This window comes from Vibrio sp. SCSIO 43086, assembly GCF_051132235.1.
Classification (GTDB): Bacteria; Pseudomonadota; Gammaproteobacteria; order Enterobacterales; family Vibrionaceae; genus Vibrio; species Vibrio diabolicus.
Window position 1 is genome coordinate 1,956,003 of sequence record NZ_CP072677.1, and the last position, 56,073, is coordinate 2,012,075.

Here is a 56,073-nt window from a genome sequence, read left to right on the forward strand (position 1 = left end):
GCAACGCAATACAAAAGCCTCCGCACACCACCTTAAACACTAAAACCAACGCATAGTAAAAATGCCACGCGTTGCGAATCACTCTTAAACAGATTGTTATGTTTTAGTAGCCTCGATCTCATTGCCAGCAATAGTACACAAAACCAAACCACTGTCTTTTTCACTAGAGCTAATAATGAGCTTCCCAAATGAATCCCAGACTGAGCTTTTACCACAAGTTTTCCAGCCACCTGTTTCTGAGATATGGTTGCTTAGAAGTACTGGAACTCGTTGCTCTAAAGCAATTTCGGATAGGATTTTAGAATCAGGGGTAAAACCATTACCAGAAATTAGAGCACTTACAACATAAGCATCTGCACCGAGCTTTTTAGCCCGTAGAGAATGTTCCGACGTTATAAAGTCGGCACAAATAGCCAATGCTATTTGATACCCATTCACAGTAAAGAAGTAATCCGTCGCCCCAAAAGAACAATAATTATCTTCGCCTTCATGCAGATATTGCTTTGAATAAAATTGGACTGAGCCATCGGGAAAACAAACTACCGCACCTATTGTTGGCTTTGAGGAATTGTTAGCTTTTAGCGGACAACCTGCAATAACTATAATCTCATTTTCAACTGACGCTTGAGAGAGTTCTTTAAAACTCGACGGCTCAGGCGAAAACGCTAGCTCAGCAACTAAATCTAACTCATAGCCCGTCAATGATAATTCCGGAAAAACGACAACATCAGCTTTGTAAGAAGATGATTCCTCGATCATTCTAATGTGATTTTCAATATTTCCACATAAGTCGCCTCTGACGATAGGGATTTGAGCCAAGCTTATAGTTACACCTATTTCCAAGTTTCCTCCTCAAAACATAACGCCCTGTTAAGGTGTGAGCAATGCAATACCGAAGCCACCGCATACCACCTTAAACACCAAACGCAACGCATAGTAAAAATGCCACGCGTTGCGAATCACTCTTAAACAGTTTGTTATGTTGTTTTTGAAAGAGCACAACTAGCATACTGCAAAACTTGAATTTTCATCATAATCAAAGAAGGATTTGTAGATATCCTGCTTATCAACTTCAGGTACTTTGTCATTGATTAAGTCCGCATATTCTTGCTCAGTTATACGGTCTAAGCTATAGCTCCAATTACTCAAGCTACACTCGACGAAGCACTTGATGATATTGCCATTTTCGTCATCAATACGAATGAGGTAAACTGGATACTGTGTACCCATCTCGTAACCAGCAATAGTTTTAGTCATTTTTTGCTCCTATCTTTTTCCGATTGCAGTCCATATATGCAACAAAAGTATAGGTATAAAAATCTAGTGACAACATAACGCTCTGTTAAGGGGTGAGCAACGCAATACTGAAGCCGCCGCATACCACCTTAAACACTAAAAACCAACGCACAGTTAAAATGCCACGCGTTGCGAATCCCTCTTGAACAGTTTGTTAACTGAGCGCCTTTCAGTTTTCGCCGATCTTTCAGCCACTTTCGCCAAAGCTGTTTTGCTAATTAATGATTAGCAAAGCTAACTCAAATATGTATTTAACCTAAAAATTACCGTTTACCTTTAGTTTGAAATGCGTCTCACAACACCATACTTAGGCGATGTAAGTACGCTGAACTAATCGCGAATGCCTTATATTATTAGAAGGCTTTGTGCCGCCTTTCACATCAGTAAACTTAAGTATCAAACTAAAATTAGTCGCATTAGCTCAGCTAAGGAAACCGACCGAACACGCTAAACCTCTGAACCTAGAAACTGTATCATTGTGCTTTCGTATTTTCTGCGCCAGTTAACGCCCAATTAAGGTGTGAGGCACGCAATACCGATGCCACCGCATACCACCCTAATCACTTAAACCAACGCATAGTAAAAATGCCACGCGTGCCGAATCACTCTTGAATTGTTTGTTAGTACGCTGTTCCAAAACCTTTTGGTTTGCACCAAGATATTGAAATATAGCACGAAACTTGAGGCTTAAAACGCTATAACTGAAGGGACAACTGCCAAACTAGAACTCAACCTCAAAACGTAAGTTGGCTAGAAGAAAAACACGCCAAACTACCCTATTTTGACTAGCTTAAAATTAGCAAAGGATTCGGTCACCGAACTTTGACAACCACACCAAAGAACCGAATTTAAGGCAAAAACCAACCACACAAGAGAAGCCGCGCCCATGAAATAACCAAAACGTTAGAAGCCGTAAATGTTGAAGTCTAAGCGAAAACTCCGCATATAGTGCCACCGGAAAGAACATGAAAGGCACGCCCATTCAGGTGTAAAGCTAGGAAACGAAGCCGATAAACACTGAATTTTTAACCTTTGATGCCAATCCCGTACTAACGCCTTGCTAAGGTGTGAGTAACGCAATACAAAAGCTACCGCACAGCGCTTTAATCACCATAAGCCACCGCAAAGTAAAAATGCCACGCGTTACGAATCACTCTTAAGCAATTTGTTAGTACATGCGCTACTTCTATTTATACGTTCCAAGATATTGAAAAGTGGCATGATATGAAAGGCTTTGAACACTGAAGTGAGACGGGCAGCTACAAAACTTTACCCCGATTGAAAGACGAAAGTTGGCTAGAAGAAAAATGCACTGAACTGCCCTACTTTCACTGGCTTTAACTTAAAAAAGGATTCTTTCCTCGTACTTCAACAGCCACACCAAAAGTAATCAAGGCTCTCTCAAAAAACACCACGAAAATGAAAAAGCGCCAAAGAAATAGGCTAAGAGTTAGAAGCCGTAAACGGTGAAATCAAAGCGAACACTCCGCATATAGTGCCACCGGAAAGAACGTGAAAGGTACAAACTGAAAGGTGTAAAGACGAGCGCCAAAACAGATAAACACCAAAACTTATGACCTTTGATGTCAAACCCGTACTAACGCCCTGTTAAGGTGTGAGCAACGCAATACCGATGCCGCCGCATACCACCTTAAACACCAAACGCTACGCATAGTAAAAATGCCACGCGTTGCGAATCACTCTTAAACAGTTTGTTAGGCAAATTTTACCTTCGCTACTTTCAATATGTACACAATAATAGCGACTAATAGTGCCCAAGGCATTGCAAACCACCAATAGTATGATTCCTGGCTATCAGCAAGGTAGTAATTAAAAACTATAATTACACTCACAATTGTCGAAATGACATATGCTCCACCTAAAGCCATACAGATATCTGAGTGATGTTTAGAAAGTTCAAATTCACGCAGTTGAAATACGACAATGAAAAACACAAAAGGACTAAAAAGACAAACTCCAATGTGTAGAAATGAAAGAAGAATTAACCACCCAAGTGTCATATGTTTTCCTTTTATTTGTCTAACGCCCTGTTAAGGTGTGAGCAACGCAATACCGAAGCCGCCGCATACCACCTTAAACACTAAACGCAACGCATAGTAAAAATGCCACGCGTTGCGAATCACTCTTAAACAGTTTGTTAGAAGTTTGTTTTTTTATGCATCATATCAGACAGTAAGCATTTCATTTGAGCGATTTTTTCAGCCATAACATCACTTAGACGCTCAGACTCTTTGTTATAAGTTTCCAAATCCACCTCATTGAATGAGTCGATCACTTCATTGTGATAGTTAACTAATTTAGCTTCAATTTCACAAAACTCTTCGATAAATTCTTCCATAAATGGAAAATACAACTCTAACAATGCAACTACTTTATCGCTGCACTCTGAAGCTTGCTCTCCTAATACTGACTCTTTAATTTTCTCAAGATTTGAGTCACGTATAGCTTTATAAAAAACGATAGCTTCATTTGTATAAAGGGTTTCAACCCTGTTTAGTGCTTCAAATGTTTGCTGTACGGTTTCTCTGTACAATTTATCGTTTTCTCGTCTATCAGATTTACGTTGGACAAAGTACACCCCAAGGAATGTCAAAGCACCACCAAGTAAAGTCTGGAAAAACGGCATAAACTCTTTAATTTCTAACATAAACTTCAATGCTAACCTGATTGAAAACTTCTAACGCCGCGTTAAGGGGTGAACAACGCAAGCCACCCAACTTAAACCATTGTGCCATAAACACAAAAGCTAAACTTTGAACCCAAATTGCCAAGCGTTGCGAATCCCTCTTGAACGCTTTGTTATGTTTTGTTTGTTGCTGTTTTTTGCCACATCTTCTCAAATTCCTTTTCAGTCATTTCGATGCAACAACCAAAGCTATTGTCAGATAAGTTGCCATCACTTATAACCCCTTCAGGCAACTGACCATAAGAATCCGCCAAGTGATTTTCAGAGTATTTGAGCACATCTCCATTTGGTTTAATTTCTATGCTTCTGGAAACGTACCCTTCATCGTTAATTTCCCAGTATGATTGAATATCCTGCTCCAACCCAACTGAGTTACCTTTTGACAGGTATCCTATAAATTTCACTACTACCCCTTAAAAACTGGTGTACCCCACAAAAAGTAGACAGTACATAACTACATACTTTCGTACTCAACCGGACTGACATGCCCTAACGCTGAGTGTCTTCTTCTACGATTGTAAAATACCTCGATGTATTCGAAGATGCCCATTCGGGCTTCTTCGAGAGTTTGGTAGTCTTCTGCGTATATCAGTTCGACTTTCAGTCGACTGTAGAACGACTCCATCACCGCATTATCCCAACAGTTACCCTGTCGACTCATGCTCGGTACACCTCCATGCTTGCGCATGAAGTCTTGATATTTATAGGCTCTGTATTGTACACCACGGTCCGAGTGGATAATGACGCCCTTAGGCGGCTTACGTGACTCAAACGCCATTTTTAACGCATTAGTGATGAGCTCGACGGTCATCGTTGTCCCTAACGACCAACCCACGATGCGCCTTGAATGCAGGTCCATCACTGTCGCCAAGAAGAGCCAACGGCTCTTCACCCAGATATACGTGATGTCAGTGACCCATTTCTGATTCGGTGTCTCAGATACAAAGTCTCGACGCAGTAAGTTGTCAGCAACATTCGTCATCGCTGCCACATCCTTGCTGTATTTAAACCCTTTGCCATTACGTGCCCTAATACCTTTTTCCTTCATGATATCAGCCACATAATTCACACAGCAGGCATAGCCTGCTTCGTTGAGCTCTTCGGCTATTCGCACTGAGCCGTAACGTGCCCGGTATTGAGCAAAGGTACACATGACGAGCTGTTCAAAGCGCTTTCGCCGCTCTGAACGCTCACTTGGCGTATGATGACACCACTTGTAATAACCACCCCGACTCACCTCTAACGCACGACACATTAAGCTAATGGAATACTCACCTACATAGCTTTCGATGAACTCGTACTTCACTCTTGCTGCTTCGCGAAGTACGCCGAGACCTTTTTTAGGAATTCCATTTCATCTTTGAGTCGTTTGTTCTCGCGCCTTAACGCTCGAAGCTCTTCGGACTCTTTCTTCGAATAATCAACACCATCTAAGGTGTTAAACTGTTTATCAGATAGGCGTGTGAACTGGCGCTTCCAGTTCCGGATCTGCTGGGCACTAATGCCCAGCTCCTTGGCAACGGAAACTGCTGTTCGGCCAGGAAGACTGGCCAAGCGGACTGCTTCTTTGCGGAACTCTTCGGTGTACGCTGGATTACGATGTTTAGCCATAAATCACCTCTCAATTAGACCCTAGATCTAACTTAGTAAAGTGTCTACTAAACGTGGGGTACTCGGGCGTATAACGCCGCGTTAAGGGGTGCCGGCACGCAATACAAAAGCTTCTGCAAAGCACCTTAAACACTAAACTCAACGCATGTTAAAAATGCCACGCGTGCCAAATCCCTCTTAAACGCTTTGTTAAGTGCAATTTTTACCCACTTCGGCTGAACAAGTGATATCGATCGTAGGGCTCAACATAAGACAAACATGACAATGCTTTTCCACCGCTTCTTGAGCTGCTCGCAAAATGTCAGATTCCTTAAAACCACTGCCATTTACTGTAAAGTGTAAGTTTGCCGATTTATATAAACGAGGTTCTGATTCCGTTAGGGCAAAAGTAACCGTATTTTCTAGACCTTGAACTTCAAAACCTTGATCTTGTAGTAACAAGACGACATCCGTAGCACTACATGAACCTAAAGCCGACAATAGAACTTCCGTTGGACAAGGGGCTTTCTCACTTGTAGCGTCAACATTAAACGTAAAACCGCCTTCAGTTGACACTTTAAAGCGACAATCACCATCCCATTTTATATTAATGCTCATACTTCCCTACTTTTTTGATGTGACTCTCGCTGATTGCACTTAACGCCTTGCTAAGGTGTGAGTAACGCAATACAAAAGCTACCGCACAGCGCCTTAATCACATAAGCCACCGCAAAGTAAAAATGCCAAGCGTTACGAATCACTCTTAAGCAATTTGTTAGTACATGCGCTACTTCTATTTATGCGCTCCAAGATATTGAAAAGTAGCATAATATGAAAGGCTTTGAACACTGAAGTGAGACAGGCAGCTACAAAACTTTACCTCGATTGAAAGACGAAAGTTGGCTAGAAGAAAAATGCACTGAACAGCCCTACTTTTACTGGCTTCAAATTAGAAAAGGATTCGATCCTCGCACTCCGACGGTAGCACCAAAGAAAGACAATTTTGACTTAGTAAAAACCACGAAAGAGAAGAAGCAATAAAGAAATAGGCTAAGAGTTAGCAACCGTAAACGGTGAAATCAAAGCGAACACTCCGCATATAGTGCCACCGGAAAGAACGTGAAAGGTACAAACTGAAAGGTGTAAAGACGAGCGCCAAAACAGATAAACACCAAAACCTATAACCTTTGATATCAAACCCGTACTAACGCCGCGTTAAGGGGTGCCGGCACGCAATACAAAAGCCTCTGCCAAGCGCCGTAAACACTGAACCCAACGCATACTAAAAATGCCACGCGTGCCAAATCCCTCTTGAACGCTTTGTTATATGCATGAACGTTCAAGCTTAAGATTTTATCCCACGCCCTATTTTGAAACCATGATTTTCATGTGCTTTGATGCACTTAAGTCAGGCTTAGACTTACCGCGACTTGCCCCAGAAACCACTTGAAACAAACCGCGCCGCAGAAAGCGGACAGGCAACACCAAAAAGCGCTTTTGGAAAGACAATTTCACAATGAGGACTTTCAACAAACTTACTGAAACCACGTGAACTCACCACACCAGAGAAAGTGCCCTTTCAGCAAGTAAATCTGCTTTTAGAAAGGCAAAATCACAGGGCAGCATTTCAGCGACTTATTCTGCCCAAATTGACCTGGCATTATCAGCACTAAAGAAGAAAACTACCAACATTCGACAGGCCGAGAGTGAGCCACGAACCAAGAATAATTAGGATGGAAGCCAGACGAACCTGACGCCATAAAGACAAATCCACGATGAAAGCTGAGGTTTTTGACCCGAATATTTAGGCTTTCTTCATATGGCATATAACGCCCTGTTAAGGTGTGAGCAACGCAATACCGATGCCGCCGCATACCACCTTAATCACTAAAATCAACGCATGGCAAAAATGCCACGCGTTGCGAATCACTCTTAAACAGTTTGTTATATTTAATATTACACAATCGATAACCATCTCATTATGAGTCCGGCGATATACAAGCCTAAACAAATCGCCCAAAATCGAGCTATTGCATGCCCGATTTTTGCTTTAGGGTTATTCGCAGATCTCCATAAAGATCTAGTGGCAAAAATACCAAATGTTAAGAAGAATATAGACATTGAAATTTTCATGAAAACTATATAGTAGCTATCAATCCAACCAACTAACTTCATTTGCAGTAAAGCCATATTAATAGCTGTAACCACTGCAAACGTAAGAATATAGCCAACAATACTTACCAATACGACGGATTGCCAGACTGCTATTTCGCCGTTCCATGCTCGCTTAATAAACACCAAGTACTCCTTACTCATATTAAATATAACGCCGCGTTAAGTGGTGAACAACGCCAACCACCAAACCTAAACCATTGTGCCGTAAACACTTAAGCAGAATCAAACTGAGAATGCCACGCGTTGTGAATCCGTCTTAAACGCTTTGTTAGCTTTTTATTGCTTGAAGTTTTGCACAAAATACACCCAAGAATTGTTAGCCGCTGCTTTATTTTCGTTCTTTAAATCTCTTGCGCCAAAGTACAAACTAAATGGATTGAGTACTGTTGGCATAGGTATATTGCTTAGCACTAACTCAAACATTGATTTTTTGGTATTTGGCTTACAATAGTCAGCTAAGTCCCAAAGTGATGAACTAAGTTCTTTTGCTATAGTAGTGTCAATGCATTCACCGATTGAAGCACATTCGAACACTTTTTTACGAAAGTCTTTAATATATTTATCAGATCTCAACTCAAGCACCTGATCCCAACTTAATTCAGAAAAATTGGGGATAACTAGCTCTGAAGTAAATAGATCATTAATGTTGTTTTCATTGTGAACTTGCTCAACCAAGGCTCCTACGACTGGGGAAAAATTGATATTAAAGTCCTGAATTTTACTTTTAAGATAAAAGTTGTAATAAAGTTCCGAACACAGATCTCCAGCTACTATACCTGCGGCTTTATATTCTGCATGATGATTATCAATGCCCATTGACTTGTCGATTATGTTTCGCTTCCAAGCGTAGTTGTGGATTTCATTTAATTGGCTTTCTTTCAAACAAAGCCTCGCTTCTTTGTCTGCCTTTTCGGGATCATCGACTAGATCCCATAGGTCAATAAATAACTCTTTAAACTTAGGATTATTGCCCAGCTCCATTATATTATGAAAATCACCAATGCTTCGTTTTTCCGGTTCAATGGCTAATGTAGCTACGTACTGAGACAAATTTTCGAATATGCCTCGACCAATAGGACAGCCGTGTCGATTGAAAACAACATGATCGTACATGATGGCATAACGTTTATACATTGAAGATATATCGACGCTGGAACGTTCGAAGTTGATAACATTTGGAAAAGATGAGTAGACTTTCACTATACCTCCAAAAAAGCTAACGCCGCATTAAGGTGTGAGCAACGCTACCACGAAACTAAACCATACCACCGTAAACACAAGACTCAACGGTGGAATGAAAAATGCCAAGCGTTGGGAATCACTCTTAAATGCTTTGTTATGCAGCATTTTCACCCATTTAGGAAAGGCTGACCGCCATCATGATGGTCATAAAAATACACTTGTTTTCCATTAACATATTCTGACAACAAGCCATCATCATATGCGCAAATTACATACTCTATATCTTCGGAGTGATACTTATCAGACAATTTTTGTGCATTCTCAAGCGTTGAAAAAGACGGCTCAATTAGAAAGATCACTGCCTTTTGTGCTCCTGTTAACTTTTTATTATATTCTTTGAGCCTAATATGCTCTTTGATAGATTCTTCTTCAACGCCTGTTATAGGATTATGTACATATGAAATTAGAATTTTTTCATTTCTAAGTTCACCTACATATTGATACCAATGCAAGTCTCTAGGGACTTCAAACTCTTGAAGTAAATAAATTCCCTTAAACCTTTCACATACAAGCCGATAAACCGAATTATCAACAAGCTCTTTATACTTGTTTTTTAGTGCTATATACCTTAAATCATCAAAAGATTTAGGGTTTGATAAGCAATTATCAAATGGGATTGTGACTTTCCAACCTTTCCCTGTCACCTTCGTATTCGAGTGTGTTATCTCAACCCAAAATACATCTCTAGTATCTGGGTTGCAAAGAACCAACAAGACGGGTAGAGAATGATTTAGCCAATAATTGTAGTGTTCCATATCACTACGAAAAATATAGCCGTCGCCATTTTTTTCAGAGAAGAATGATGTTCCCGTTTTTAACTGCAACGCTAAAACCCTTCCCGTTGCATTACCACCTTGTACAAGTTCAATTTGAGCATCAACTCCATAATCAAAGACTTCTCCAGCCCTAAAAACCCAGTCATCATGCTCTAGGAAATTTTGCTCACAAATAGAGACCCCAATTTGTCCTATTTTATGCTTATTATCTACTTTTAGTAATTTCATAAATTATTTCCACTGACTTTGCGCCGCTGCATAACGCCCTGTTAAGGGGTGAGCAACGCAATACCGAAGCCGCTGTATACCACCTTAATCACTTAAACCAACGCACAGTAAAAATGCCACGCGTTGCGAATCCCTCTTGAACAGTTTGTTATGTGCGTGCTAACTGAGGTACTTTTGCCAATGTTGCTGACCTTTCAAAACTACTCTGTAATCTTTGTAGTCCAATGAACTGTAGAGCTTTTTAGCTGCAACATTATCATCACCGACTTCTAGTGTGATTTTGAGGTAATCATTATCACGACAATACTGTTCGATACCATTCAATTGCGCCTTGCCAACACCTTTACCACGAAAGCTGTCCGACACCATAAAGTCATGGATATTCATCACTCTTTGCGCACGATAAGTTGAGAATGATTCAAAGCAAACCGCAAAGCCAGCAGGCTTATTGTCGACAAAACTGATAAACCCGTGGAAATAAGGTAACGTAAATAGCCGAGCAATTACTGAGAGATCTAGTTCAACTGAGAATCCAGATAGATACTCTTTGAACAGAGTCTCGAATATACTTTTGTCCTCAATGCTTTCTGTTTCGATACGCCTGATTGTGATTTCCATATTCATTTCCACCAAAGCACATAACGCCTTGTTAAGGTGTGAGGCACGCAATACCGAAGCTTCCGCATAACACCTTAACCACTAAAACCAACGCATTGTAAAAATGCCACGCGTGCCGAATCACTCTTGAACAATTTGTTATGAGACATTTTTTCGCAATAGATTCTTTCTGTGCTTTTGATACTGCCTACTTTTAAAAACCCAATCACTGCCTGCGAGAAATACCGCGCCAATGACAGTAACTAAATAAAGCCGGTACGAAATAAAAGGCGACAGGTTCAAGTAAAAATCGTTTTGAACAAATGCAGTACCAAATATAAATGGTACACAGAAAGCTAATCCATGAGTAAGACAGTGCCTTAGAAAGCCTCTCTTTTGAATCTTGAGCCACTGAACCTGTTTTTTCCGTTCCATCTATTCCACTCTATTCTGCATTTTTTATGGTGGCTCATAACGCCCTGCTAAGGGGTGAGCAACGCAATACCGAAGCCGCCGCAAACCACCTTAATCACTAAAATCAACGCATAGTAAAAATGCCACGCGTTGCGAATCCCTCTTGAGCAGTTTGTTAGTCGCGAGGCACCGAGCGACAATTTTAAGCCGAACTAAACTTTGCGAACAACAAACTTTATGTGCTTTGATGCATTTAAGTCAGGCGTAGTCTCAAAGCGGCTACTCAATGAAACCACTTGGGACAAACAACGCCGCAGAAAACGGACTGACAACACCAAAAAGCGCTTTTGGAAAGCCAATCTCACAGTGCGGACTTTCAACAAAGTCACTGAAACCACGTGGAACTTACAACACCAGAGAAAACGTCATTTCAGCGAGTAAATTGGCTTTTATACCAACAAACTCACCGAGCGAAGTAGCAACCAAAAACAGACTCTCGATCGCCCCGCTCTATCACCACCAAAGAACGAAACAACCGCTTGGTAAATAGCAATGCATTGATCTAGAACCGATGAAACTGAGCTTTGACCGTCGAAGATGGAACTATGAATCAAACAACCAGTAGCCAAGTTTTGAGCTTAGAAACATGAATTTGACTGCTAGCTTTTTCTGGCGACTAACGCCCTGTTAAGGTGTGAGCAACGCAATACCGAAGCTCCCGCATACCACCTTAAACACTAAACGCAACGCATAGCAAAAATGCCACGCGTTGCGAATCACTCTTAAACAGTTTGTTAGGTGCGTTTTCCACGATGCTATAGGTCGCTGTATGCAATTGTTTCTATTTTGTCGCGATTAACACCGTACTCAATGAGGCTTTGTGTGAAAATATCTTCTTGGTCCTCAGAGTAACAACAAACTTTCCAAGTCGCTTCTGGAACAATTTGAGCAATACGCGCGAAATATGGCTGATCAATAGTATTCAAAGAATGTCCTATTATGACAACCTCTTCGATATTACTGAGTTGCTCAAAATACCATTCATGTTGCTCAATGACGTCAGCTACTGGCTTTTTTAATGCATATAAAGGATAACGAGCACCGCTTTGAGCGTCTGAGAACATATCTCTGGTGCTTTCACCGTCTTCGTCAAACTCAGCAGGCTCAACTATAGTTTCACCATGTCCAAAAATTAGTTCATCATGTGTTTCAGCACGACCATGAATATGGAATACATGATTATCTTCAATACCGTACACAGCTTGGAGAGTTGATGTATAGTTGAAGGTTATGAACTGAGAATCTTCAGGAAAAGTCATTTTCTGTTCAGCAACACTCACATCAAGTTGGTTAACCCAACCAGTAAAAGTTTCTCGTACTGATGAAACGTGTATGTCTGTTTGCTCCGTAATTTCATCTTCCAAACCATATATGAAACTAGGTCTGAAATCATCCGAAGCAATATCAACTTCGTTGTGAAAATCGAAAAAACCGTCCGCATCAAAAGCACCTAGAGCATTTTCAAAATCATGCCAAGGCTCGTGAACACTCAAATCAAAGAGGTAATAGTTTCCCAACTCATCAAGTGTATCCTGAGCAAATTCATAAAACTCGTGATAACTCGTTGGCAAGCCATGCCACAAATCAAATCCATTGCCGATAATGTATAAATTAGTCAACGTTTATACCTCCTAGCACCTAACGCCCAATTAAGGGGTGAACAACGCCTCCACCCAAACCTAAAGCATTGTGCCATTAACACTAAATTTGAAGTAGAAACAAAAATGCTGAGCGTTGCGAATCCCTCTTAAATTGCTTGTTATGTGCCAGATGCTAGACTAGGAACTCTAGCTTTTCTGACGCCTTAGTTGGGACGATTTCTGTCACTTCATAGCTTGCTAAACCTTCTCGGTGAAAAGGATCTTGAGCGATTACGTCATTCAGCTTGCTTCGGTCGCCAATAGTGGAAATGATGACTCCGCCAGTTCTTGGTTCCTTGCGCCCAGATAAAACAAAATGACCGTTTGCATATTGCTCATTGAGATAATCCACATGCTCAGGAATAAAAGCATCGACTTTCTCTAGAGCCACTTGATAAGTCAAAGAGATTATAAACATACATAATCCTTATATATTTTGCGCTGAAACACAGTGGCACATAACGCCGCGTTAAGGGGCGCAGGCACGCAATACAAAAGTGACCGCATAACACCTTAACCACTAAACACAACGCAAATTGAAAATGCCACGCGTGCCAAGTCCCTCTTGAACGCTTTGTTAGGCAAATTTCCAGTTGAGAGCTTTAGCCTCATGCTCTTTAATGAAGCTGTCTTTATGGCGGCAATATACATCTATGTCATTGTTGCAGATTGCTGCTCCAGTTTTCTTTAACACACCATACTCATCGGCCACTTCAGGAAAAGCGATAAGATACTCTTTAAAAGCAATGTGTCTTTGCGCTTCATGTGAACCTGTTAGAAAGGCGTGGACTTGATGAGTTCGTTGAACCCCACCTTTTTGAAAGTAGCGCCTACCCGGGATACCAAACTCACCTTTAGCAAGATAACCTAGCGATTCCATCAAGCAACTTTGCTCATCCAGCTCACTGAGACATTTAACTTCAAGTAGAATATCTATAATTGGTTTCGCACATAGACCTTCAACTGAAGTGCTACCGATATGGTGAACTCCCACCACATTTTCTTGACTTAACGCATTACAGATTAGCGCTTTCTCTCGGTTAAAATCATCAGCCCACGACGACTGAAAATCTACGACTTCAATTATTCTTAAACTCACGCCTATCTCCATTTGCCTAACGCCCTGTTAAGGGGTGAGCAACGCAATACCGAAGCCGCCGCATACCACCTTAATCACTTAAACCAACGCATCGTGAGAATGCCACGCGTTGCGAATCCCTCTTGAACAGTTTGTTATGTGCAGAGTATGCGCAGAACCAAAAATGCACTTGTAGCCGTCATAGCAATACCAAGAGTTACGTACGAACTGTGAATTAGCAAATACCGTTTTTTCTTATATTTTTCATTGGCTTTCCAACACTGTTTATCTTTCGATTTTTTCAACTCTTGTGTAAGTGCAAAGAATCGCTTCGCATCCACACGAAGCTCATAAAGGCATAGAACAACCGTAATAACAAAACTAATTAAAGCGGCAGAAAGTAAAACTTGCTCTAAATCCGAGTATTTTTGACCATCTTTAGTCAAAGCCAAGAAAAAAACACCTGTTGCACCTGATGAAACCGATAAAATGTAAGCTCTCAGTCGATTTCCTGCATCTTTAGCTAATTCATGATATTGATTAATTTCTTCCTGCATACTTCATCCTGCACATAACGCCGCATTAAGGTGCGAACAACGCAAAACACCTAACCCAAACCATTGCACCTTAAACACTAAAGCCAAGTTTAAACTGAGATCGCCAAGCGTTGTGAGTCACTCTTAAATGCTTTGTTAGGCGCTTCACGCAAATAGTTAAAATGAGATTGGGAAAAACACCTTTTTTAAAATAAATCCACGTAACCCACTGAATTTGATTAAAACCCAAATGCTAAAGCGGCTAAGTTTCTGAAACCCACTGCAACCAAAAAACCAAAGAAATTGGCAAATCAGCGCATATATATGGAATTTGGAAAGACTAACTTTCAGTGCGAAATTCCAGCCAATAGACCCATTTCGAAGACAGGTAAAATTGAAGCGATTTGAGCCAAAGAAACTAACAACAAACAGACCAGAAAACCGAATGAGGCAACCCGCAAACTTTGACATGTTTTACGGGTTAAGTGATTCAAGAACTTAGGAAGGTAAAGCCAGATTGCCGAAAAACCAGAACAGATAGCCAAAGAGAAATTAGAGATTTGGACCAAGAAATTTCTTACTGCGCCTAACGCCCAATTAAGGTGTGAGGCACGCAATACGATGCTCCCGCATACCACCTTAATCACTTAAACCAACGCATAGTAAAAATGCCACGCGTGCCGAATCACTCTTAAATTGTTTGTTAGTTGCCCATCTCAAAACCTAGTGCTAACATTTGTACACACACAAACAAAGGAATACATCATGGACACTAGAATTCAATTTCGTGTTGATGAAGAAACAAAACGCCTAGCTCAACAAATGGCTGAGAGCCAAGGTCGCACTCTGAGTGACGCATGCCGTGAACTTACTGAGCAACTTGCTGAACAACAAAGAAAAACATTATCTCACGATGCATGGCTAACTGAACAAGTAAACCTAGCATTTGAGAAGTTTGACTCAGGAAAGTCCGTTTTCGTTGAGCACCAAACTGCTAAATCTCGAATGGAAGAGCGCAAAGCCAGAATCCGCAATCGAGGTAAGCAATGATTTTATGGGAAGAAGAGTCACTTAATGATCGTGAAAAAATCTTCGAGTTTCTCTATGACTTCAACCCTGATGCGGCAGAGAAAACTGACAACCTCATTGAAGCAAAAGTAGAAAACTTGCTTGAACAACCTTTAATGGGTGTACAACGAGATGGCATCCGCGGACGATTGCTCATTATTCCTGAGATTTCGATGATTGTCTCTTACTGGGTCGAGGGCGATATCATCCGAGTTATGCGTGTACTCCACCAAAAACAAAAATTCCCTACGGATTGATTGCTTCCTCTGGGGAACTAACGCCGCATTAAGGTGTGAGCAACGCTACCACCTGACCTAAACCATACCACCGTAAACATGAAACCCAACCTTGAGCTGAAAATGCCAAGCGTTGGGAATCACTCTTAAATGCTTTGTTATGTGCATTTTTCCACTTAACTCAACTTTCGTAGTTAACAAATATGCTACTGTTTGAGCAATAAATTACAGTATGGCGGTTACTTTGGCTAGCGAAATACCTGAAGGTGCATTAGATACGCCTTATCGTAGAAATAAATACATCTGTGACCATATTTATGTAGCTTACTCCCCGTCTATAGATGTCTTTAAAATAGGGATTACAAAGAACCCTAGGCATAGACTGTCTAACATGAAGTCTGTAGGTATTGGTGGTGTTAAGGATTGGGAATTTCACTGCGCTTACAAAGTGGGCGTACAAACTGCTCATAGCTATGAAGTCAGCATATCTCGTCAGCTCTATTGCTTTAATATTGAGCTTAACTATCTAAATAAAACCTCTGCAGACTACTCCCGAGAACTTTACAAGTGTGACATTAAGATAATCAAAGCTGCTTTTAAAAGTGTTGGTGTAATCATTCCGATCTCAAGCGAAGTGCTTCGGAAAAAATTTGTTGAGTTCGTTCCACAAACAAACTTTTTGAAATGGGTAAACTTAAATAGAGAGAATGTTGGCTTAAGCGCTATGACGATGTTAGAACTCGAAAACTCTAAATTTTACACCATTCCCGATACTGCAAATTTTAGTTGAATTTGATTGTGCACATAACGCCGCGTTAAGTAGTGAGCAACGCAAACCACCAGACTTAAGGCATTGTTCCGTAAACACTAAATTCAAAGCAAACCGAAAATGCCGAGCGTTGGGAATCTGCCTTAAACGCTTTGTTAGCACACATTTGTAGGGGGATAATTATTTCAATTTCTCAAGTCTGCTATTTGCTAGTGCTGACAATTGAACGCTGTCGATTCTCAATGAGAACTTTTCTAACTTTGATGTGTCTAGTAATTGGCATCCCATACTAACTCTCAGCTTGCTATCCTTTGACAACAGCCCATCATCTACTTCCATGAGCTTGCCAAACACTTTCTCTTCTCTTGTTTGAGCAACAAAATTGTACTTTTCAGTTAACGCTTGAGAATAACCTCGATAAAGAGCGAGACACTTTTCACGTGTCAGGCTTGTTCTGTCTGCTAGTACCGAATAAACCAATTGTTCTTCCAGCAAGATCTGCAATCGAACTGTATCAAAGTGCGATTCTTCGTCTGTCGACTGATCGTATTTAATAACTCGAGTGGGATAAGAAAAATCAAGTTTTAGTTCGTTACTATCAACCGTAGATTCGACTAAGGCAAGTAAAGGAATACTATTAACTACATCTGCTTCCATTATCTCGCTTTCATCGCTACAGGATGCACAAAAGAGAACTAGAGAGGCTATTCCTGCATTTCGAAATTTCATCTAATGTCCTTGTTTCCACCGAGTGTGTGCTAACGCCCTGTTAAGGTGTGAGCAACGCAATGCCGAAGTCACCGCATACCACCTTAAACACTAAACGCAACGCATAGTAAAAATGCCACGCGTTGCGAATCACTCTTAAACAGTTTGTTAGCAATTTAACTAAACGAAGCCCCAAAACCATCAAAGGTACATTGAAACTCCCAACCTTTTGTAACCATAAAGTCTAACCATTGAGCAAGGATGTCTTTGGTTACCGTTGTCGGGTGAGAATATCCTTCAACAAACCATGAGCGGTTAATAAACCCCTCACTTCTGATCAGTGACTCATAGTTTTCGAGAGCGTCGTTTAGTTGAATAGCTGATGCTTTATTTGGACATAAGTAGCTAAATTCTAGAACTAACTCTGTTTCGTTGGTGACTCCGTTACTTATTAATGAATCCCAAGTCTCATTGAGCATGTTCAGCTGACTTTCTAAATTCGATTGATAACCACTCAACTCCAATTTCTCCCTGATTGCTAACGCCCTGTTAAGGTGTGAGCAACGCCATGCCGAAGCCGCCGCATACCACCTTAAACACTAAAACCAACGCATAGTCAAAATGCCACGCGTTGCGAATCACTCTTAAACAGCTTGTTATGTTCAATCTTTCTCGTAATCACTGCGACCTTCACAGGCAGCACACCCCGCCCAATAACTGTTTGATAAATCTCCTGTACATGTGGTGTGGCACCATTCACATTGACCTACATTGTCAAAAAGATCAAAACACGACACGCACAAATACTTATCTTCTATTGCAGCTACTGTTTCATAACCTTCGCAAGAGCCACAATTAGCAGGAGTGATATTGTCAGGATAGCTAGAGAGATCATAACCATATGAATCTAACAATTGATATACATCGGAATGTTCATATACTTTCTTGCAACTTGGGCACTCACCCCATCCTTCGTTGATAAACGTCACTTTTTTATCGCAATTATCGCACTCTAACGTTAGTTGAGAATGACTAAAGTTACAGACTTTACAAACCCCGTACTTTAATTGAGCTAATGAACCATTTAAAGGCACTGCTTTGAAGTTACAATAACTACAAGAAACTATTTCGCTACCCGCTTTTTCGAGTTTACTTAACTCTTCCGTTTTTTGCTCATAGATGGTTGATAGGTATTCAGCATGTCTTTTCATTTTCCAATCTAAATCATGAAAACGTTTGGTATGCTCACTAAAAAATTTGCTCCATCGATTTAGAAAAAGAGACTTTATGTAATACCAACACTCACATTGCTCTTTTATTATGGATTCGACTTCCTTCTGAGTGCTTCCACTATAAGAGTCGACTTCACTATGATAAAAATGAATAATTCGATTCCGATGTGCTGCAATTTTCTTGAAGGAATTATATTCTGCTTCGCTAATGTTTTCGCCAACGACATTTCTTAACCGTTTTACTGTTTCATCTAAATTGACTGATACAAAGTCTCCTAGGTCATACTTTTTCTTGTTCGGGTCTTTATTGACTATGAGAGACCAATGCTCAATTGCTAATCTCGCTTTGAGCAGGATTTCTACAGAAATTGCAAAGTGAATAATTGAATATTTAGGCTGTTCTTTAAACTCACTTAGCGATTTTTCGAGAAAGTCGATCCCATTTAAGATCAACATGTCAGATGATTTATTCATTTGCTACTTTTCCTCGCTTGAACATAACGCCCAATTAAGGGGTGAGTAACGCAATACCGATGCCGCTGCAAACCACCTTAATCACTAAAATTAACGCATAGTAAAAATGCCACGCGTTACGAATCCCTCTTGAATTGTTTGTTAGTACGCTGCCCGTTAACCTTTGGCACATGCCAAGATATTGAAATATAGCACTAAACTTCTGGCTTGAAACGCTGAAGCTAAAGGGACAACTGCCAAACTAGAACTCAATCTCAAAACGCAAGTTGGCTAGAAGAAAAACTTGCTTAACTGACCTATTTTCACCGTTTTCAAATTAACAAAGGATACGGGCTTCAGAACTAAACGACAGCGCCAAAGAAACTCGGTGTTTGACAAACATTTCCCAGCATCAAAGAAACCACGCCAAAGAAATAGCCCAAAAGTTAGAAACCGTAAACGGTGAAGTCAAAACAAACACAACTCATATAGTGCCACCGGAAAGAACGTGAAAGGCACATTTGACCAAGTGTAAAACAAGGAAAAGAAACCGATAAACTCCGAAAATTTTACCGTTGATGCCAATCCAGTACTAACGCCCTGTTAAGGTGTGAGCAACGCAATACAATAGCCGCCGCATACCACCTTAAACACAAAACGCAACGCATAGCAAAAATGCCAAGCGTTGCGAATCACTCTTAAACAGATTGTTATGTTTATGCTACGTTAGCCCAAGAACATATTTCGTCCGCCAAGCCACTAACAGAGGTGTGTCCACCAACGGAAATACCTTGCTTATTCATATGCCAATCAAATTTATCAAGAGTATTTTCAATTGAAACTATTTGTTCTTTGTTTAACTTTTCTACTTCATCGCCAGGCATCAATATAAAGACGGACGCTTTATTTCCCTTGCCTAACTTAACCGCCGATTCAACATCTCTAGCCGCTTTCAGTAGATTAAGTTCAATTCTTTGAACGTTAGAATAGACTGTCGAAGCGAGCCCTCCAACAAGGTTTTTGTTATCTCGAAACGGTACGAAAAGTTCATGTGACCCCAAGTCATCCTCGATGAAAATTGAACTATCAGCAGGTACAAACTCTTCAAATTGTAATGCAGCTTTTATTTTTAACTCATCAACCAAGCAGGTATACAGTTTATCTGTGTTAACGGAGTTAAAACGCTTTGTATTACCGGGAACACGGATTTTTTTCTGCAAAGGAACAGTCTGTTCAAACAGACTGGTTAAAACCTCATCAACAGAGAAACCTTGAGCATAACCAGAGTTATCGTATGCAATTTGTGGGATCGGTGATGACTTTTTATTTTGACGTAAACTTTCACCGACTATTGAAGTCACCAACTCTGCATGATAAATACCACGTTCACCATACAGGCACTTTACTCTTTCGAAATAGCTCAACAGCCTGCTATGGACTCGCCCATTTTCGACAAATCCAACACCAATATTAAGTTTCTCGCCAGTAGCTAAGTCAGGTGTCCACCTGATATTAAACCACTCACCTTTTACTAGGCTTTTCTCAGTATTTTGTCCTAATAGCTTTTCAAGATTGTTCATTTAAGCCACCAGTAGCCCCGTTTTATCCTTAATCCTCGATACGCTAAGATGCGCACGAGCTTCAAGGAAATGCTGAAGGTGTGATGAGCAATCTTCATCGAGTAGTGCATCACACCATTTAATTAATTCTTGGTGAGCTTTTCTAAAAGCCTCTGGGTGCTCTTTACTCGACTCAATTAAGGATGCAGATAAAGGCAGTGGGTAGTTGTTATCTTGGTACAATCCGTCAAGTAGCTTATTCTCATACACACTTTCCACCACTAAATGCTCTTTAGTCCACTTTTCCGAAACAGGCACATTGCCATGATCAATGACGTAAAAGTCATTGTATCCTTTGACTGTTATATTTCCTGTGTTCCTATCTTGATTTGCAACCCAATCATCGAACGCAAGCATATTAGGGAATGACTTCCACTTTTTTTACTGCTCTAAGCATTGATTAAACGCCAACATATTTTCCATCTTCAGATATGTATTGGGAGTCGTCCCAGACTCTTCGCTAGCCCATCCCCAATAGTAGTCACCAGAACATTCAAAGTCACCTTTGAAATTATTTTCTATCACTTCTTTAGGGATTTGTATGACGGCGACTTTCTTAGGTTGCGGTATACCAGAGGCGTGCGCCACTAGGTAACCAGTAATTTCGTTGATTAAGCCACGAGGATGACATTTGGGATAAACTTTTACATAGAAACGACCAGCTTTGTTATCTATCCACTTAACACTAGCCAGGTGTGTTGCTGCCATTCGACCATCAGACGTATGCTCCAGAGGAGCTATATATTTATCAAACGATAAAATCTGTACGATATCGCTCATTTTATTTTCCTTTTTTATACTTATATAGCTGCCTGAGCCATACAAACTAGCCGGATTCTAACACTTACCTATTTGGTTGCATATTGTTTCGTATTAGATGATTGAGGTAGACCTGACAATAAACATAACGCCGCATTAAGGTGTGAGCGACGCTTGGCTATACTTGAGCGAAGCGAAACTGCCAAGCGTTGCGAATCACTCTTAAATGCTTTGTTATACGCTTTTCTTACGCGGATCAAAATTAACTTCAATTACCTGTAAGCAAGATTTTAGCTCTGGGCGAAGTGTTATAGCTAGTCCATAACAGCATTCGGAACAAATAGGTGACATTACGTAGTTAACTGGAATACCTTTTTCCTCAAGTTTTCGATATGTATCTTCATACGTAGAGAGAATAGCTACATCTAGCTCAGCGAATTCCCAAGGGTAATGATACCGAAAAGACTCTTTTTTCTTGTCCTTGAACTCGCAACAAATACATAAATGTCTACCAGGAACATGGTGAAAACCCTTATATTTACCCTGTTCAACAGTGTTCCAAATTTGCTCTTTTTTTAACTTTGGAGCATGACAAAGCTCTATAAATTCTTCTTTATCATTTAAGTTTATCGACGACTGCAATGAACACATGCTATCCGTTAACTTACAGTTCCAAATATCAGCAGGTAAGCTAATACAGCCTTCTGGACAATTTATGTGTCCATCTTGTGAAGAGCAAGACTCAATGTGAGGAATAGCTTCATATCGAATTTGGTCATTAAGAAACCTTTTCGCAACGGATATGGTATGTTCGTAGTTCATCCCAGCATAAAAAAGTGAAAAAGTAGGTCGAAAGAAAGTTAAATGAAAACCACCATCGTGATGCTCAGTAACTTTAACCAACGATTTTGATTTCATATCACCTCCTGCGTATAACGCCGCGTTAAGGGGTGCCGGCACGCAATACAAAAGCTACCGCATTGCGCCATAAACACTGAACTCAACGCATACTAAAAATGCCACGCGTGCCAAATCCCTCTTGAACGCTTTGTTATGTGAATTTTTTCAGAGTGTTCAATACACACAACCATTAAATTCAATGACTTGATCGCTTAAAGCATGACTGTCATTATAAGACTTAACCATACCTCCACGGTAGACAAACTGATTCCAATTTTTCTGCTGCACGTCGAAGTAATGGATAGGCAAAACTAACTCCGAATACCCTGAGCTTCGATAAACATCTGGCTCATAAGCGAAGAGAAAAGAATGAGTTACCCCAAAAGACACTAAGCATCGATCGAGTTCTTTCACGATGACTTTAGCTAAGCCCAAACCTCGCTTACTTGGTGTAATGGCAATACCACCAATTATGCCCCCTTTGAAGCTTATTGAGCCCTGCTTCATTAAACGACTATAAGCAAAACCAGTAGCGATAATCTGATTATCGTCTTCAATGAGAATTGCACAGACGAGCTCACGATTGAAAATGAACATGGAATCTTGGCCAAAAACGGAGTTTAGATGAGCATTAAGTTCAGCTTCGTAAGCCCCAATCTGACCACTTTTGACAACTGATATTTTCAAGGTTGACTCCATTCACATAACGCCCAATTAAGGGGTGAGCAACGCTGCCACCCAACCTAACGCATTGTACCGTAACCACTAAAATTGAAGTAGAAGACAAAATGCCAAGCGTTGGGAATCCCTCTTAAATTGCTTGTTATGTTCGTAGCCATTTGTACATGACATGGCTATCAACTAACCCTAGATGAGCATGCTTATATGCCTTGGGAATTGTACCTATGATTTGAAACCCTAGCTTCTCCCAAAGCTTCACCGCAACTTCATTGGTAGAGACCACGCTGTTAAATTGCATGGCATCAAAGCCAAGTTCTAGAGCAGTTTCCTGAGAATGTTCACACATAAGGCGTGCAATGCCCTTACCTCTAGCTTTGCTAGAAACCATGTATCCACAATTACATATATGGCTACTTGGCCCCATTGCATTTGGCTTGATGTAGTAAGAGCCCAGTACAACGTCATTTTCTACGAAAACAAAAGCTTTCAGGGGAGATTCACACCATAAAACAAATGCTTGTTCTAGCGTCATATTTGGGTCAAAGGCATAAGTTTCTTGTGCCTGGATTACCGCAGAAAATGTTGGCCAAAACGACTCAAAATCGGCTTTTGTGATTTCCCTAATCATGAATTTCCTCCTAGAACATAACGCCGCGTTAAGTGGTGAACAACGCGACCACTGAACCTAAACCATTGTGCCATAAACACTAAAACTGATTCGAACTAAAAATGCCAAGCGTTGTGAATCCGTCTTAAACGCTTTGTTATGCAATAAGCTAAAGTTGTACTGACACTTGCCAAGTCATTGACCTAGACTTTGCAACAATGTCCGATACTGTCGTCATTACCATTTTGGATGTTCGCTTATTAAACAAGGCTACTTTATGGCGGTCACCAAGCTGTTCTGCTGCACTTATCTCACTTTCAGTCAAAGCGAAAAAGAAACCTGAGAAATCCTCTTTCACCCGTTCTTGGTTCGCGGTTTTGATTTCGATGAATGTTATTTTAGGTAGTGCTTCTAATATTGATTCTATGCTGCCAAAGTCGACTTCAATATCTGCTGGAATTGAAAGTGCATCAAAACTAGAGCGCTTGATATTCAGTCCAGTTAATTCGAGAGCACTCAAAAGGTTCTTAAGGCGCTCCCCTTTTGGGCGAGGAATCCAGTCTTCATTAGCTTCAATTGACAATATCTCACCTTTAGCCCCACTCTCATTAGCAAAGCGTAGTAGATGATTTTTCTTAAGTTCTATGACTTCACTTGGATTCAAGACTAACTCCTATTGCATAACGCCTTGTTAAGGTGTGAGGCACGCAATACCGAAGATTCCGCATAACACCGTAACCACTAAAACCAACGCATAGTAAAAATGCCACGCGTGCCGAATCACTCTTGAACAATTTGTTATACGAATTTCTCCTTCAGTGCCAACACTTGTTGTTCAAATAACTCACAATCTGACTTTGAGTATGACTTAGCGACATTAACCCATTGAACGCCCGTTTCATCTATGTGACGAAACTCGACTTGAAGTGCATATTTAGAACAACGAAGAAGAGCAAAAACGAAACCTACAGCCGTCAAACTAAGAACTAAAACTTGTAGCCATTGCGGTGCCTCTTCAAAGCTTGGAATGGCTAACCAAACTGCCCCTGAAAAAACAAACACCCAGAATAACACTTGACCTAAATTATCAAGAAAACTTAACTTTTTAACCCTAGCATTGTTTATCTTAGACAAAGGATATGAGTCTTTCTTAAACCTGAACTCTTTTGAATCCAAGCTAAAATCAGCACTCTTGTACATAAATTCCCTCTATTCGTATAACGCCCTGTTAAGGTGTGAGCAACGCAATACCAATGTTGCCGCATACCACCTTAAACACCAAACGCAACGCATAGTAAAAATGCCACGCGTTGCGAATCACTCTTAAACAGTTTGTTAGTTGCCCATCTCAAAGCCTAGTGCTAACATTTGTACACACACCAACAAAGGAATACATCATGGACACTAGAATTCAATTTCGTGTTGATGAAGAAACAAAACGCCTAGCACAACAAATGGCTGAGAGCCAAGGGCGCACACTGAGTGATGCTTGCCGTGAACTTACTGAGCAACTCGCTGAACAACAAAGAAAAACATTATCTCACGATGCATGGTTAACTGAACAAGTAAACCTAGCATTTGAGAAGTTTGACTCAGGAAAATCCGTTTTCGTTGAGCACCAAGCTGCTAAATCTCGAATGGAAGAGCGTAAAGCCAGAATCCGTAATCGAGGTAAGCAATGATTTTATGGGAAGAAGAGTCACTTAATGATCGTGAAAAGATCTTCGAATTTCTCTATGACTTCAACCCTGATGCGGCAGAAAAAACTGACAGCCTCATTGAAGCAAAAGTAGAAAACTTGCTTGAACAACCTTTAATGGGTGTACAACGAGATGGCATCCGCGGACGATTACTCATTATTCCTGAGATTTCGATGATTGTCTCTTACTGGGTCGAGGGCGATATCATCCGAGTTATGCGTGTACTCCACCAGAAACAAAAATTCCCTACGGATTGATTGCTTCCTCTGGGGAACTAACGCCGCATTAAGGTGTGAGCGGCGCTTGGCTATACTTGAGCGAAGCGAAACTGCCAAGCGTTGCGAATCACTCTTGAATGCTTTGTTATGTGCGTGCTAAACGGTAGCGCCTTACCGTACCCTCACTCTCATCTGTGTAGTTACCGAGGTATTCACCACCACAGTTTTCGATGACCTTTTGAGATGTGGGATTGTCAATTGAGCAAGTAACAATAACTGAATCAGTGACAACATGGTCTCGCACCCAAGCAAGCAGAAATGAGGCTACACCCTTACCACGAGCTGACGGTCTAGTTTCGTAGCCAATATGACCAATGACATTTTCTACGTTGGCATTAGTACCTTTGCGAACTCGGATTGCACCTAAAATTTCGGAGTTCGATACACAGTAGTAAGTTGTGCTAGGTAAATATCCCTTTGGTAACTCGGAAATTGCCTTTGAACGTTCGACCAAACCTGACAAATAAGCTGTCGGATCTTGCTCCACACCCGAATATTTTGGAATACCCGACTCTAGGCATTCTTTCGCATAACTCGCTAATAATGGGGCCAAATCAAGGTTGGCCTCTATCACTTCCATGTCAATTTTCCTCATAAGCACATAACGCCTTGTTAAGGTGTGAGGCACGCAATACAAAAGCCGCTGCATACTACCTTAACCACTAAAACCAACGCATAGTAAAAATGCCACGCGTGCCGAATCACTCTTGAACAATTTGTTATGCTCGTTCTTTTAGGGTTTGCACAAAACTTACAAGCAGCGAAACTTCGGTAGTTTCAAAGCACTCAAGTTTTGGTAATACATAACTGTCGTTCGCTGTGTTTAAAGTAATTTCTTTGAGCACTGTGCCGTCCCTTGAGTAACTTATATCAGAAGATTCAACATCACATACATTCAAATGCCAAAGTGTACTGTTGCCAAGTTTAAGAGTAATACGCCCACCTAGGACCTCGATGCTGTAAAGACCACTTTTATCCGGAAATTTTTGCTGTAGTAATAAGCTAATTGCGGCTATTGAGCTCAAACCTAGCGCTACAAATAAGCTTCCTGAAGCAATAGAAATACAGATAATACCTATAGTGCCGATTAAAATTGCACCTTTATTCAAAGCTTTCTCTTTTTCCCTAAGAAACACAACTTCCTCCTAAGAGCTGGTGTACCCCACAAAAAGTAGACAGTACATAACTACATACTTTCGTACTCAACCGGACTGACATGCCCTAACGCTGAGTGTCTTCTTCTACGATTGTAAAATACCTCGATGTATTCGAAGATGCCCATTCGGGCTTCTTCGAGAGTTTGGTAGTCTTCTGCGTATATCAGTTCGACTTTCAGTCGACTGTAGAACGACTCCATCACCGCATTATCCCAACAGTTACCCTGTCGACTCATGCTCGGTACACCTCCATGCTTGCGCATGAAGTCTTGATATTTATAGGCTCTGTATTGTACACCACGGTCCGAGTGGATAATGACGCCCTTAGGCGGCTTACGTGACTCAAACGCCATTTTTAACGCATTAGTGATGAGCTCGACGGTCATCGTTGTCCCTAACGACCAACCCACGATGCGCCTTGAATGCAGGTCCATCACTGTCGCCAAGAAGAGCCAACGGCTCTTCACCCAGATATACGTGATGTCAGTGACCCATTTCTGATTCGGTGTCTCAGATACAAAGTCTCGACGCAGTAAGTTGTCAGCAACATTCGTCATCGCTGCCACATCCTTGCTGTATTTAAACCCTTTGCCATTACGTGCCCTAATACCTTTTTCCTTCATGATATCAGCCACATAATTCACACAGCAGGCATAGCCTGCTTCGTTGAGCTCTTCGGCTATTCGCACTGAGCCGTAACGTGCCCGGTATTGAGCAAAGGTACACATGACGAGCTGTTCAAAGCGCTTTCGCCGCTCTGAACGCTCACTTGGCGTATGATGACACCACTTGTAATAACCACCCCGACTCACCTCTAACGCACGACACATTAAGCTAATGGAATACTCACCTACATAGCTTTCGATGAACTCGTACTTCACTCTTGCTGCTTCGCGAAGTACGCCGAGACCTTTTTTAGGAATTCCATTTCATCTTTGAGTCGTTTGTTCTCGCGCCTTAACGCTCGAAGCTCTTCGGACTCTTTCTTCGAATAATCAACACCATCTAAGGTGTTAAACTGTTTATCAGATAGGCGTGTGAACTGGCGCTTCCAGTTCCGGATCTGCTGGGCACTAATGCCCAGCTCCTTGGCAACGGAAACTGCTGTTCGGCCAGGAAGACTGGCCAAGCGGACTGCTTCTTTGCGGAACTCTTCGGTGTACGCTGGATTACGATGTTTAGCCATAAATCACCTCTCAATTAGACCCTAGATCTAACTTAGTAAAGTGTCTACTAAACGTGGGGTACTCGGGCGTATAACGCCCTGCTAAGGGGTGAGCAACGCAATACAAAAGCCGCCGCAAACCACCTTAAGCACTAAAATCAACGCATAGCAAAAATGCCACGCGTTGCGAATCCCTCTTAAGCAGTTTGTTATGTGTCAAATTTTAAACTCGAACTTAGCTTTTTTAGGGCCAGTTTCCCCTTTTGCGGAAGGCGCATACTTCCGTTTTGATAATATTCGCACAGCTTCAGCATCGAATACTCCTTTAGGTACAGAATCAGTAACCATTATGTCAATCACATCACCCTGACTATTAATATTAAACGTGAGTACAACAGTACCGACTAATTTGTTTTTCCTTGAACCTTTATGACTCCTAGGCGATACACTGTCCCGAGCTTTGTGTTCTCGATAATTTGGGGAACTAGCACTTTCAAGTAAACCAGCGCAGCCAGACAATAATGCCGCTATAAATAATATTAAAATCTTCATACTTAATCTTTGACAACATAACGCCGCGTTAAGGCGTGACGCACCGTTTGCCAAAATCTTGAGCGGAGCGAAAACTGGCAAACGGTGAGGAATCGCTCTTAAACGCTTTGTTATGCTAACTTAGCACCATTTGGTAATTTCATATCAACTGTAGAAAGAACCACAGAGCCATCCGGACGATGTAGTCCAGTGACAAGGCACTCTGACATAATTGGACCAATCTGCTTCGGTGGAAAGTTCACAACAGCTAAAACCTGCTTCCCAATAAGATCATCTTTTGAGTACAGCGCTGTAATTTGAGCACTTGATTTCTTCACGCCCAGCTCTGGCCCCAAATCCACTTTTAACTTATATGCTGGCCGACGAGCTTCTGGAAAATCATCAACTTCGATAATCGTACCAACACGTATATCAATTTTTTGGAAATCACTCCATTCGATATGTTCCATCCTATTCCTTATCTATTTTGTTGGCATAACGCCGCGTTAAGTGGTGAGCAACGCAGACCACTTTACCTAAATCATTGTGCCGTAAACACTAAAGCTGAATCAAACCAAAAATGCCAAGCGTTGGGAATCCGTCTTAAACGCTTTGTTATAACGATTTCTTCCAGCCTTGATGAACATTGCCTACAACTTCAAATTGGCTCTGTTCAAATTCTATTGACGGAATATCAGCATGTCCGTTTAGCCATGGCCAAACCTCGTTGGTTTTACCGTTATTCTGATGAGCCACGTAGAAAAAGGAAATTACAGCTTCAACACAATTAATGATGTTAAAGATTGAATCTTTGAAATACGATTTGTAGAACTCTGTAGCACCAATAGATTTTTGATGGATAATCTCATTTCGATATTCTTCTAGGGTTACGAACTGTCCCCACCATTTTTGTTTTTCAACGTTTGTTGTACTGTAGACACTCGGAAGTATATGTTTAATTTTTGTTTTCAGACTAAGCCAGCGTTCAATTGCAACTTTATCGTATGACTCGGTAATGCCTTTAGAGTTTTTTGAGGCTTGATAAATATGATCCTGCGGAATGCTTAAATTAGCGAAAGCTTCTAACGCTGTATAGGCAAAAACAATTGCTGATTGTATTTCTTCCACATAATCATAAACGTCTGAAGAGATAGCACCGATAGCTTCTTTTTTGTCTCCAGTCAGTTTTGTCACATCTAATTCATAGGTTCGACTTTTGAACTTACGATCATAAATTTCTTTCGCACGACGTGAAGCTTTTGCACTGACACTCATCAGCATCCCAATGTTGTTGGGAACAAAATAGCTAATGTTTCGCGAGCGATTAAGTTTGATGGTGTCAATGTCTTGCACCAACATGGATCCATTTCCACCTTTGGCATAGTGAAACGTTGGTTTTGTCATCCTTAGGTCCGAAACTTTGTAACCTTCAGGAGTCAAGCCGACTACCAAAGAGCTTTTGGAGGTTTTCTTATTCTTCATTTTCCACCGATCGTTATAACGCCGCGTTAAGTAGTGAGCAACGCTACCACCTAATCTAAACCATTGCACCGTAAACACTAAACCAAACTTGAACTGAAAATGCCAAGCGTTGGGAATCTGCCTTAAACGCTTTGTTAGGCTTTTAGTTTCTCCATTGTTTCCCTTATCGGCAACTGCTTTTCAAAGTACTGACGAAATGCAACATGAAGATCTTGAATCCAATTTTCACTATTTTCAGTTTCAAGAAATTTCATCGCTTTTTCAGGTATTGGGGCTTTTTGATAATGAAATGTGGCGTTCCTAAAAAGCCGCAAAGCATCTACAAAATCGTATTGCTCCAATAATGAGTCCACTCTTTCATCGGTAATATCTAGTTCGCGATAACCTTCGACTACAACGTATAACAACGAGTAAAAAACTGAAATCCTACGAAATGATGAGTGTAACTGAGATAGACTTTTCAACTCACTTGAATAACTGTCATCGACTGGTAAATTTGCGTTGATTACGACATTTACAGCATCAGCATTCAGCCAATGTGAATGCAAAGCTACCATACTTGAGTTCATATTACCTCCGAAAGCCTAACGCCCAATTAAGGGGTGAGTAACTCAACACCGATGCCGCCGCAAACCGCCTTAATCACTATAATTAACGCATGGCAAAAATGCCACGCGTTACGAATCCCTCTTAAATTGTTTGTTATGTGCAATTTTCAACTTGATAGACCCAAAACTCAATTTGGTTTCGAACGCCATAGTTACTATATAGCCAGTCAATAGTATGCTCACCACTTAAGTTTTTATTAATTAATACTTTTTCATCGCTATTCCCACTCGTGTCAGGATTCCAGACAAAATAGTTGCCATCTATTTCACCTGCCACGAGTAAAGAATGTTCAGAATTACCACAAATCAGATGCTGCCCTTGAGCATGATGCTCTTTAATGAATTTTGGAGCCTCAGTTACTCTTATGTTTCGTGCTTTTTTGACCAAAGTAATCTTAATATTTTCTACAATACCATTCTGAGTAACAAGAAATGGAACACAAACTGAAATACCTTCTTCATTTGGTTTATTGTTATCCCAGACAAAACCACTTCCACCTTTCTCAAAGTAGTATTGCTTTGAAAGCTCACTTGATAGTACGGCAGCATTTACATTTAACATCATAGAAAGACAAGTAAAGTGACATCCAGAATTATAAATATTGTTCTTTTCAACAACATCATAGTGGTTGTTAACTAAATAGGTATTTCGATACCAACACTGACTTTGAAAATAATTATACCAACTTGTCATATTACCTCTTGCACATAACGCCGCATTAAGGTGTGAGCAACGCTACCACGAAACTTAACCATACCACCGTAAACACAAAACCCAACGATTAGCGCTGAAAATGCCAAGCGTTGGGAATCACTCTTAAATGCTTTGTTATGAGCCTTGCTTATTTACCCAACGTACAATCATTCCCATCAAATTTAATATCCAAAGTACAGCCGGAATAACGATGAGCATTGCATACCCTTCTCCAAACACCCGATACTGAAACATAAACTGGGAGTACATGTATAACAACATGCTAATCACGCTACAAAACGTATAAACCCCTAGTTCAGAAGTAACCCTATTTTCTAGTTTAAGAAAATATCTTGCAGCTCTTATAGAAACCTCGTAGAAAAACCAGCAAGCGGCAAATGATACGATGAAAGCCGTGAGAATATTTACATCCGATATAGCCGCTTCGGGGAGCTCTTTAAAATCATTTTCAGCCACCAATGACTTAGGGGACAGCAGGGAGAATATAGTCATGGAACTAGTTATGATAGTAAGCCAATCAGCAGCCGCGCTCCTTACTTTTTGCATATGTAACCTCGATGAAACCAAAGGCCTAATTATACCGAATGAAAATAGATTTCCTAGGGCACTCTGGCTTATAACGCCCTGTTAAGGTGTGAGCAACGCAATACCGATGCCGCCGCATACCACCTTAAACACTAAACGCAACGCATAGTGAAAATGCCACGCGTTGCGAATCACTCTTAAACAGTTTGTTAGTTCTTTGACCCACTGAGTGCCTGAGGTTTATAGCCTAGTGAATCCAAATCAACACCTTGCTCTAAAAGGAGTCTTTCAAACAATGGTAATAGTGGTCCAAGGTTTTCATTTAACGTGTCACGAACCGTATCAACAACTACTTGGGTACCACGCTCGATTTCTATATTGATAAAATCACCACTGGCTTTTGATTCGAAAACCGTCATTCTACGAGTCTCAGGAATAAGCCAAACTTCAAACCAACCTTCATGCTTATTTACGTCAGCTACAGTCAAGCTCGCTCCATTTAGAGCTATATAACCTTTAGGAAAAACGTATCTTTTCCAAGTATCAGGGAGTGCTAAGCGAACACAATAGTTATCCTCAATTTGTCTTATGTCGACGATAGCTACATTAAAGTCCACATGACCAGATAGCGGGTGACCGCCAATTTCTGCCCCATCTTTTGCGGCTCTCTCAGCGTTAACTAATTGGGATGAGCAGTACTTACTCAGAGTTGTGATCAAGAGGCTTTGCAGCATTACATCGAACTTCACACGAACATCTGACTGTATTTCAGTGACTGTCAGACACACACCGTCAATAGCAATACTTGCCCCAATTTCTAGATCAGTACAAAACCCTTTAGGGAAGTCGATAACAAAAGTTCTAATCCCTCTTTGATCTGTCACATCAACAATTTCGGCTACCGCCTGAACTATGCCTGTAAACATACTTACTCCACTGATAGTTAAAACAACTTTGAGAACTAACGCCCAATTAAGGGGTGAGTAACGCAAAACCAAAGCCCCTGCATACCACCTTAATCACTAAAACCAACGCATACCAAAAATGCCACGCGTTACGAATCCCTCTTGAATTGTTTGTTAGTACGCTGCCCTTAAAGCCTTTGATACACACCAAGATATTGAAATATAGCACGATAGCTGAAGCTTAAAACGCAGAAGACAAAGGGACAACTGCCAAACTAGAACTCAATCTCAAAACGCAAGTTGGCTAGAAGAAAAACTTGCTTAACTGACCTATTTTCACCGTTTTCAAATAAGCAAAGGATACGGTCTTCAGGATTAAACAACCGCGCCAAAGAAACTCAGTGTTTGACGAAAATTTCCCAGAACCAAAGAAGCTGCACCAGAGAAATAGCCCGAAAGTTAGAAACCGTAAACAGTGAAATCAACGCGAACACAACTCATATAGTGCCACCGGAAAGAACGTGAAAGGCACATTTGACCAGGTGTAAAGCTAGGAAAAGAAACCGATAAACTCCGAAAATTTTACCGTTGATGCCAATCCAGTACTAACGCCGCATTAAGGGGTGAACAACGCAAACCACCCGACCTAAAGCATTGTGCCGTAAACACTAAAGTTAATTCAAACCAAAACTGCCAAGCGTTGTGAATCCCTCTTGAATGCTTTGTTAGTTGCCAAACCTAAAGTTTTTATTTGAAGTTAATTGCCACTTTGTCAACACTAGCTTTACGTGTATTAAAAACTCAAATCAGGCGCAGTTTCAAAGCGCCTGTCACTGAAACCACTTGGAACAAACAGCGCCGCAGAATACAGCCTAACAACACCAAAAAGCTCATTTAAAAAGACAATATCACAGAGCTGACTCTCAACAAGTGAATCGGCCTCTGAAACAGAAAGTCCGACCACAAAAAACAAAGCCTAATTTACACAAACCTGAAAGACTAAAATTTGAATTACAAAACCGAGCCAAAAATACACGGACAATAGCCCTAAACACTCTGTTTTAGCTGGATTTTTCTCGTTGGCAACTAACGCCGCGTTAAGGGGTGAACAACGCTGCCACCCTAACTAAACCATTGTGCCATAAACACAAAAGTTAAACTTTGAACCAAAACCGCCAAGCGTTGAGAATCCCTCTTGAACGCTTTGTTAGCCCTGTGACCAATTAGTACATATAACCCAGCCAGTCGACATGCCCATTTGCCCATTGCTTACCACTTATGGACTTTATAAACAGTTCATCAATGTGCTCTACCGCAACACCATAATTTGTGTGCTCATGAAGCCTTAGCCAAGAATGGATACCCTCAACTTTGCTATAACCTTGTTTTCTGTAAAATTCATCCAACTCTGAGATAAGCATGATGAAATCGACCGCCTTTCCTTGTGCAAACGATGAGACTTCAGAAAGCATCAGTGAACCAATACCTTTACCTCGCCACTGTTCGGCAACGCAAAAATCAATGATACCCAAGACGTTATATACTTCATCACCGACTTTTATCGCGCGATAATCTAGCCCTAAATAACCAACGAGTATGTTGTTTTCATATTGCAAAGCACGCATATGAGGTAGCTGTTTGTAGTAGGAGCGATTAGCTTGGTGATCTGGGAACGACTGGTTTCTTAAAGACTCTATAGCTTCATGCTGTTCTTTCGTTACATCAATTTCGTATACGATCTTCATACTTTTCCTTGTAAAGGGCTAACGCCTTGTTAAGGTGTGAGGCACGCAATGCCGAAGCCTCCGCATACCACCTTAACCACTAAACTTGACGCATAGTAAAAATGCCACGCGTGCCGAATCACTCTTGAACAATTTGTTAGCATACTTTTTCAATGATCATAGTTCTTTAAGTGATTCTCTTAGTTTATCCATAGTTTGAATTCCAAGTTCACTACTAACCCAACCGTACTGGTCGCCATGGAATCTAGGGAAAATATGCAAATGGTAGTGGTCGAGCTCGTTGAAATGAGGGGCCTCTCCATTGTTTTGCATAAAGCCGATACCATCGGGATTGAACTTAGCTTCTATACGTTTATATAAATCTCTTGCAACGTCGGTGATCTCTAAAAACACAGACTCAGGCAGGTCAATGAAAGTACGGTATTGAGTCTTAGGACAAATTAAAATGTGTCCAAAGTTGATTGGGTCATGGTCCGCAAAAGCTATAACTTGGTCAGATTCGTAAACGATGACCGAGTCAATTTCACGATTAACAATTTGTTCGACTATCGTAGTCATCTGAACTCCTATCAAAGTATGCTAACGCCCTGTTAAGGTGTGAGCAACGCAATACCGATGCCACCGCATACCACCTTAATCACATAAACCTACGCATGGTAAAAATGCCACGCGTTGCGAATCACTCTTAAACAGTTTGTTATGTGCGCAGTCACAGCTTTAAGACCATCGGCACATAGCGAATGCCATTTTTAACTTGCTCAGTATCTACGGACTGAAAACCTAGCCGCTTATAGAAGCCTACTGCGTTAACTGAGGCTTTTAATTCAATGCTTGAAGCCCCACTATGTCTTTTCATTTGGTTAATCAAGCCTCTACCAATCCCTTGATTCTGATTCTTTGCACTGACATATAGCTGTGCAATATAGTTCCCTTGTCTCCAAGCAACATAACCGACTATTGCACCGTTTTTAACAGCTTTAAGTGACGTATAGATGTCAGTATTTGTAGCCTGTTCAATATCACCTTTACGAGCATTTCGCATAGCTTCCTGACCGTCGGAGCTCAGATAGGGAATAACAAACTCTTCGTTAACAGATTCGCCTAAAGCTAAAATTAACTGCTGATCTTCCTGAGTTACAAGTTCATAGGAAATACCCATTTATCCTCCAAGCACATAACGCCGCGTTAAGGGGTGCCGGCACGCAATACAAAAGCCTCTGCAAAGCACCGTAAACACTGAACCCAACGCATACTAAAAATGCCACGCGTGCCAAATCCCTCTTGAACGCTTTGTTATATGCATGAACGTTCAAGCCTAAGATTTTATCCCACGCCCTATTTTGAAACCATGATTCTTATGTGCTTTGATGCATTCAAGTCAGGCTTAGACTTACCGCGACTTGCTACTGAAATCACTTGAAACAAACTGCGCCGCAGAAAGCGGACAGGCAACACCAAAAAGCGCTTTTGGAAAGACAATTTTACAATGAGATCTTTCAACAAAGTCGCTGAAACCACATGAACTCACCACACTAGAGAAAGCGCCCTTTCAGCAAGTAAATCTGCTTTTAGAAAGGCAAAATCACAGAGCTGCATTTCAGCGACTTATTCTGCCCAAATTGACCTGGCATTAGCAGCACTAAAGAAGAAAACTACCAACAAACGACAGGCCGAGAGTGAGCCACGAACCAAGAATAATTAGGATGGAAGCCAGACGAACCTGACGCAACAAAGACAAAATCCACGATGAAAACTGAGGTTTTTGACCCGAATATTTAGGCTTTCTTCATATGGCATATAACGCCGCATTAAGGGGTGAACAACGCCACCACCTGACCTAAACCATTGTGCCGTAAACACTAAAGCCAATTCAAACCAAAACTGCCAAGCGTTGTGAATCCCTCTTGAATGCTTTGTTAGAAATTACTTGTGCACCAACTCAAACGTTACAAGAACCAACTCTGTTAAGTCGTTGAATTCTATGCCATAAGCTGATTTACAGTCTCTAGTGAAGAAGTCGTTATGTGCTTTATACCACCACTCATAGGTACCGTCCCCTTCACCCTCAGATTCAGCAAACTCTCGACTAACCTGCCCAAAGGGACAAAAGTCCACATTGGTTATTTTTACTATACAAACCGGGTTCTTTTCCCAGTCAAGCACGATTTGGTACTGCCCTACTTTAGGAAACTCCTCACCTTCAATTCGGTACGCTTCTTTGACGCTGCAAGTTGCACGTTTTTGACCAATAGAGACAAGCCGAGCGCACTCATTTGTATTGTATTCATCGTCACAAAAGTAAGTAGTTTCTACCTCTCCAATCTCAGCAAGTTGAGATTCAGACAGTGTACTTGCATAGGCTTGGAAATAATCCACATACCTTGCATCCATGATAAATTCTCCATGTAATTTCTAACGCCCTGTTAAGGTGTGAGCAACGCAATACCGATGCTTCCGCATACCACCTTAAACGCTAAAACCAACGCATAGTAAAAATGCCACGCGTTGCGAATCACTCTTAAACAGTTTGTTAGGGCTAGGACGCAAATAGATCGCCTTGAGAATCTCGCATTTTCTTAGCGTGTAAGTAACGGTGACCTTGCTTAGTAGCTTTGGTCTCTGTACCTTCTGTTATTTCAATTACTGTAGCTACAGAATATCCAGTAGTTTTAATTTCGCCAACCTCATCCAGTTCGCGCGCGATACGCAATACACACGTAATCGTAGAGCCATGCTTAAAACCAACTTTTTCAAGTAATACTTCTTCTTTAAAATCTGCATCATGCATATCAAACGAGATCGGTTTGTCTTCGTATATGCCTTTCCATTTGTACCGTCCTTCTCGTAAAACTGGCGATACAATTTCGATAACAGCTTCTTCATCAATATCAGACTTGAGCTTATTAGAGGACAAAATGAAGTTTTTAAAACTAGTCCTTTCGATGATTCTTTCATCAACGAAAGATTCAAAGCTAGGAGACACTGCATTTATGCCAACATGCGTGACTTTATGGTAGGAAGATAAGTGAGTATATAAATTAGAACGACGTTTGACGATTTTTAGACTCTTGTCAACGTGACGAGCAGCTTTGCCAATTGTTTCTTCACCGATTTGTTGCACCGTCTTTTCTTTCAGCTCTAGTTTTAATTTTTCTATGTTGAGTTTCTTTTCTTTGATTGTTAGTTGCTTAATTTCTTTTTCTAAAGCATCAATTTCTGGGTCAGAGACGGGAATCCTTGATAGCACGACCGTTACAATCATGAGAAGAATAGTTACTTGATTATTATTGCTACCTAAGACACGCCAGAAGTCTCTTAGTCCCCCCTCTTGATAGACTTCCGCGTTAACGTCTATATCGATTTTGAGTATCTCAGCAGCTTCAAGCAGTATAGCTAGTATTTCTGCCTCACATTTGTTTCTGACGACAGCATCCATTGAATGACTGCCATCATTAAAATAGTAATGCATCTCTAACTTATCAGCGCTTTCCATACCATCTACTCATTGGAATCAAAGATAAGGCAATAATACAAGATGCATATACTTGAAATAGCGAATTAATACTGAAGTGTGACAAACATTCACGTTATGGAGAGCCCTAACGCCCTGTTAAGGTGTGAGCAACGCAATACAAAAGCTCCCGCATACCACCTTAAACACTAAACGTAACGCATAGCAAAAATGCCAAGCGTTGCGAATCACTCTTAAACAGATTGTTATATGCCTGTGTTGAAGACTTTGCGACCATACTCATCGACAGCAGAGCGAACAGGTTCCCAAATTCTGATGTAGCCCGATGATGTGTCGAAAACCTTACCATGGTTCTTATCTGACTTAGCTTTCATTTGAACATAGTTAGAGCTAAACCATTCAGGATTACCTAGCTTATCACTGAGGTGTTGTTCAGTTATTTCTGAAACTCCAGAGCTAGATAATGCAAGGAACGCATTTAGAATTTGAGAGTTATACTGTGCCTGCCTTTCTGGCTTTGCCCACATACGCAACCGGCGAGATACTTTATTTATCTCATCAACATCACTCACCTCATTTGCGCTATTTGCGTTAATCCCCTCAACCAACAGCAAACATTTGATCACTTTAGAGTGTATTTCTTTCCTGTGCGCATCTTCGCCGAGCATAAAAGCAATATCCTCGAGTTCTGATTTAAGTTGCTCTAACATAACGACTCCAAAAAAAACTAAATTAGACTAATTAAGTCTAGTTTAGTAAATCAGAATACGCCAAGCGAATTGGCATATAACGCCCAGTTAAGGGGTGAAGCACGCAATACCGATGTTACTGCATGGCACTTCAACACTAAACCAACCGCATACAAAAAATGCCACGCGTGCTGAATCCCACTTGAACTGTTTGTTAGTACGCTGCCCTTAAAGCCTTTGGCACACGCCAAGATATTGAAATATAGCACGAAACTTATGACTAAAAACACTGAAACCAAACGGACAGCTGCCAAACCAAAAGCTAACTTCAAGATGCAAGTTGGATAGAAGAAAAATATGCCAAATTGCCCTTTTTCACCGCTTTCAAATTAGCAAAGGATTCGAGCTTCGGGACTTTAACAGCAGCTTCTGAGAAGCTTAGTTTTCGCCCAAATATCTCAGCGCTAAAGAAACCACACCAGAGAAATAACCCAAAAGTTAGAAACCGTAAACGATGAACTCAAAACGAAAACTTCGCATCTAGTGCCACCGGAGCGAACTTTAAAGGCACATTTGATCAGGTGTAAAGCTAGGAAAAGAAACCAATAAACACAGAAACTTTTAACCTTTGATGCCAACCCAGTGCTAACGCCTTGTTAAGGTGTGAGGCATGCAATACCGAAGCTTCCGCATACCACCCTAACCACTAAAACCAACGCATAGTAAAAATGCCACGCGTGCCGAATCACTCTTGAACAATTTGTTATGTGTTTTTTACACCACTAACTTTACCCATAAATCTGATGAGCTCTGCATATAATTTTTTATGTTCTACCAACATTGATTCATAGGCGTCTAAATGCTCTAAGTCTTCAAAGTTCACTTGATACGTGATTTTTTTGTCATGCTCACTATAGTGTTGAATTAGTTCAATCAACCGGCAATCCATTAATGGTTTATATACGGACAAAGCATAATCTACTTTTTCTTTGATATTCTTAAAGACATAAGGCTTTACTTCTATCTGCTCATCACCCTCTAGTTGACAGTGTATGTTATGAATCTCATCTTCAGTTGCCTCTATAACTTCAGATAAAGCATGAGCAAGATCTAATAGAACATTTTTGTTCATGTCCCATATACGGTCTTTTCTCTGTTTACGCTGGGAATCAAAGTGAATCGCTGTCGCTATAACAGTAGCAATTGCAATGACGACATTAATCGAAACATTTGAGTCAAAACCAAATCTCAAATCGATCGCGACGTACCAAATTGTTAGACAAAAACCTAACAATACACCTAGCACAAGATTAACCAATTAATATTCTCCATCTCACCTAAAACACATAACGCCCTGTTAAGGGGTGAGCAACGCAATACTTAAGCCGCTGCATACCACCTTAAATATTAAAACCAACGCATAGTGAAAATGCCACGCGTTGCGAATCCCTCTTGAACAGTTTGTTATGAGGTGCGCTCTCACTGATGTTCAACTAGTCCCATTTTTTCCGCCGTAGCTAAAACATTAAAAGGGCCACTAATTTCACTAGACAAAACTTCAACTTGCCGCAGGTCTAAATGCTGAATTTTTGAATCACTTGGTTTTTCAAAATAGACAAAGCCTTTTAAGATTCCATTTAAAGTGGTGATGTCTGCCTCATCTAATACAGTTTTGAGATTACTAGCTTCAGCTTGAGTGCACTCATATTCCTTAAGAAAATTAATGTATAGGAAGACTTTTCTCTTATCGTCAATGCTCAAGCTTTCAAACCATTCAGATTTAGGGAAATCTAATACTGTTTGTTTACCAATTTTGTCACATTCTTGCCATTTATCATCCCATATTTTCAAGTAACTCAGCTTATCAACTTTTGCTGAGCAACCAACTAGAAGCAGAAGTAATAGATTAATTAGTCCTTTTTTCATCATAAATCTCTAAGCTAAATAGCGACGCCTCATAACGCCGCGTTAAGGGGCGCAGGCACGCAATACAAAAGTGACCGCATAACACCTTAACCACTAAACACAACGCAAATTGAAAATGCCACGCGTGCCAAGTCCCTCTTGAACGCTTTGTTAGGCAAATTTCCAGTTGAGAGCCTTAGCCTCATGCTCTTTAATAAAGCTGTCTTTATGGCGGCAATATACATCTATGTCATTGTTGCAGATTGCTGCTCCCGTTTTCTTTAACACACCATACTCATCGGCCACTTCAGGAAAAGCGATAAGATACTCTTTAAAAGCGATGTGTCTTTGCGCTTCATGTGAACCTGTTAGAAAGGCGTGGACTTGATGAGTTCGTTGAACCCCACCTTTTTGAAAGTAGCGCCTACCCGGGATACCAAACTCACCTTTAGCAAGATAACCTAGCGATTCCATCAAGCAACTTTGCTCATCCAGCTCACTGAGACATTTAACTTCAAGTAGAATATCTATAATAGGTTTCGCACATAGACCTTCAACTGAAGTGCTACCGATATGGTGAACTCCCACCACATTTTCTTGACTTAACGCATTACAGATTAGCGCTTTCTCTCGGTTAAAATCATCAGCCCACGACGACTGAAAATCTACGACTTCAATTATTCTTAAACTCACGCCTATCTCCATTTGCCTAACGCCGCGTTAAGTAGTGAGCAACACTACCACTGAACCTAACCTATTGTGCCGTAAACACTAAAGCTGAATCAAACTGAAAATGCCACGCGTTGCGAATCTGTCTTAAACGCTTTGTTAGCCAAATACATTCAATCTAAGCAATCACTATGTCAGCTAACTAAGATAACTGGAGCTGCCGAGTTGCAGCAAGTATCGCTGATACTGTTACTATAGAGAACGCTATTTGAATAAAGAACACGATAAAAATAACCTCTAAAAACACTATTTTCTTATAGCGCCAAAGAGCACAAATAATAAACATAATACGCCTACGGCCTGCTCTACCATTTGATGCAGCTGCTCGACCTATCTTATCTGACCATCGCCCGAAGTCTCCGTATACCCCAGCTACAAACTGACAGCAATTGGCATAAAATGCTGATAGAAAAGCGATTAACAAGACAAAAAAGATAGCGGTCGGAAGCCAATTACTAAGGTCAAAGACTCCAAAATTGAGTCGAGAGCCAACTGTTAATGCGAATGATAGCAACAGAACTTGCGGCGTCAAATTTCGCAAAAACTCCAAATAATGTTTCCGTCCTGAACGTATGAATTTCATTAGTATTCCTATTGCTAAACTCGTAGTTGGCTAACGCCCTGTTAAGGTGTGAGCGACGCAATACCGAAGCTCCCGCATACTACCTTAAACACTAAAACCAACGCATGGTAAAAATGCCACGCGTTGCGAATCGCTCTTAAACAGTTTGTTAGGTGTAGATTTTTAATAGAACTGAGGTTATTTGCACTACAAGCCCAATACAAGAGAATCCCGCGAGCCATAACGGCAGATAATATGTAGAAATCATCGGTTCTACACCCCACTGTTTTATTATAAATCGAAGTTCAAAAAGCAAACACTTTAAGTAACCTAAATCACGTATACCTACATTCCCAGACAATATATTTTCACCAAAGCTATTATCACGTTTGTCTAAAAAATGCTTATACCCATCGTCAGGGTGTAGGTATTGAAACTCGAATGCTCTACCGAACCTGTAGCGTATATAGTTGCAGTGCTTATCGCCTACATCTTTTAAATCTACATTAGCTTGGTCTATCCAAGCTCTAGTTAACCACTTCACATCATTGGTTGAGTAGTAATTAGCCGGAGGAAAGACATCTAGGACAAGGTTTGATGACGATACTTCCTGAGAAAAAGAATTACGGATTTCACTACCATATTCCTTTTTGGCAATCACATAGAATCGATGAGTAAAATAGAGCCAAAACAGTACTATAAAAAACCACAAATACTCAGGTCTTGTTAACTCTATCGATAGAGCTTGAATTTTTACAGTATGCTCAAATTTAGCTCCAGAAACCAAACCAAGCAAAATTATGGTTGAAGAAATCAACGAATGATTCCGACTTTTATACAACTCGTCTTTCAAATTAACTCCACAGTTTAGCTACACCTAACGCCCAGTTAAGGGGTGAAGCACGCAATGACCAAGCCTCCGCATAGCACTTCAACACCAAGATCACCGCATAATAAAAATGCCACGCGTGCTGAATCCCACTTGAACTGTTTGTTAGCACGCTGCCCTTTAAGCTTTTGGCATGCGCCAACTTACTGAAATATAGCACGAAACTTATGGCTTAAAACACTGAAACCAACCAGACAACTGCCGAACTGAAAATTAAACTCAAGACGTAAGTTGGTTAGAAGAAAAACATGCTTAATTACCCTTTTTCACCGCTTTCAAATTAGCAAAGGATTCGATCATCGGACTTGAACAACCATGACAAAGAACCAAATTTTAAGAAAGAAGCCAACCGAATCAAAGAAACCACGCCAGAGAAATAGCCCGAAAGATAGAAACCGTAAACGATAAACTCAAAGCGAAAACTTCACATCTAGTGCCACCGGAGCGAACCTGAAAGGCACATTTGAACAGGTGTAAAGCGAGGAAAAGAAACCAATAAAAACAGAAACTTTTAGCCTTTGATGCCGCCCCAGTGCTAACGCCGCGTTAAGTAGTGAGCAACGCCGCAACCTAACCTAAACCATTGCACCGTAAACACAAAAGCCAATTTGAACTAAAAATGCCACGCGTTGCGAATCTGCCTTAAACGCTTTGTTATGTGTCTTTTAGCTTAATGGTTTCTAACTCTTTCACTGCTAACTCAATACCATCTTCAGCTGCCTCTTGCATTAGACGCAAGCCTCGACTTACATCTCGAGTTTTACCACCTGTACCATGATATAGGCTAAACCCGTAAGTAAACTTTGAATATGAGTGACCCTGATTTATTGCTCGCTCAAAGTAGTAAGAGGATTTGCTTAAGTCGCGCTCTACATCATCACCATACAAATAATTTACCCCCATTCGATACGAAGCATCTGCACTACCTAATCTGGATGCTTCTACTTTTTGACTAATGTGCCGTTTGAGAAAATCAGATTCGGACTCGTTAGGCGAGCTAAAACACGAAATTAAGTTAATCGCATCTGGATCTTTAGACTTAACGAATGGAGCTAAAAATTTCGTAAGATCTTTGTAGTTACCTTTATCCAGCAACTTTTCAGCCAGTTTTATTTCTTCTTGATTCATAAACTAATTCTGATGATGGCACATAACGCCCTGTTAAGGGGTGAGCAACGCAATACCGAAGCCGCCGCATACCGCCTTAAACACTAAAACCAACGCATAGTGAAAATGCCACGCGTTGCGAATCCCTCTTGAACAGTTTGTTAGGTTTTTACTCAAAGAGTGCTCTATAAACTGGCGAAGATTTACTCTCATTCAAATCAATGACTTTTACATGCTTCGAAGCATGCATGGCAAGTTTACGATCCATTGTAACCAAGTACGCATCTTCAATCTTTGCGATGCATGCAAAAACCAAATCTGCTCCATACAACTTATCAAAGCCATCCAACGTAAATAATTGATTAGCTTTTCGAATTAGTTCTTGGTCAACATCGTACATAAGAGCTCGGTCATCTAAAAGATAGAACTCTCTAAGAACCGGTTTTCCTTTGCGAGCGAGCTTTGAGACCGTTGCATTTACTTCGAAAACAGCGAGAGTTGGAAATATATTTTGATAGTCAATATCAATCCAACCGTCAGAAAGATCTTTAAATAGGCTTCTACCCGGTGAATATCCATCATCATTCGATTCTTTAATATTTACTATTGCTGATGTATCCCATACAAACTTATGCATTTTACCTCCGAAAAACCTAACGCCGCGTTAAGGGGCAGCAACGCGCTACCACCAAACTTCAATTTACCGCCGCAACCACCGATGCCAAAATTTGAGCTAAACTCGCCACGCGTTGACTGTCCCTCTTGAACGCTTTGTTATGTAACACTTTAAAGTACACAAAGGATTTCGTTCAAGTCATCTTCTTTAGTACTACTGTAAGATACACGATACCCAAAAATGTAAGGAATATAGTTATTTAGAATGCTCTGTGCGTTAGTCACCAGAGTTTGGTAATCACTTTCCTGTAAGCCCGAATCTTGAAACACATTAGCTCCAGCCATAGCTTTCTTCATGTTGTTGTGAGCTATCGCATTATTTCGAAGTTGTTGTATAAATTTCTTAACCAACGGACTATGGTTTACACAGCAGGCGCTTTTATCCGTTTCTATAAAACTATTTAGATCACAATCAGGCTCAATTTCGTAGTTAGCTATTTTAAGTGTTAACTCCACCATTTCGAGCCAGTTTTTAAGTGATAATACTGATTTATGTGTGTCATAAATTCTTGATAGTATAACCCTGACAGAGTTTAAGTGCGCATTAAATGTCATAGCCCAAAAGTGATTACCTTTTGAAAACTTATGTGGTTCGAGGCTTATTGCGGCATCCATTTTCTTCAGCAATGTCCAATGCATAGACAACATTTGAACTTCTTTCACTAATTCGAGTGTAGCACCTTCAAATTCTTCAAACGTCAAATTTATCTCCTGTTACATAACGCCCAATTAAGGTGTGAGCCACGCTACCACGACACTCAATTTGGGCACCGGAAACACTAAACTAAACCCAAACCAAAAATGCCAAGCGTGGGGAATCACTCTTAAATTGCTTGTTAGGGCTATTTCGGTAGGTTGTAGCTAACTTTAGTCCCATTGACTGAAACTACTTTTGCCTCAACTAAAAGTTCTACCAAATGGTCTACTTCTTTTTCTTCTAGCTGCTTCATAAACAACTGGCGAATTGAGTTTGATAGAGTTTTAACTGCTCTCGGCTTCGAAACACCTCGGCTTATCAGGTACTCCGTTACTGCACTTATTCTCTCTGAATCGGATTTAGTATTTGAAATTTTCAACACTTGTATCTCTGAAACATCTTTTACGCGATTAGCGAGCACCTTTTTAGACTTAAGATGTTTGATTAATGGGTCAAAACCCGAATCTTTGGAAACAATGTGAAAGAAACAATCCTTATCTACGGCAGATATACTGCCAATATAATAAGCAATGTGGAAATCAAGAGCATTTGGTCCATTTCCATCGATTTTGATGTATTGAGCACTAGAACCTAAATTTTGCATGGCCGTCGCAACATCAAAGGGAACCTTTGTTTGATTTGCACCAACAAAAACTATCACCTTAAAAGGATGCCCTTCAAGCAAGGATAAGTTTTTAGGCTGCACATTTTCAAAATCAATAAGGATATAATTTGTCTTCAATCTTTTACTCCAATCTCTGGATAGCCCTAACGCCGTGTTAAGGGGTGAGACAACGCTACCGCCAAAGCGGATATAACCGCCTTAATCACTTAAACTGATTTGAAGTGAAAGCGCCATGCGTTGACGAATCCCTCTTAAACACTTTGTTATGTTTTACCACAACTGACTTGCTCACATGGCAAAGAACTGAGTTGCATAAGAAATTGTTTAACTCACGTCACACGGCATTGTGGAATTAACCGACAAAAGCGATAAACACAAAGCGCGTAATTCCCAGAAATTTAATTGAGGCAACTTTGATAGCTTTTAGCGAGTGATGGCATCCCTTTCAAAACAGCGAAAAACAAAACTCGAATTGCCGAAAACCCCGCTGCCTATTTGCGAATTGGGAAATAGAACCGAAGCGACTTTAAGCCAGCCCAATTTTCAACGCGCAGGCATGACTTCGAATTGAAGCAACCCTCGAACTTTGAAGCATAAAAGCGGTTGCGAAATTCATGAACTTGGGCAGACAATATTGAATTGCTGAGACAACTCGAACAAATTGCCAAAGGGGCCAAAGAAATAACCGCCAAAAACCTTTTATTTCTTATAAATCAGTGTGAAACATAACGCTCTGTTAAGGTGTGAGCAACGCAATACCGAAGCCACTGCATTCCACCTTAACCACAAAACGCAACGCATAGTACAAATGCCACGCGTTGCGAATCACTCTTAAACAGTTTGTTATAAATCATTACCAGTGTTTTTGTACGAGTCTTTTGACGACTAGCATTAAAAAAGCGAGCACAATTAAGCAAACAAAGACAAATAAAAACCAGCTACCCCACACCATAAAGATATAACCCAAATCATATCTACAAGTGCTTAGAGCTAGAGACTTGGCAGTACAAAACTCTCCCATTGAGTTATGTTTGACTGCAACATACAGGGGAAAGCAAGCAAGAATACCAGAAACAACAATAGACGCGACAAGCAGTTTTAAACGGCGCATTTGGCTGGGCTCCATGGCTGCTCTAGATATAACTTGGCTACACGTGCACCGTAATCGCTAACTACTTCGGCCCCCAAGAAATTATAGATCGTAGCTATTTTTCTTATTGTCGGATTTTCGATACGTGCCTGTATTCTAGATAATAGAATAATCCCGAACTCAATATTGTAGTAAGGACAACCTAGCGCTTCTTTAGTTACACCAATGTCTTTCCAATATGAATAATGTAGATTCATAGGCAATATTGTTTTTCTCAAAGGATAAACTTTATCATACCAACCATGAGTGGTTTCCATATACATTATTGCTGCTACTAGACGCGGGTCTACGCCATGCTTTTTTGACTGCTGAATTATTAAACCGCACCACTTGCCAACTTCACTAAAGCTATCTATTTCATACAATGGCTTTCTACCAACTGCGCTCTCGCTATCAGCGATAGTAAATATTGCAGGTGTGTCATCAATAATGCTTAACTTTCTATCCGCTGACTTATTCAGAACAGGTATGCCGTTCATGTCTTATCCCCTTCACCAAAATGAATATGATACAAATTACATAACAATAAAATCATATTTATATTCACTTTTCAGACACGAATCTCAATCTTGATTTTATAACGCCTTGCTAAGGTGTGAGTAACGCAATACAAAAGCTACCGCACAGCGCTTTAATCACCATAAGCCACCGCAAAGTAAAAATGCCACGCGTTACGAATCACTCTTAAGCAATTTGTTAGTACATGCGCTACTTCTATTTATACGTTCCAAGATATTGAAAAGTGGCATGATATGAAAGGCTTTGAACACTGAAGTGAGACGGGCAGCTACAAAACTTTACCCCGATTGAAAGACGAAAGTTGGCTAGAAGAAAAATGCACTGAACTGCCCTACTTTCACTGGCTTTAACTTAAAAAAGGATTCTTTCCTCGTACTTCAACAGCCACACCAAAAGTAATCAAGGCTCTCTCAAAAAACACCACGAAAATGAAAAAGCGCCAAAGAAATAGGCTAAGAGTTAGAAGCCGTAAACGGTGAAATCAAAGCGAACACTCCGCATATAGTGCCACCGGAAAGAACGTGAAAGGTACAAACTGAAAGGTGTAAAGACGAGCGCCAAAACAGATAAACACCAAAACTTATGACCTTTGATGTCAAACCCGTACTAACGCCCAGTTAAGGGGTGAAGCACGCAATGACCAAGCCACCGCATTGCACTTCAACACCGAAACCAACGCATACCAAAAATGCCACGCGTGCTGAATCCCTCTTGAACTGTTTGTTAGCATGTTGCTTCCGCTACAAACTCATTCACTTGAGAGCGTGTAGTGAAACGTACTTTAGTACCATAAAAATCTCTGAACAATTGCAGATGGAACTGCCTTGAACTTTTGGATTCGCGAACTGAGTATTCAGAAGCCCATTTTAATAATTCACGAAAATTCTTCTCCGCCTGTTCCTCATTAAGTTGCTTCGAGCTCTCCGAACCACGAGCATAAAGAGAACTTTCACATTCAGACCATTCCAAATCCAAAAACAACAGCATGTCAGCAGAAAAAATAAGCTGTTCGGCTAAAGCACCAAATACTCCCTCAACTACCCAGTTGCATTGAGACTTTATACTAGCAATTTCATTTTCGATTGCTCCGGTGGAGCGTTTTTGATTAAAGCCACCTTGCTCCCATACAATCGAGTCCAAGTTAACTTCTTGCAACTGAAGTTTTCGGGATAACTGTTTCGACAACCAACTCTTGCCTGAGCCAGAATTACCGATGATGAGAATTTTCTTCATATTACTCCCGCATGCTAACGCCCTGTTAAGGTGTGAGCAACGCAATACCGAAGTCGCCGCATACAACCTTAATCACTAAACGCAACGCATAGTAAAAATGCCACGCGTTGCGAATCACTCTTAAACAGTTTGTTATAGCGCTAGTTTGGCGTAGTTGATGAAGACGCGTTTGCTGCTTGAGTTGCTTGTTCTGGTGTCATTTGGCCAAAAAGCGTGTCCATCATAAAACCAATTCTCTTACTTGCATCACCAAATTTATTAGGATTAGCGGTATAAGGAACTTTAAATTTCACTTCCCCAACTCTTTGCCCGCCTTGATAAGCTGTTATCTCCGCGTTTTTCAAATATAACGCCAGATCCCACCCCCAGTGACCTTCATATTCAAGAGTCAATTTGTTCAGGTCGTGCTTAGAATTATCAGGTACGACAACATAAGAATAGTTATGTTCTTGTAGCCAAGACTCAATTGTATTTTGGAACCCAGAGCGAGTTTCATTATCTTTAACAACAACTATTTCCGACTTAATATTAGTCTCAGGAACAGGGGTGCCCATATATCTGGGAGACCCACAACCAACTAGTGTAAGAGAAGCTAAAGACAACACTATAATTTTTTTCATTTTTATTTTCTCATATTGTTTTTCAGACACATTGTATCTGTTTGTTTATGCGCTATAACGCCCTGTTAAGGTGTGAGCAACGCAATACCGGTGCAGCCGCATACCACCTTAAACACAAAACGCAACGCATAGCAAAAATGCCAAGCGTTGCGAATCACTCTTAAACAGATTGTTATGCAATTTTTTGATAGCGAAACTAATTAGAACTTAATCTCATCATCTACTTGAGAGTGATGGTTTACAAATTCACTCTCAGACATACCAAAGGGCATGCATACTTCAAATACTGCCGGTTCTATCTGTTCTAGAATATAGCCAGCCCATTTCTTGTTATAATAAGTACGAACACTTGCTACCGACCAACCCGTTGCGTTAATAATGTCATCAAGTGTTACATGATCACCGTGTCGTTCAACGAACAAAGCATAAGCTCGTCTCACTTTTGCATATCTGTCTCTCATGGCACTGCCCTCATATATTCATATACCACTACTTTAAATATGGGCTATCTGACTGATTTCAAGGCTTGGTTGCATAACGCCTAATTAAGGTGTGAAGCACGCGACCACGACACTCAATTTAACCACCGTAATCACCGAACTTAACCCAAACTAAAAATGCCAAGCGTGCTGAATCACTCTTAAATTGCTTGTTAGCCCTATGCCCAAAGGTTGCGTGCCTCTACCGCTTCGATTTTGACACCGAAACTCGAAATATTAGGTAACGTGGCATTGTGGTGCTCTCGAATTTGAGCCCCACTGGCGTGTTCCTTATCATGAGTTGTATGAGCATCCGAAACCAAAGTTACTGGATAACCTAAACCTGCTGCTCTACGAATGGTGGTATCAACGCAAAACTCTGAGGCGTAGCCACACACAATTAAGCTATCTACATCGAGTTCATTCAAGACACGTTGAAGATTAGTATTCAAGAACGAGTCTGGTGTTGTTTTGCGAACGAAATGGTCACCAATTTGTGTAATTAAGCTCGACTGCAATGCCCAACCAGCGCTTTCGTATTCAATAACAGATTTAGGCTGCTCGTGCTGGACAAAGATAACTGGGACAGACTTAGCGCGCGCAAATTTCGTAACCTCATTAATTTTGTTGAGTACGATTTGCGATTCAAATGGTTGAGGTTCCGGGTCGAACAGAATCGACTGAACATCAATAACTAATACTGCAGATTTCATTATTTTCCTCTGATAGGGCTAACGCCCTGTTAAGGGGTGAGCGACGCAATGCCGAAGCTCCCGCAAACCGCCATAAACACAAAACGCAACGCATAGCAAAAATGCCACGCGTTGCGAATCCCTCTTAAACAGCTTGTTAGGCTGGTACTATTTCTAACTCTTGGTCCCACGGACTATGTTGACCTGACGGGAACGGTCTTCGACCAGAGAAGGTTTCATTAGTAACCCTAAAGTTGCTCATGCGAGCAAGATCAAATCTACGCCACTCTGGTAAGCCACCGGAACTACTTTGCCCTGCAACTTGATAGCCTAATATCTGCTTACTTCCGTTACACACCCCTAAAACATGAGGTTCTACGACTCGCAGACGGTTACTATAAGTAAATTCTACTATTAACTTATTTTGAATTGCTCTTCGAATTTCAGCTTCGTTCATGTTCACTCCTAAAAGTTATAGCAATATGCCACCACACACACTACAACAATTAGAAAGTTTATTTTTTGAAGATGTAAGCAAACTTTAGTTTACCTTTAAAGCCTAACGCCCTGCTAAGGGGTGAGCAACGCAATACCGAAGCCGCCGCAAACCACCTTAATCACTAAATTCAACGCATAGTGAAAATGCCACGCGTTGCGAATCCCTCTTGAGCAGTTTGTTAGTCGCGAGGCACCGAGCGACAATTTTAAGCCGAACTAAACTTTGCGAACAACAAACTTTATGTGCTTTGATGCATTTAAGTCAGGCGTAGTCTCAAAGCGGCTACTCAATGAAACCACTTGGAACAACCAACGCCGCAGAAAACGGACTGACAACACCAAAAAGCGCTTTTGGAAAGCCAATCTCACAGTGCGGACTTTCAACAAAGTCACTGAAACCACGTGGAACTTACCACACCAGAGAAAACGTCATTTCAGCGAGTAAATCTGCTTTTGTACCCAACAAACTCACCGAGCGGATTTGCAACCAAAAACAGACTCTCGATTGCCCTGCTCTGTCAGCATCAAAGAACAAAACAACCGCTTGGACACTTGCAAAACTTTGGACTTAAAACAGCTAGAACTAAGCTCTGATGATCGACGATTAATCGATGTACCAAGTAAACAGCTGCTAAATTTTGAGCTTAGAAACATGATTTTGACTTCAAGCTTTTTCTGGCGACTAACGCCGCATTAAGGTGTGAGCAACGCTACCACGAAACTTAACCAAGCCACCGTAAACACAAAACTCAACGATTGAATGAAAAATGCCATGCGTTGGGAATCACTCTTAAATGCTTTGTTAGCACTCTTGAGGCTCCCTACCATTTAGAAGAACTCTCTCATAAGACGTTTTGATAACGAATTTAGGTCTTGGTATATACTATCCTCTGTAATACCTAGTTGCATTAATGTATCTTTCAGTTCCTCTCGTACTTTCTTACCATCAATCTCGATTTTGAACACTTCCGCGTTTTTTCCACTAACAAAGTAATCTTCAATTTTTACCTTCTCACTTCCATGAAGTGTAAAAGTACCTTGCTGAGATGAAATTCGCTTATTTGTAAATTGAATCTTAATTGCAATAGCTTTGTCTTTCAATTCTATGCTATTACTTGATAGTGAGGCAGGTAAATAACCATCAAGTTCAAATTTCTCATCATCAGTTACATTATGCGTATAGATGGTTTGACATTCACCCGTAGTTATTTGATTAAGCTCCGTGTGATTCATACACCAAACAACTCTTTTTTCATTAACTTCATCTTTTTCCAACGCGAAATATAAGGCAACAAGTGGAGAAATAGTCCAGTCTAACAATCTCGTTGGGAGCCCATAATGTTGCATTAACGCATATTGCTCAAATGCGCTGAGTGTTTTAATAGTATTATCATATAAAACGCAACTGGTTAGAAATTCATCAACCATACCTTCATGTTTACGCTCTTGAATCCCCCTCCATTGCACGCCAGAATACAGCTCATAGCTTTCATCAGAAACACCTCTATACCAAATTTCTGAAGCGTGACATGTGACTAATGAGTTTATTTCTTTAATTGCTACTACATAGTCACTGAAGCTTTTAACCGGAAAAGATCTAATTTTCATATTTATTCTTTACCTTGATACCTTATAAATTTAAATTGGAGAAGAGGGCTAACGCCGCATTAAGGTGTGAGCGGCGCTTGGCTATACTTGAGCGAAGCGAAACTGCCAAGCGTTGCGAATCACTCTTGAATGCTTTGTTATGTGCGTGCTAAACGGTAGCGCCTTACCGTACCCTCACTCTCATCTATGTAGTTACCGAGGTATTCACCACCACAGTTTTCGATGACCTTTTGAGATGCGGGATTGTCAATTGAGCAAGTAACAATAACTGAATCAGTGACAACATGGTCTCGCACCCAAGCAAGCAGAAATGAGGCTACACCCTTACCACGAGCTGACGGTCTAGTTTCATAGCCAACATGACCAATGACATTTTCTACGTTGGCATTAGTACCTTTGCGAACTCGGATTGCACCTAAAATTTCGGAGTTCGATACACAGAAGTAAGTTGTGCTAGGTAAATATCCCTTTGGTAACTCGGAGATTGCTTTTGAACGTTCGATCAAACCTGACAAATAAGCTGTCGGATCTTGCTCCACACCCGAATATTTTGGAATACCCGATTCTAGGCATTCTTTCGCATAACTCGCTAATATTGGGGCCAAATCAGGGTTGGCCTCTACCACTTCCATGTCAATTTTCCTCATAAGCACATAACGCCCTGTTAAGGTGTGAGCAACGCAATACAAAAGCTGCTGCATGCCACCTTAAACACTAAAAGTAACGCATAGTAAAAATGCCGTGCGTTGCGAATCACTCTTAAACAGTTTGTTAGCACTCTGACTACCAGTAATTTGACATAATTTCTTTTGACCACTCGGGCTGCTCGACGATTGTTCTTGGTAAGAATTCACCCATTACTGGCTTAATGTCTACCACTGGCGTACCGTCTATTGCATCCAATCCTCTAACTTGTAGCACATTCCCACAAACAGCAATAACTTCACAAATTGTAGAACCTAAACGGTTCGGTCGGTTTTTACCTCTTTGGGCAAAAATACCAACTTTCGGCCAATCAGTGTTATTTCTTGGATGCCTTGCACCCGTTGTGATCTTTGACTTATCAACTTTGTTGAAATAAAAAGTCACTTCAACATGAGAAAAATCAGAAAGTCCGATAAGAGCTTCCGCCCCGAACGCAGCATCAATAACTATAGAGGCGTTTTCTTTATCCCAATTATCGTCAATCATCTCACTTCTGGTTGATTCAACTTTTCCTATAGGAACAAGCCTAATTTCTTCCATGATTATTTTTCTCCTCTGGGTGCTAACGCCGCGTTAAGTAGTGAGCAACGCTACCACTGAACTTAACCTTACCACCTTAAACACGAAACCCAACAATAGCACTAAAAATGCCAAGCGTTGAGAATCTGTCTTAAACGCTTTGTTAGGTTAATTTGCCACCTTAATTGAGGAGATAGTAAGTCTAGCTTTAGGTGCATATTTTTCCAACAAGCTTTCCACAATCGTAATTTCTGAATCTGTACTTCTAGGGCCTAATAGAATTTCCATTTCATCAAACACTGTCGAGTCTAACTTCACATCTATATACTCTTCAATACATGGTTGCTTTTCAAAGTTATATTTTTCCCGAATAAAATCTAACGGTAGGTCAATAAATTGCTGATTACATGCTAGTATTTTAAAACGCCACTCATCTTCATACTCCCAAATTTTAGGCTTTGCCAGAGCAACACCAAAAGTTTGATAATTTTTATGTTCAGTTCCATTTATCGGGTAATGTAAATTTGAGTATAAAATATCACGTTCATCTGTATAAAATATAGGGTTAGGCCCCTCAATAATACCGACCGCTGCATTAACACCAGGCTTATTCCTAGTCATTTTTATATTTTGCCCGCTGTTAACAGCAAAGCCACCATCACCCCAATAGTATATTCTATCCCTCCCCAAAAACATATTTGCTGGTAACTTAATTCGTACACCTTTCATATTATTGCTATACAAGTTCCACATTGGGATCGTGTCTTCTATTTTTGTTGTCCAGCAGGAGATAAAAGTTCCTTTTTTGAACGAACCAAGAGTAGAAGACTCAGCTTCTATTGGATCATTCACATTGTCTGCACGATTAAACCTAACGCTGCAATATTTCAGTATCAACGCAAGTGTTTCTATTGAAGTGTAATGGTATAACTCCTTTGGAGGAGTAACCGTTGAAAAGTTAGCCCGAAAAAACTCATCTGAGTAAAAAAACATTATCTAATTCCTTTAAACTACATTATTAACCTAACGCCCTGTTAAGGTGTGAGCAACGCAATACAGATGCTCCCGTATACCACCTTAAACACAAAACGCAACGCATAGCAAAAATGCCAAGCGTTGCGAATCACTCTTAAACAGATTGTTATGTTCGTTTAGAGGCGATCAAAGATAGAACCAGAAGAAGGCGTAAAAATCTTGTGATACAACCGAGTTGCGTAGTCATCAGTTGTACCAGCAATATAATCACTAATAACTCTTAGGTTGTCGTTCTGAGCTTTATACATTTCGTAATATTTCTTAGGCAGCAATCGCTTAGGGTTATTTGAAATTACTTCAAACAACTGAACTATCATTTGTTGCCCTTTGTACTCAAGTGTTTGTACTTCAGGAGTGAAAATTACGTTATTTACAACAAACTCTTGGAAAATATCGAGTTCTTCACGAGCCTTTTTATCCAGTTCACCTTGATAATCAAACAATTTATGTGTGAATTTGCCTAACACCACTACTTCTGTCTTGTTAATGAAATAGTTTACCAATTGTCCAACCGCGCGCTTCCTTGTCTTGTTTTCGCCAGAAAACAATAATTGGGTAAGTTCTTCGATCTTGCTGGCCAATGGGTAGGTATTTAGTGGGTCGGTAAGTTTATCAACAACCTCTCTACGCCACATTGATTGATCAACCAACCGAAGTGCTATCGCATCTTCCAAATCATGGACACCATAGGCGATGTCATCAGCTAATTCCATGATACTCGAATCGAACGACTTATATTTAGGTTTAGCATGCTTGCCTACTTTAGGCTCTGATGACATAAATTTGGCACGATCATTTGTGAAAGGCTGCAAGATCCAATCCACTTGGTCTTTGTCGCAGTCATAAATACATTTAGGCGGCTTAAAGCCATCTAAATTGATGCCACCATTTTCAGTATAAAGCTCCCTGTTAACGACATCATTGTGGTATGCAGGATACTTGATTAGACCTAGTAATGTACGTCTGGTTAGGTTTAGCCCTTCTTCTTCAGAATATTCACCGAGCTTCGTACAAATACGAAGCGTTTGAGCATTCCCTTCAAAACCAGCGTCATTGCGCATAGAGTAATTCAGTGCAACTTCACCACCATGACCAAAAGGTGGATGACCGATATCATGTGCTAAACCAATAGACTCAATTAAGTTTTGCTCTGGGATTAGCTCAAAGATTTCTGGATTTTCATTTTCTGGGTATTTAGTTTTTAGAAACTCAGCAATACCGCTACCAAGTTGAGCTACTTCTAATGAGTGAGTTAGGCGGGTGCGGTAAAAGTCGCTTTCCCCTAACCCGAGAACTTGCGTCTTTCCCTGCAAACGACGAAATGAAGCCGAATGAATAATCCTTGCGCGATCTCGAGAAAATTCATTGCGTTTAAAGCCACTATCAATGGCTGGTTTGAAGCGTTTATCCCACATTATAAACCCCAATATTTAGATGGATATAGCCACTTATATGGGGGCAGTTTCACTGCAATCAAGAGGAA

70 protein-coding genes and 1 pseudogene are annotated in these 56,073 nt (G+C 40.7%); 7 read left to right on the forward strand and 64 right to left on the reverse strand.

Features of this window, described 5'->3' with window-relative positions:
- Positions 1 to 96 precede the first annotated feature (96 nt).
- The 12 genes from J8Z23_RS09165 to J8Z23_RS09220 form a co-directional block, all read right to left on the reverse strand.
- Positions 97 to 843 (reverse strand): carbon-nitrogen hydrolase family protein, encoded by a 747-nt coding sequence (locus tag J8Z23_RS09165; protein ID WP_301659303.1) that lies wholly within the window; start codon positions 841 to 843, stop codon positions 97 to 99.
- A gap of 159 nt (positions 844 to 1,002) precedes the next feature.
- On the reverse strand, positions 1,003 to 1,257 hold the full coding sequence (locus J8Z23_RS09170) for a hypothetical protein (protein ID WP_301659304.1): 255 nt from the start codon (positions 1,255 to 1,257) through the stop codon (positions 1,003 to 1,005).
- Between the two features lie 1,754 nt (positions 1,258 to 3,011).
- On the reverse strand, positions 3,012 to 3,317 hold the full coding sequence (locus J8Z23_RS09175; protein ID WP_434633080.1) for a hypothetical protein: 306 nt from the start codon (positions 3,315 to 3,317) through the stop codon (positions 3,012 to 3,014).
- 137 nt (positions 3,318 to 3,454) lie between these two features.
- Entirely contained in the window at positions 3,455 to 3,964 is a 510-nt protein-coding gene (locus J8Z23_RS09180; protein ID WP_301660111.1) for a hypothetical protein, read from the reverse strand.
- A gap of 152 nt (positions 3,965 to 4,116) precedes the next feature.
- A complete protein-coding gene (locus tag J8Z23_RS09185; protein ID WP_301660110.1) occupies positions 4,117 to 4,407 on the reverse strand; it encodes a hypothetical protein in 291 nt (96 codons plus the stop codon).
- A 50-nt stretch (positions 4,408 to 4,457) separates the two neighbouring features.
- The gene (locus tag J8Z23_RS09190; RefSeq protein ID WP_434633003.1) at positions 4,458 to 5,309 is read right to left on the reverse strand and encodes an IS3 family transposase; all 852 of its coding nucleotides are present in this window, start codon (positions 5,307 to 5,309) and stop codon (positions 4,458 to 4,460) included.
- Positions 5,306 to 5,614: a transposase gene (locus tag J8Z23_RS09195; protein ID WP_004413754.1), complete on the reverse strand. Its 309-nt coding sequence runs from the start codon at positions 5,612 to 5,614 to the stop codon at positions 5,306 to 5,308. The genes J8Z23_RS09190 and J8Z23_RS09195 overlap by 4 nt, the downstream gene beginning before the upstream one ends.
- Positions 5,615 to 5,803: 189 nt before the next feature.
- Positions 5,804 to 6,211: an OsmC family protein gene (locus J8Z23_RS09200; RefSeq protein WP_025527517.1), complete on the reverse strand. Its 408-nt coding sequence runs from the start codon at positions 6,209 to 6,211 to the stop codon at positions 5,804 to 5,806.
- 1,338 nt (positions 6,212 to 7,549) lie between these two features.
- Positions 7,550 to 7,891 carry a hypothetical protein gene (locus J8Z23_RS09205; RefSeq protein ID WP_045372035.1) on the reverse strand — a complete coding sequence of 114 codons (342 nt, stop codon included), beginning with the start codon at positions 7,889 to 7,891 and terminating at the stop codon, positions 7,550 to 7,552.
- A 153-nt stretch (positions 7,892 to 8,044) separates the two neighbouring features.
- Positions 8,045 to 8,968, reverse strand: coding sequence for a hypothetical protein (locus J8Z23_RS09210; RefSeq protein WP_434633087.1), 924 nt, complete (start codon positions 8,966 to 8,968; stop codon positions 8,045 to 8,047).
- Between the two features lie 149 nt (positions 8,969 to 9,117).
- Positions 9,118 to 10,014, reverse strand: a complete 897-nt coding sequence (locus J8Z23_RS09215; protein ID WP_434633089.1) for a DUF4365 domain-containing protein — start codon at positions 10,012 to 10,014, stop codon at positions 9,118 to 9,120.
- A gap of 159 nt (positions 10,015 to 10,173) precedes the next feature.
- A complete protein-coding gene (locus J8Z23_RS09220) occupies positions 10,174 to 10,632 on the reverse strand; it encodes a GNAT family N-acetyltransferase (protein WP_368848946.1) in 459 nt (152 codons plus the stop codon).
- A 679-nt stretch (positions 10,633 to 11,311) separates the two neighbouring features.
- Between J8Z23_RS09220 and J8Z23_RS09225 the strand changes: the two genes are divergently transcribed.
- Complete coding sequence (locus J8Z23_RS09225) at positions 11,312 to 11,575, forward strand: hypothetical protein (RefSeq protein ID WP_140090027.1); 264 nt, start codon at positions 11,312 to 11,314, stop codon at positions 11,573 to 11,575.
- 265 nt (positions 11,576 to 11,840) lie between these two features.
- On the opposite strand, the gene J8Z23_RS09230 is transcribed toward J8Z23_RS09225, so the two are convergent.
- The 4 genes from J8Z23_RS09230 to J8Z23_RS09245 all read right to left on the reverse strand — a co-directional run bounded on the left by J8Z23_RS09230 (position 11,841) and on the right by J8Z23_RS09245 (position 14,360).
- The gene (locus J8Z23_RS09230; RefSeq protein ID WP_434633093.1) at positions 11,841 to 12,704 is read right to left on the reverse strand and encodes a bacteriophage abortive infection AbiH family protein; all 864 of its coding nucleotides are present in this window, start codon (positions 12,702 to 12,704) and stop codon (positions 11,841 to 11,843) included.
- A gap of 154 nt (positions 12,705 to 12,858) precedes the next feature.
- Entirely contained in the window at positions 12,859 to 13,143 is a 285-nt protein-coding gene (locus J8Z23_RS09235; RefSeq protein WP_434633096.1) for a YciI family protein, read from the reverse strand.
- A gap of 159 nt (positions 13,144 to 13,302) precedes the next feature.
- Positions 13,303 to 13,824 (reverse strand): GrpB family protein, encoded by a 522-nt coding sequence (locus J8Z23_RS09240; RefSeq protein ID WP_109170467.1) that lies wholly within the window; start codon positions 13,822 to 13,824, stop codon positions 13,303 to 13,305.
- Between the two features lie 134 nt (positions 13,825 to 13,958).
- Entirely contained in the window at positions 13,959 to 14,360 is a 402-nt protein-coding gene (locus J8Z23_RS09245) for a hypothetical protein (protein WP_258620080.1), read from the reverse strand.
- A 744-nt stretch (positions 14,361 to 15,104) separates the two neighbouring features.
- On the opposite strand from J8Z23_RS09245, the gene J8Z23_RS09250 reads away from it, so the two are divergent.
- The 3 genes from J8Z23_RS09250 (at position 15,105) to J8Z23_RS09260 (ending at position 16,433) form a co-directional block, all read left to right on the forward strand.
- Positions 15,105 to 15,389 carry a type II toxin-antitoxin system RelB/DinJ family antitoxin gene (locus tag J8Z23_RS09250; RefSeq protein WP_005398409.1) on the forward strand — a complete coding sequence of 95 codons (285 nt, stop codon included), beginning with the start codon at positions 15,105 to 15,107 and terminating at the stop codon, positions 15,387 to 15,389.
- On the forward strand, positions 15,386 to 15,664 hold the full coding sequence (locus J8Z23_RS09255; RefSeq protein ID WP_005398411.1) for a type II toxin-antitoxin system RelE/ParE family toxin: 279 nt from the start codon (positions 15,386 to 15,388) through the stop codon (positions 15,662 to 15,664). The genes J8Z23_RS09250 and J8Z23_RS09255 overlap by 4 nt, the downstream gene beginning before the upstream one ends.
- A gap of 211 nt (positions 15,665 to 15,875) precedes the next feature.
- Positions 15,876 to 16,433 (forward strand): GIY-YIG nuclease family protein, encoded by a 558-nt coding sequence (locus tag J8Z23_RS09260; RefSeq protein ID WP_080259985.1) that lies wholly within the window; start codon positions 15,876 to 15,878, stop codon positions 16,431 to 16,433.
- 159 nt (positions 16,434 to 16,592) lie between these two features.
- On the opposite strand, the gene J8Z23_RS09265 is transcribed toward J8Z23_RS09260, so the two are convergent.
- The 11 genes from J8Z23_RS09265 to J8Z23_RS09315 form a co-directional block, all read right to left on the reverse strand.
- Complete coding sequence (locus J8Z23_RS09265) at positions 16,593 to 17,141, reverse strand: hypothetical protein (protein ID WP_434633106.1); 549 nt, start codon at positions 17,139 to 17,141, stop codon at positions 16,593 to 16,595.
- Positions 17,142 to 17,296: 155 nt separating this feature from the next.
- The gene (locus tag J8Z23_RS09270) at positions 17,297 to 17,638 is read right to left on the reverse strand and encodes a hypothetical protein (protein WP_009696098.1); all 342 of its coding nucleotides are present in this window, start codon (positions 17,636 to 17,638) and stop codon (positions 17,297 to 17,299) included.
- A 144-nt stretch (positions 17,639 to 17,782) separates the two neighbouring features.
- Positions 17,783 to 18,826: a hypothetical protein gene (locus J8Z23_RS09275; RefSeq protein WP_434633108.1), complete on the reverse strand. Its 1,044-nt coding sequence runs from the start codon at positions 18,824 to 18,826 to the stop codon at positions 17,783 to 17,785.
- 695 nt (positions 18,827 to 19,521) lie between these two features.
- Entirely contained in the window at positions 19,522 to 20,385 is an 864-nt protein-coding gene (locus J8Z23_RS09280) for a hypothetical protein (protein ID WP_193837859.1), read from the reverse strand.
- Positions 20,386 to 20,781, reverse strand: coding sequence for a hypothetical protein (locus J8Z23_RS09285; RefSeq protein WP_434633111.1), 396 nt, complete (start codon positions 20,779 to 20,781; stop codon positions 20,386 to 20,388).
- Positions 20,782 to 20,805: 24 nt separating this feature from the next.
- On the reverse strand, positions 20,806 to 21,204 hold the full coding sequence (locus tag J8Z23_RS09290; RefSeq protein WP_434633113.1) for a hypothetical protein: 399 nt from the start codon (positions 21,202 to 21,204) through the stop codon (positions 20,806 to 20,808).
- Between the two features lie 213 nt (positions 21,205 to 21,417).
- Complete coding sequence (locus J8Z23_RS09295; RefSeq protein WP_434633116.1) at positions 21,418 to 22,101, reverse strand: hypothetical protein; 684 nt, start codon at positions 22,099 to 22,101, stop codon at positions 21,418 to 21,420.
- Between the two features lie 156 nt (positions 22,102 to 22,257).
- Positions 22,258 to 22,770, reverse strand: coding sequence for a GNAT family N-acetyltransferase (locus J8Z23_RS09300; protein ID WP_074191378.1), 513 nt, complete (start codon positions 22,768 to 22,770; stop codon positions 22,258 to 22,260).
- A 136-nt stretch (positions 22,771 to 22,906) separates the two neighbouring features.
- Entirely contained in the window at positions 22,907 to 23,392 is a 486-nt protein-coding gene (locus J8Z23_RS09305; protein ID WP_434633120.1) for a GNAT family N-acetyltransferase, read from the reverse strand.
- Positions 23,393 to 23,540: 148 nt separating this feature from the next.
- Entirely contained in the window at positions 23,541 to 24,035 is a 495-nt protein-coding gene (locus J8Z23_RS09310) for a hypothetical protein (RefSeq protein ID WP_256965741.1), read from the reverse strand.
- 134 nt (positions 24,036 to 24,169) lie between these two features.
- Positions 24,170 to 24,571 (reverse strand): hypothetical protein, encoded by a 402-nt coding sequence (locus tag J8Z23_RS09315; RefSeq protein WP_102600499.1) that lies wholly within the window; start codon positions 24,569 to 24,571, stop codon positions 24,170 to 24,172.
- 197 nt (positions 24,572 to 24,768) lie between these two features.
- Here J8Z23_RS09315 and J8Z23_RS09320 point away from each other — a divergent pair, with 197 nt between their 5' ends.
- Together J8Z23_RS09320 and J8Z23_RS09325 are read left to right on the forward strand one after the other, a co-directional pair.
- Positions 24,769 to 25,053, forward strand: a complete 285-nt coding sequence (locus tag J8Z23_RS09320; RefSeq protein WP_062907370.1) for a type II toxin-antitoxin system RelB/DinJ family antitoxin — start codon at positions 24,769 to 24,771, stop codon at positions 25,051 to 25,053.
- On the forward strand, positions 25,050 to 25,328 hold the full coding sequence (locus J8Z23_RS09325; protein ID WP_301577718.1) for a type II toxin-antitoxin system RelE/ParE family toxin: 279 nt from the start codon (positions 25,050 to 25,052) through the stop codon (positions 25,326 to 25,328). The genes J8Z23_RS09320 and J8Z23_RS09325 overlap by 4 nt, the downstream gene beginning before the upstream one ends.
- A gap of 106 nt (positions 25,329 to 25,434) precedes the next feature.
- Here J8Z23_RS09325 and J8Z23_RS09330 read toward each other — a convergent pair whose 3' ends face one another.
- From J8Z23_RS09330 to J8Z23_RS09485, 32 genes are all read right to left on the reverse strand, one after another.
- A complete protein-coding gene (locus J8Z23_RS09330) occupies positions 25,435 to 25,929 on the reverse strand; it encodes a GNAT family N-acetyltransferase (protein ID WP_434633125.1) in 495 nt (164 codons plus the stop codon).
- Between the two features lie 139 nt (positions 25,930 to 26,068).
- Positions 26,069 to 26,485 (reverse strand): hypothetical protein, encoded by a 417-nt coding sequence (locus J8Z23_RS09335; protein WP_434633128.1) that lies wholly within the window; start codon positions 26,483 to 26,485, stop codon positions 26,069 to 26,071.
- 50 nt (positions 26,486 to 26,535) lie between these two features.
- Positions 26,536 to 27,387 (reverse strand): IS3 family transposase, encoded by an 852-nt coding sequence (locus J8Z23_RS09340; RefSeq protein WP_434633003.1) that lies wholly within the window; start codon positions 27,385 to 27,387, stop codon positions 26,536 to 26,538.
- Positions 27,384 to 27,692: a transposase gene (locus tag J8Z23_RS09345; protein WP_004413754.1), complete on the reverse strand. Its 309-nt coding sequence runs from the start codon at positions 27,690 to 27,692 to the stop codon at positions 27,384 to 27,386. Before J8Z23_RS09345 ends, J8Z23_RS09340 begins: the two co-directional genes overlap by 4 nt.
- Positions 27,693 to 27,887: 195 nt before the next feature.
- Positions 27,888 to 28,223 carry an energy transducer TonB gene (locus tag J8Z23_RS09350; RefSeq protein ID WP_434633131.1) on the reverse strand — a complete coding sequence of 112 codons (336 nt, stop codon included), beginning with the start codon at positions 28,221 to 28,223 and terminating at the stop codon, positions 27,888 to 27,890.
- A gap of 110 nt (positions 28,224 to 28,333) precedes the next feature.
- Positions 28,334 to 28,672: a tRNA-binding protein gene (locus J8Z23_RS09355; RefSeq protein WP_434633134.1), complete on the reverse strand. Its 339-nt coding sequence runs from the start codon at positions 28,670 to 28,672 to the stop codon at positions 28,334 to 28,336.
- Positions 28,673 to 28,817: 145 nt separating this feature from the next.
- Positions 28,818 to 29,684, reverse strand: coding sequence for a hypothetical protein (locus J8Z23_RS09360; RefSeq protein WP_029823763.1), 867 nt, complete (start codon positions 29,682 to 29,684; stop codon positions 28,818 to 28,820).
- 134 nt (positions 29,685 to 29,818) lie between these two features.
- Positions 29,819 to 30,253 (reverse strand): hypothetical protein, encoded by a 435-nt coding sequence (locus tag J8Z23_RS09365; protein WP_434633137.1) that lies wholly within the window; start codon positions 30,251 to 30,253, stop codon positions 29,819 to 29,821.
- 133 nt (positions 30,254 to 30,386) lie between these two features.
- A complete protein-coding gene (locus tag J8Z23_RS09370) occupies positions 30,387 to 30,986 on the reverse strand; it encodes a hypothetical protein (RefSeq protein ID WP_434633140.1) in 600 nt (199 codons plus the stop codon).
- A gap of 135 nt (positions 30,987 to 31,121) precedes the next feature.
- Positions 31,122 to 31,553, reverse strand: a complete 432-nt coding sequence (locus J8Z23_RS09375) for a hypothetical protein (RefSeq protein ID WP_274016701.1) — start codon at positions 31,551 to 31,553, stop codon at positions 31,122 to 31,124.
- 188 nt (positions 31,554 to 31,741) lie between these two features.
- Positions 31,742 to 32,458 (reverse strand): riboflavin synthase subunit alpha, encoded by a 717-nt coding sequence (locus J8Z23_RS09380; RefSeq protein ID WP_434633143.1) that lies wholly within the window; start codon positions 32,456 to 32,458, stop codon positions 31,742 to 31,744.
- A 1,202-nt stretch (positions 32,459 to 33,660) separates the two neighbouring features.
- Positions 33,661 to 34,182: a GNAT family N-acetyltransferase gene (locus J8Z23_RS09385; protein ID WP_203513798.1), complete on the reverse strand. Its 522-nt coding sequence runs from the start codon at positions 34,180 to 34,182 to the stop codon at positions 33,661 to 33,663.
- Between the two features lie 156 nt (positions 34,183 to 34,338).
- Positions 34,339 to 34,740, reverse strand: coding sequence for an HIT family protein (locus J8Z23_RS09390; protein ID WP_017636213.1), 402 nt, complete (start codon positions 34,738 to 34,740; stop codon positions 34,339 to 34,341).
- 151 nt (positions 34,741 to 34,891) lie between these two features.
- Positions 34,892 to 35,341: a GNAT family N-acetyltransferase gene (locus tag J8Z23_RS09395; protein WP_140144494.1), complete on the reverse strand. Its 450-nt coding sequence runs from the start codon at positions 35,339 to 35,341 to the stop codon at positions 34,892 to 34,894.
- A gap of 764 nt (positions 35,342 to 36,105) precedes the next feature.
- A complete protein-coding gene (locus J8Z23_RS09400) occupies positions 36,106 to 36,573 on the reverse strand; it encodes an ASCH domain-containing protein (protein WP_434633146.1) in 468 nt (155 codons plus the stop codon).
- A 145-nt stretch (positions 36,574 to 36,718) separates the two neighbouring features.
- Positions 36,719 to 37,675 (reverse strand): hypothetical protein, encoded by a 957-nt coding sequence (locus J8Z23_RS09405; RefSeq protein WP_434633149.1) that lies wholly within the window; start codon positions 37,673 to 37,675, stop codon positions 36,719 to 36,721.
- A 224-nt stretch (positions 37,676 to 37,899) separates the two neighbouring features.
- Positions 37,900 to 38,364: a hypothetical protein gene (locus tag J8Z23_RS09410; RefSeq protein ID WP_434633151.1), complete on the reverse strand. Its 465-nt coding sequence runs from the start codon at positions 38,362 to 38,364 to the stop codon at positions 37,900 to 37,902.
- Positions 38,365 to 39,106: 742 nt separating this feature from the next.
- Positions 39,107 to 39,661 carry a hypothetical protein gene (locus J8Z23_RS09415; RefSeq protein WP_025527438.1) on the reverse strand — a complete coding sequence of 185 codons (555 nt, stop codon included), beginning with the start codon at positions 39,659 to 39,661 and terminating at the stop codon, positions 39,107 to 39,109.
- A gap of 161 nt (positions 39,662 to 39,822) precedes the next feature.
- A complete protein-coding gene (locus J8Z23_RS09420; protein ID WP_434633153.1) occupies positions 39,823 to 40,272 on the reverse strand; it encodes a hypothetical protein in 450 nt (149 codons plus the stop codon).
- A 147-nt stretch (positions 40,273 to 40,419) separates the two neighbouring features.
- Positions 40,420 to 40,941 carry a GrpB family protein gene (locus J8Z23_RS09425; protein ID WP_109170467.1) on the reverse strand — a complete coding sequence of 174 codons (522 nt, stop codon included), beginning with the start codon at positions 40,939 to 40,941 and terminating at the stop codon, positions 40,420 to 40,422.
- Between the two features lie 178 nt (positions 40,942 to 41,119).
- Complete coding sequence (locus J8Z23_RS09430) at positions 41,120 to 41,560, reverse strand: hypothetical protein (RefSeq protein ID WP_065780695.1); 441 nt, start codon at positions 41,558 to 41,560, stop codon at positions 41,120 to 41,122.
- Between the two features lie 148 nt (positions 41,561 to 41,708).
- Positions 41,709 to 42,392 carry a hypothetical protein gene (locus J8Z23_RS09435; RefSeq protein ID WP_140268992.1) on the reverse strand — a complete coding sequence of 228 codons (684 nt, stop codon included), beginning with the start codon at positions 42,390 to 42,392 and terminating at the stop codon, positions 41,709 to 41,711.
- A 690-nt stretch (positions 42,393 to 43,082) separates the two neighbouring features.
- Positions 43,083 to 43,556 carry a tetratricopeptide repeat protein gene (locus J8Z23_RS09440; protein WP_434633156.1) on the reverse strand — a complete coding sequence of 158 codons (474 nt, stop codon included), beginning with the start codon at positions 43,554 to 43,556 and terminating at the stop codon, positions 43,083 to 43,085.
- 148 nt (positions 43,557 to 43,704) lie between these two features.
- Complete coding sequence (locus J8Z23_RS09445; protein WP_049535828.1) at positions 43,705 to 44,172, reverse strand: hypothetical protein; 468 nt, start codon at positions 44,170 to 44,172, stop codon at positions 43,705 to 43,707.
- A 149-nt stretch (positions 44,173 to 44,321) separates the two neighbouring features.
- Positions 44,322 to 44,912 (reverse strand): hypothetical protein, encoded by a 591-nt coding sequence (locus J8Z23_RS09450; protein ID WP_434633159.1) that lies wholly within the window; start codon positions 44,910 to 44,912, stop codon positions 44,322 to 44,324.
- A 140-nt stretch (positions 44,913 to 45,052) separates the two neighbouring features.
- Positions 45,053 to 45,649, reverse strand: a complete 597-nt coding sequence (locus J8Z23_RS09455) for a PIN domain-containing protein (protein ID WP_050933640.1) — start codon at positions 45,647 to 45,649, stop codon at positions 45,053 to 45,055.
- A 981-nt stretch (positions 45,650 to 46,630) separates the two neighbouring features.
- On the reverse strand, positions 46,631 to 47,161 hold the full coding sequence (locus tag J8Z23_RS09460) for a hypothetical protein (RefSeq protein WP_025630337.1): 531 nt from the start codon (positions 47,159 to 47,161) through the stop codon (positions 46,631 to 46,633).
- A 763-nt stretch (positions 47,162 to 47,924) separates the two neighbouring features.
- The gene (locus J8Z23_RS09465) at positions 47,925 to 48,434 is read right to left on the reverse strand and encodes an AAA family ATPase (protein ID WP_434633162.1); all 510 of its coding nucleotides are present in this window, start codon (positions 48,432 to 48,434) and stop codon (positions 47,925 to 47,927) included.
- A gap of 140 nt (positions 48,435 to 48,574) precedes the next feature.
- The gene (locus tag J8Z23_RS09470) at positions 48,575 to 49,054 is read right to left on the reverse strand and encodes an Sbal_3080 family lipoprotein (protein ID WP_017449622.1); all 480 of its coding nucleotides are present in this window, start codon (positions 49,052 to 49,054) and stop codon (positions 48,575 to 48,577) included.
- Positions 49,055 to 49,254: 200 nt separating this feature from the next.
- Entirely contained in the window at positions 49,255 to 49,515 is a 261-nt protein-coding gene (locus J8Z23_RS09475; protein WP_434633164.1) for a hypothetical protein, read from the reverse strand.
- 197 nt (positions 49,516 to 49,712) lie between these two features.
- The gene (locus J8Z23_RS09480) at positions 49,713 to 50,246 is read right to left on the reverse strand and encodes a cysteine hydrolase family protein (RefSeq protein WP_140128291.1); all 534 of its coding nucleotides are present in this window, start codon (positions 50,244 to 50,246) and stop codon (positions 49,713 to 49,715) included.
- Between the two features lie 136 nt (positions 50,247 to 50,382).
- Positions 50,383 to 50,682 carry a WYL domain-containing protein gene (locus tag J8Z23_RS09485; protein ID WP_069499778.1) on the reverse strand — a complete coding sequence of 100 codons (300 nt, stop codon included), beginning with the start codon at positions 50,680 to 50,682 and terminating at the stop codon, positions 50,383 to 50,385.
- Positions 50,683 to 51,013: 331 nt separating this feature from the next.
- On the opposite strand from J8Z23_RS09485, the pseudogene J8Z23_RS09490 reads away from it, so the two are divergent.
- Positions 51,014 to 51,317, forward strand: a pseudogene (locus J8Z23_RS09490) (hypothetical protein).
- A 234-nt stretch (positions 51,318 to 51,551) separates the two neighbouring features.
- On the opposite strand, the gene J8Z23_RS09495 reads toward J8Z23_RS09490, so the two are convergent.
- The 5 genes from J8Z23_RS09495 to J8Z23_RS09515 all read right to left on the reverse strand — a co-directional run bounded on the left by J8Z23_RS09495 (position 51,552) and on the right by J8Z23_RS09515 (position 56,005).
- A complete protein-coding gene (locus tag J8Z23_RS09495) occupies positions 51,552 to 52,331 on the reverse strand; it encodes an FRG domain-containing protein (RefSeq protein ID WP_434633167.1) in 780 nt (259 codons plus the stop codon).
- 137 nt (positions 52,332 to 52,468) lie between these two features.
- A complete protein-coding gene (locus J8Z23_RS09500; RefSeq protein ID WP_434633169.1) occupies positions 52,469 to 52,963 on the reverse strand; it encodes a GNAT family N-acetyltransferase in 495 nt (164 codons plus the stop codon).
- A gap of 151 nt (positions 52,964 to 53,114) precedes the next feature.
- Complete coding sequence (locus tag J8Z23_RS09505) at positions 53,115 to 53,576, reverse strand: SAM-dependent methyltransferase (protein WP_434633171.1); 462 nt, start codon at positions 53,574 to 53,576, stop codon at positions 53,115 to 53,117.
- A gap of 147 nt (positions 53,577 to 53,723) precedes the next feature.
- The gene (locus J8Z23_RS09510; protein ID WP_434633173.1) at positions 53,724 to 54,548 is read right to left on the reverse strand and encodes a DUF2971 domain-containing protein; all 825 of its coding nucleotides are present in this window, start codon (positions 54,546 to 54,548) and stop codon (positions 53,724 to 53,726) included.
- Between the two features lie 158 nt (positions 54,549 to 54,706).
- The gene (locus tag J8Z23_RS09515) at positions 54,707 to 56,005 is read right to left on the reverse strand and encodes an anti-phage deoxyguanosine triphosphatase (RefSeq protein WP_434633175.1); all 1,299 of its coding nucleotides are present in this window, start codon (positions 56,003 to 56,005) and stop codon (positions 54,707 to 54,709) included.
- Between the last annotated feature and the right edge of the window lie 68 nt (positions 56,006 to 56,073).

Bases quoted from the DNA above. Each gene is read 5' to 3' on its own strand.
- J8Z23_RS09220 (WP_368848946.1), bottom strand. From the start codon at position 10,632: ATGGAAATCACAATCAGGCGTATCGAAACAGAAAGCATTGAGGACAAA.
- J8Z23_RS09515 (WP_434633175.1), bottom strand. From the start codon at position 56,005: ATGTGGGATAAACGCTTCAAACCAGCCATTGATAGTGGCTTTAAACGC.
- J8Z23_RS09250 (WP_005398409.1), top strand. From the start codon at position 15,105: ATGGACACTAGAATTCAATTTCGTGTTGATGAAGAAACAAAACGCCTA.
- J8Z23_RS09380 (WP_434633143.1), bottom strand. From the start codon at position 32,458: ATGTTTACAGGCATAGTTCAGGCGGTAGCCGAAATTGTTGATGTGACA.
- J8Z23_RS09410 (WP_434633151.1), bottom strand. From the start codon at position 38,364: ATGTTAGAGCAACTTAAATCAGAACTCGAGGATATTGCTTTTATGCTC.
- J8Z23_RS09175 (WP_434633080.1), bottom strand. From the start codon at position 3,317: ATGACACTTGGGTGGTTAATTCTTCTTTCATTTCTACACATTGGAGTT.
- J8Z23_RS09355 (WP_434633134.1), bottom strand. From the start codon at position 28,672: ATGGAACATATCGAATGGAGTGATTTCCAAAAAATTGATATACGTGTT.
- J8Z23_RS09255 (WP_005398411.1), top strand. From the start codon at position 15,386: ATGATTTTATGGGAAGAAGAGTCACTTAATGATCGTGAAAAAATCTTC.
- J8Z23_RS09345 (WP_004413754.1), bottom strand. From the start codon at position 27,692: ATGGCTAAACATCGTAATCCAGCGTACACCGAAGAGTTCCGCAAAGAA.
- J8Z23_RS09170 (WP_301659304.1), bottom strand. From the start codon at position 1,257: ATGACTAAAACTATTGCTGGTTACGAGATGGGTACACAGTATCCAGTT.
- J8Z23_RS09510 (WP_434633173.1), bottom strand. From the start codon at position 54,548: ATGTTTTTTTACTCAGATGAGTTTTTTCGGGCTAACTTTTCAACGGTT.
- J8Z23_RS09315 (WP_102600499.1), bottom strand. From the start codon at position 24,571: ATGTACAAGAGTGCTGATTTTAGCTTGGATTCAAAAGAGTTCAGGTTT.
- J8Z23_RS09215 (WP_434633089.1), bottom strand. From the start codon at position 10,014: ATGAAATTACTAAAAGTAGATAATAAGCATAAAATAGGACAAATTGGG.
- J8Z23_RS09485 (WP_069499778.1), bottom strand. From the start codon at position 50,682: ATGAACGAAGCTGAAATTCGAAGAGCAATTCAAAATAAGTTAATAGTA.
- J8Z23_RS09375 (WP_274016701.1), bottom strand. From the start codon at position 31,553: ATGCAAAAAGTAAGGAGCGCGGCTGCTGATTGGCTTACTATCATAACT.
- J8Z23_RS09305 (WP_434633120.1), bottom strand. From the start codon at position 23,392: ATGATTAGGGAAATCACAAAAGCCGATTTTGAGTCGTTTTGGCCAACA.
- J8Z23_RS09245 (WP_258620080.1), bottom strand. From the start codon at position 14,360: ATGCAGGAAGAAATTAATCAATATCATGAATTAGCTAAAGATGCAGGA.
- J8Z23_RS09260 (WP_080259985.1), top strand. From the start codon at position 15,876: ATGGCGGTTACTTTGGCTAGCGAAATACCTGAAGGTGCATTAGATACG.
- J8Z23_RS09420 (WP_434633153.1), bottom strand. From the start codon at position 40,272: ATGATGAAAAAAGGACTAATTAATCTATTACTTCTGCTTCTAGTTGGT.
- J8Z23_RS09470 (WP_017449622.1), bottom strand. From the start codon at position 49,054: ATGAAAAAAATTATAGTGTTGTCTTTAGCTTCTCTTACACTAGTTGGT.
- J8Z23_RS09365 (WP_434633137.1), bottom strand. From the start codon at position 30,253: ATGAACTCAAGTATGGTAGCTTTGCATTCACATTGGCTGAATGCTGAT.
- J8Z23_RS09460 (WP_025630337.1), bottom strand. From the start codon at position 47,161: ATGAACGGCATACCTGTTCTGAATAAGTCAGCGGATAGAAAGTTAAGC.
- J8Z23_RS09440 (WP_434633156.1), bottom strand. From the start codon at position 43,556: ATGAATCAAGAAGAAATAAAACTGGCTGAAAAGTTGCTGGATAAAGGT.
- J8Z23_RS09180 (WP_301660111.1), bottom strand. From the start codon at position 3,964: ATGTTAGAAATTAAAGAGTTTATGCCGTTTTTCCAGACTTTACTTGGT.
- J8Z23_RS09200 (WP_025527517.1), bottom strand. From the start codon at position 6,211: ATGAGCATTAATATAAAATGGGATGGTGATTGTCGCTTTAAAGTGTCA.
- J8Z23_RS09325 (WP_301577718.1), top strand. From the start codon at position 25,050: ATGATTTTATGGGAAGAAGAGTCACTTAATGATCGTGAAAAGATCTTC.
- J8Z23_RS09295 (WP_434633116.1), bottom strand. From the start codon at position 22,101: ATGAAATCAAAATCGTTGGTTAAAGTTACTGAGCATCACGATGGTGGT.
- J8Z23_RS09505 (WP_434633171.1), bottom strand. From the start codon at position 53,576: ATGGAAGAAATTAGGCTTGTTCCTATAGGAAAAGTTGAATCAACCAGA.
- J8Z23_RS09445 (WP_049535828.1), bottom strand. From the start codon at position 44,172: ATGCATAAGTTTGTATGGGATACATCAGCAATAGTAAATATTAAAGAA.
- J8Z23_RS09290 (WP_434633113.1), bottom strand. From the start codon at position 21,204: ATGAGCGATATCGTACAGATTTTATCGTTTGATAAATATATAGCTCCT.
- J8Z23_RS09360 (WP_029823763.1), bottom strand. From the start codon at position 29,684: ATGAAGAATAAGAAAACCTCCAAAAGCTCTTTGGTAGTCGGCTTGACT.
- J8Z23_RS09475 (WP_434633164.1), bottom strand. From the start codon at position 49,515: ATGAGAGACAGATATGCAAAAGTGAGACGAGCTTATGCTTTGTTCGTT.
- J8Z23_RS09275 (WP_434633108.1), bottom strand. From the start codon at position 18,826: ATGAATAAATCATCTGACATGTTGATCTTAAATGGGATCGACTTTCTC.
- J8Z23_RS09350 (WP_434633131.1), bottom strand. From the start codon at position 28,223: ATGAAGATTTTAATATTATTTATAGCGGCATTATTGTCTGGCTGCGCT.
- J8Z23_RS09285 (WP_434633111.1), bottom strand. From the start codon at position 20,781: ATGCTTGCGTTCGATGATTGGGTTGCAAATCAAGATAGGAACACAGGA.
- J8Z23_RS09395 (WP_140144494.1), bottom strand. From the start codon at position 35,341: ATGGGTATTTCCTATGAACTTGTAACTCAGGAAGATCAGCAGTTAATT.
- J8Z23_RS09370 (WP_434633140.1), bottom strand. From the start codon at position 30,986: ATGACAAGTTGGTATAATTATTTTCAAAGTCAGTGTTGGTATCGAAAT.
- J8Z23_RS09320 (WP_062907370.1), top strand. From the start codon at position 24,769: ATGGACACTAGAATTCAATTTCGTGTTGATGAAGAAACAAAACGCCTA.
- J8Z23_RS09225 (WP_140090027.1), top strand. From the start codon at position 11,312: ATGAAACCACTTGGGACAAACAACGCCGCAGAAAACGGACTGACAACA.
- J8Z23_RS09495 (WP_434633167.1), bottom strand. From the start codon at position 52,331: ATGAAAATTAGATCTTTTCCGGTTAAAAGCTTCAGTGACTATGTAGTA.
- J8Z23_RS09480 (WP_140128291.1), bottom strand. From the start codon at position 50,246: ATGAAATCTGCAGTATTAGTTATTGATGTTCAGTCGATTCTGTTCGAC.
- J8Z23_RS09280 (WP_193837859.1), bottom strand. From the start codon at position 20,385: ATGAACAATCTTGAAAAGCTATTAGGACAAAATACTGAGAAAAGCCTA.
- J8Z23_RS09405 (WP_434633149.1), bottom strand. From the start codon at position 37,675: ATGGAAAGCGCTGATAAGTTAGAGATGCATTACTATTTTAATGATGGC.
- J8Z23_RS09235 (WP_434633096.1), bottom strand. From the start codon at position 13,143: ATGTTTATAATCTCTTTGACTTATCAAGTGGCTCTAGAGAAAGTCGAT.
- J8Z23_RS09500 (WP_434633169.1), bottom strand. From the start codon at position 52,963: ATGGAAGTGGTAGAGGCCAACCCTGATTTGGCCCCAATATTAGCGAGT.
- J8Z23_RS09465 (WP_434633162.1), bottom strand. From the start codon at position 48,434: ATGAAGAAAATTCTCATCATCGGTAATTCTGGCTCAGGCAAGAGTTGG.
- J8Z23_RS09385 (WP_203513798.1), bottom strand. From the start codon at position 34,182: ATGAAGATCGTATACGAAATTGATGTAACGAAAGAACAGCATGAAGCT.
- J8Z23_RS09265 (WP_434633106.1), bottom strand. From the start codon at position 17,141: ATGAAATTTCGAAATGCAGGAATAGCCTCTCTAGTTCTCTTTTGTGCA.
- J8Z23_RS09400 (WP_434633146.1), bottom strand. From the start codon at position 36,573: ATGGATGCAAGGTATGTGGATTATTTCCAAGCCTATGCAAGTACACTG.
- J8Z23_RS09430 (WP_065780695.1), bottom strand. From the start codon at position 41,560: ATGAAATTCATACGTTCAGGACGGAAACATTATTTGGAGTTTTTGCGA.
- J8Z23_RS09390 (WP_017636213.1), bottom strand. From the start codon at position 34,740: ATGACTACGATAGTCGAACAAATTGTTAATCGTGAAATTGACTCGGTC.
- J8Z23_RS09195 (WP_004413754.1), bottom strand. From the start codon at position 5,614: ATGGCTAAACATCGTAATCCAGCGTACACCGAAGAGTTCCGCAAAGAA.
- J8Z23_RS09330 (WP_434633125.1), bottom strand. From the start codon at position 25,929: ATGGAAGTGATAGAGGCCAACCTTGATTTGGCCCCATTATTAGCGAGT.